The organism is Aurantivibrio infirmus (assembly GCF_054767315.1).
Genome location: NZ_BAAFSK010000002.1, coordinates 1 through 57,671, shown reverse-complemented (window position 1 = coordinate 57,671; position 57,671 = coordinate 1). Strand labels below are relative to the sequence as shown.

Below are 57,671 nucleotides of genomic sequence, written 5' to 3'. Positions count from 1 at the left end.
AAAAACAGCGCCAGAAAATTGTTGGCAAAGATATCTCTATGATTTTCCAAGAACCGATGACGAGTTTAAACCCTTGTTTCAGTGTTGGTTATCAATTAACTGAAGGCATTAAAAAACATTTGGGGTTCAACAAAAAAGAAAGTGAAAAGCGGGCGATTGAATTACTGGGTAAAGTTGGCATCCCGGCGCCAGAAAAACGTTTGAAAGTTTTCCCACATCAAATGTCTGGCGGAATGAACCAACGCGTGATGATTGCAATGATGATTGCTTGCAAACCGAAATTATTAATCGCAGATGAGCCCACTACAGCTTTAGACGTAACGATCCAAGCGCAGATTCTCGACTTGTTAACCAGCTTGCAGACCAGCGAAGAAATGGCATTGGTTTTGATTACTCACGATATGGCCGTGGTCGCAGAAACTGCCGATCGTGTTATTGTCCAATACGCAGGACAACAAGTCGAACAACAAAATGTTATCGACCTTTTTAAATCGCCAAAACATCCTTATACCCAAGCTCTGTTAAATGCATTACCGGAACGCGCCACTAGCAATCATTTGCCTTCTATACCGGGTGTGGTGCCAGGACAAACAGATCGACCCAAAGGTTGTTTGTTTAGCCCTCGTTGCGAATACGTACAAGATAAATGTCGAACAGAACAACCCATTGGTAACGAAGTGCGCTGTCATTTTCCTTTGGTAGGCGACTAGCGATAGCCACACAAACGAGTATCTAAACAACCCTCTAGTAGAGTACTTTATTATTTATTCGAGACAATAAATGTCTACACCAAATAACATAGTGACTGCAGACAAAGCCACAAACGATTCTGCCATGATCGAAGCGAAGGATCTCCACAAAACTTATCAAGTTAGCGGCGATACGATGTTTCAAAAGGCTCAAGTGCGGGCCCTTTCAGGCGCGAGTTTTTCTTTGCAGAAAGGCAAGACTTTAGCAGTCGTGGGAGAATCCGGGTGCGGGAAATCAACCTTGGCTCGGCTACTAACATCTATTGAAAAACCAACATCCGGATCGCTAACGATTAACGGTTTAGATATTGCCGGCGTCAAAACCAAAGAAGAAAAAATCGCTCTCAGGCAAATGGTGCAAATTGTTTTTCAAGATCCCTACGGCTCGCTAAATCCCCGACAAAAAATCGGTTCCATACTTGCCGAACCACTGATCATCAATACCAATATGGACAATCAACAACGACGCAAAGCGGTGAATGAAATGCTCGAGCGTGTGGGATTACGTCCAGAACATTACGATCGCTACCCACACATGTTTAGCGGCGGGCAACGTCAGCGTATCGCGATTGCACGGGCTTTAATGTTAAAACCAAAAGTGGTCGTGCTTGATGAACCGGTATCGGCTCTCGACGTTTCAATACAAGCGCAAGTGCTGAACTTATTGGCGGATCTACGGGAAGAACTTCAATTAACTTATGTGTTTATTTCTCATGATCTATCCGTGGTCAGATTTATTGCCGATGATTTATTAGTGATGTATTTAGGTCGCCCAGTGGAGTATGGTAATTGCCAAGAAATTTTTGCCAACCCTCAACATCCCTATACGCAAGTATTGCTATCCGCGCGCCCAATTGCCGATCCCGAAAAACGCAGCAGCGACAAAAAACATCTATCAAAGCTAAAAGGCGAACTGCCTTCTCCACTATCGCCACCCACGGGATGTTTGTTTCATCCTCGCTGTCCCCTAGCCAACGATCGCTGCGCAAATGAGACGCCCATTATTCAAGAAATGAAGATTCAAAATTTAAAAAATGAGCCTACGCGAAAAATTGCCTGTCATGCGATAGAGGAAGGTAGGGATAATTTAATTTAAGTTATCTATAGATAATAAGTAGCTTCCATTAATTCATTCATAGCGATCAAATAATGAAATCCAAAAAACTATTTCAATTTTTACAAATCGGAATCTTATCTTTTTTCATTCTCACGGCGTGCAGCAAGAAAGATTCAGATATCGAAACGGCAGAATTGTTACGCGACACCGCCTTACAATCAAATCGCGCGTGGGAAATTGTTGAGTCACTAACCACAGAAATTGGGCCAAGGTTAGCCGGCACCTCTGCGGATGCGAGAGCAGTCGCCTGGGCCAAACAAATGCTTGAAAATTCAGGCTTCGATAAAGTCTGGCTCGAACCAGTGAATTTTCCGATCTGGGAAAGACAAAAAGAAGTCGCGCACGTTCTTACACCTTACCCACAAGAATTAAAAATTACCGCGCTAGGTTACAGCGGCTCAACTGGTGGCGAGCTAATTGCCGATGTTATTGAGTTTGATAATTTGGCCGAACTTAAGGAAGCCAATAACGCCGATATCGAAGGAAAATTCGTTTTTATTAATCAAGCTATGGAGCGTCATAGAGAAGGCCGAGGTTACGGACAAACAGTGGGAATTCGCCGCGACGGGCCAGTGGTCGCAAAAGAAAAAGGTGCAGCTGCGGTATTAATTCGCAGTGTGGGTAGCGATCACAATCGCTTGCCGCATACCGGCTCAACAACGCGGATGGATGATCCACTGCCTGCGGCAGCATTATCCGTTCCAGATGCAGAACAGTTGGCTAGAATTTTGTCACGCCATGGCCAAGTAACCTTGAGTTTAGATATTGGTACGTCTCTGCGACAAAGTGGGCAATCGTTTAATGTGATTGCTGAACTTACTGGCAGTGAAAAACCTGAGGAAATTTTATTGCTTGGTGCGCATTTGGATTCTTGGGACTTGGGTACTGGTGCAATTGACGATGGCGCTGGCGTCGCCATTATCAGCGCGGCGGCGCAATTGATTGCTGAGCTTCCGACACGCCCAAAGCGCAGCCTCCGTGTGGTTTTGTATGCGAATGAAGAAGCAGGCATCTGGGGAGGTAACGCTTATCGCGATGCTCATCAACAGGAATTAAACAAGCATATTCTTGCTTCAGAATCCGACCTAGGAGCTGGTGAAGTTTGGGAATTTAACACCAACAGTTTGAAATTTGCCGAAATCGTTAAACCTGTATTGTCGACAATGGACATTGCTGTGACTGGCGAAGCCACCAGCGGCGGCCCCGATATCGGCCCGCTAATGAATGCCGGTGTTCCAGTGATTCGTTTACGCCAAGATGGCAGTGATTATTTTGATTACCACCATACCGCTAATGACACGCTAGACAAAATAAACCCGGAAGCACTCAAACAAAACGTCGCTGCTTGGGCTGCGGTTTATTTTTTAGCGGCCAATAGCGAGATTGATTTTAGGGAAGTAGGGACCGAGCAGAACGAGTGAAAAATAAGTGCGAATAGGAAGAACCGAAAAAAGCTGGGAGATGATTCCCGGCTTTTTTATTGCTCGGATTTTTTATGAATCGAGTCTACCGCTTTAACCGGAGATAGCCGTAAGGGGTAAGACATTTCCTGTTTGTCGATGTGTTGAGCAAAGTAATCTAAAAAACGCGAAATCTTTGGCGCTAACTGAAAGCGGCTAGCATAGAGCCCGTAAGCCTTAATGGGTTCGATATTCAAATTCGGCAATATACGTATCAGAGCACCACTATCTATTTCCTGCTGGCATTGAGTCTGCGACATCAACGCGATACCCAAACCTTCTTTCGCCATCTGCTTGATGGTTGCCGAACTATTCGCCCAGGCCTTGGGCTTAATCCGCGCGAGACGCTTTTCTTGATGTGTACCCAAGGGCCAAATGGGCGCGGAACGCGAATTGCCGAGCATTAAGCCATGGTGATCAACCAAATCTTCGACGCTATTGGGATGGCCATGCTGCTTAACATAGCTCGGGCTGGCAACCAGCACTCTTTTTCGTTCGAACAACAATCTCGCCACAGAATCAGAATTCGCCAAAGGCCCAAATACCACAGCAATATCATTGTCGCTGCCGATTAAATCCGTCTCACCATCAGAAAACTGAACTTCTAAATCGACTTTTGGATGAAGCTTAAGAAAACCTGCACACAGAGACGCCATGACTTCTTGATTAAAAGAGATCGGGAGTACCACTTTTAAACTCCCAGATACCTCATCACGCGCATTTTCTATCGTTGCATGAACGGCGTGAACTTCCCTTAAGATGTTCACGCAATTATCGTAAACCTCCCGCCCCACCTGGGTTAGACGCAATTGTCGGGTATTCCGCTGCAACAATCTAACGCCCAATTCTTCTTCCATTTGGGAGATTTTGCGGCTGATTGTTGATTTCGGTATTCCTGCATCGCGAGCCGCTTGTGAATAACTTTGAGCATCCACAACTTTGGCAAACAACATCATGGCATTGAGATCAATCACGTCTAATTCCTGGTCTCTACAACTATCAAATTACGGGAATTGGCATTGTCCCATATTTGGAACAATGCGTTCAGCGAACAATAGTACCATAGCACTTAAATATAGGGATAATTGGGAAATCGTGCCTGGAAACCGCTAAAACTGGGGGCTGACCTCCAAGGGTAGACGTCAACGTTCGGCATCGGCACTTGTTAATTGTTTCAGATTTATCGAATCAAATTTGACCGCCGCATCATTTGCATCGACTAACCATAGCTAAATTAGAACTGAAGAGAAGTATATTTATGACCGCAAAAACTTCCATCGATACTGTTAATGTTGATTCCCTATTCATTCAAGCAGAATACCTAGCATCTGATTTCTCTCTTTTTCGCGACAATAGTAATTTGGCGACGGCAAAACATTTGGATGGTTTGGTAGAAGAGCGAAAACTCAAATCCCGATTGCGGCAACTACAGAAGATGGGCGTGGACGAATACATCAATGATGTTGTCTTACCCGCACAACACAGCAAACGTCCTGGCGCAAAAGAAATTATTTCTCGGCTCAACGGCAAAATTATAAGTACTCAAGAAAAGGGTTCTTTTTATAGCGTTGAAATAGAACTCCCTTTCAAAACAGGCAATCGTCGAATCGGCATAATTGCACAAGAACGCTCGTCGGCGAATGGCTCTTGGATGCCAGAACACCATTTACTCGCTAGCGAAACCATTCGGCGCTTTGCCAACTTATCCTTACCCATTGTTTACCTTATCGACACCCCGGGAGCTGATGCCGGCGAACTCGCCAATAGCAACAACCAAGCTCATAGCATCTCTCAAATGATTACTGAAAGTACCGCCGTTGATGTGCCTAGTGTCGGTATTGTTTTGGGTGTCGGTTATTCTGGCGGTGCAATTCCTCTCGCCGCTGCGAACATTTTATTGTCGGTGCGCGACGGTATTTTCAATACTATTCAACCCCAAGGTTTACAAAGTATTTCTCGAAAATTGAATTTGTCTTGGCAAGAATGTGCAAAAAATGTGGGTGTTGCACCGGAAGAGTTGCTTACTAATGGCTGTATCGATGGCGTAATTGATTACTCGCCTGTCGACATCGACGAGCGTCAGCACAATTTACAAAAAGCGATTGTCTCTAGTATCGAGGCTATTGAAACGGCGGCCTTAGAATTCGTTGATAAAACGCCAGATTTAATTCAACACTATCAACGCAATCTCGACCGCTATTTACACCCTACCGAATATAACCAAGCGCTAGAAAAAAATTCCCCTATTACTTTGGTCCGCAGCCCAACTAATCAACCAAGTGTGTTCGGACTTTGTTATCGTTACATGCGCTATTTACGTTTGCGCGGTCGCATTCACTCGATCTCAGCCAATGAATATGGCCGGCTTTCGAAATTAACGCTACCCAAAGGTGACTTACAAGATCGCCTCACGCTCGAACAGGCGAAATTGTTTACCGCGTGGATTGATAACCCAGACAAAATTATCTATGACGATGTGCTGGCAAAAGCATGGAAAAACTTTATCAGTAAACGTGAGGATATTGATGCGGAACGCAATAAAGTCACACGTTTTCTTTTAGGTGAACCGAAAGAAAATTTCGAAAAAGCTAAACAAGCTTTACTGTTTAACTTGAGTTTTTCGCTTTACAACCGTTGGAAAGTGAGTGCGCCTCACAATTTTAATGAGCTTATAAAACTTTTAACCGACAAAGAAAAAACGCCTTCAACTTCCGTTTGGCCAGCTCTCAATGAAATGACCGTTCTCGATACAGTGCTACATAAAGATCTGCGAGAAGATTTTATTTTGCAATGTAAAAACGTACTAATTTTTGATGCGCTTTACAACAATGTAGTTGCCAACTTGCCGTCCATTGCAAAAGAGGCCATGGAAACGAAAGGCTTGTCTAAATCCTCCGTCGGCAAGCTACTCGAAAGCTCCTTAGTCACCGCAATTAAATTCAATGACGCCAGCAAGGCGAACTCAGACGAAGCCGATAAGAGCAAGCAGCAATTTGAAAGCTGGCTACGGTTTCTTGCCTCGCAAAGAAACCGCGGAGAATTACTGATAAAAGTTGAGGAATGGAAAGGTATTGGTTTTCCTCAAATGAACGATAGCTTGTTCGTGATTCTGACTTACTTCTTTGAGAGTTTATTACCAGAATATTATTCGAGTGAAAGTGGCGGCACATTCAAAGGTGCTATCAATCCAGCCCGTATTGGTCGTCGCAAAGATTTCTGGAATCGACTGATCATGGGTTATCGAGATTTATTGATTCAAAGGTTACTCACTGAAGTTAAAAAAGAAGTGAAGATGTCACCGGACGATATTATTAATCACTACTTCTCCAAGTTCGTCGAGCTGGATGCGGATAAAGCAAGTTCAAACCCGGTAAATTTCCCTGGTTTTCGTCAAGCAATAGAAACCGCAATCGAAAAGAAAATGCGGCCCTGTGGGCTTGTTACAGGTTTCGCTGAATACAAAATGGGTGACAGCAAAACCAAAAAACATGTCGGCGTTGCTGTATCTAATGTGGCGTTTCAAGCCGGTGCATTTGACATGGCCAGTGCCGAGAAATTTTGCCACTTATTAGTTGAATGTGCTAAACAGCAATTGCCCATCGTTTGTTTTATTAGTTCCGGCGGAATGCAGACCAAAGAAGGTGCGGCTGCTCTGTTTTCAATGTCAGCGGTCAATGATCGTTTAACGCGCTTTGTTGTTGATAACGACCTACCAGTGGTTATTTTTGGTTATGGCGATTGTACTGGTGGAGCACAAGCAAGCTTTGTTACTCACCCATTGGTTCAAACTTATTATTTTTCCGGCTGTAATATGCCTTTTGCTGGACAAATGATTGTGCCTTCGTACCTACCTTCAACTTCAACTTTATCTAACTATCTTTCGACCAACCCCGATTCAATGGCCGGCTTGGTGAAACACCCCTTCGCTCCAGAGCTAGACGATAAGCTGCGAGAGATTGATCAGAATATTCCACTACCGCAACTCACTGTTGAAGAGATTATCGACAACACTTTCAGTAAAGCCTTACCCGGAGAGCTGGGAGAAGATGTCAGCTTATCTGTTGATCCAAAATCTTTAATGAAGCCTTTGGAAAAAGTATTAGTGCATGCACGGGGTTGTACTGCGGTTAAATTGATTAGAAAAGCTCACGACAACAATTTACAAGTTGTACTCGTTGCCTCTGACCCAGATATGTCTGCAGTACCGGCAAAAATGTTAAAAGAAAATGACCGTTTAGTGTGTCTTGGCGGTAACTCTTCCGATGAAAGTTATTTGAATGCGCATTCAATTTTAAAAGTCGCGGAGTATGAGCAAGTCACGGCCCTACATCCCGGCATTGGGTTTTTATCTGAAAGTCCGCAATTCGCAAACCTTTGCGTAAACCATCACATAAATTTCGTTGGGCCAAGTGCTTACAGCATGATGACGATGGGTAATAAATCAAATGCAATTCAAACCGTACAGGAATGTGGTGTTCCCGTCGTTCCTGGTAGTCATGGCATTCTAATTAGCGCTGAACAAGCATCAAATATCGCTGCAGAAATTGGTTACCCAGTATTATTAAAAGCTGTACACGGTGGTGGCGGTAAAGGAATTCAAGTTGTACAAACCCCAGAGGATATGTACAAGTACTACACGATGATCAGTACCGAAGCGCGATCCGCATTCGGCAATGGTGATTTGTATTTAGAAAAATTTGTAACCTCGATGCGTCACATTGAAGTACAGCTATTGCGCGACAAATTTGGTAATGCTCGCGTCTTAGGTTTACGTGATTGCTCGGTACAACGAAATAACCAAAAGGTCGTCGAAGAATCCGGCTCCACAATGTTGCCAGAAGAACTCAAGCAAAAAGTTTTAAAGGATACCTTGGCGATCGCCGACAAAGTCGACTACACGGGTGCAGGTACGGTTGAATTTATTTACAACCTTGACGCTAACGAGGTGTATTTCATGGAAATGAATACACGCTTACAAGTAGAGCATCCAGTAACTGAAGCGACATCTGGCATCGACATTGTTAGTGCACAATATAATATTGCTTCCGGCGCCAGCATCGAAGACATGGAACCTGCAGACAATGGCTACGCTATTGAAGTACGTGTTACCGCAGAGAAAGTCGTCGTCGATAGCGACGGGATAATGCAGTTAGCGCCAAATCCAGGAAAAATTTCAAACTGCATAATGCCCGAACGAGACGATGTGGAAATTATTTCTATCGCGGCGACGGACATAGAGATTTCACCCTTTTACGATAGCTTAATCGCCCAAATCATATGTCGCGGCTCATCCAGAGACGATGTTATTCATAAGCTCTACGATTATTTGGATAGCGTTGTGATCGAAGGTATTCCCACAAATATTGCTTTATTAAAACGAATCCTGAAAGACGAAACTTTTAGAGGCGGTGTATACGATACGGGATATCTACCAAAATTCATGGCGACTTTAGATGCGGATGAATTGATTGTAGAAATCGAAGAAGCTGCGAGTAGTGATGGCGCAAATGCCATCGACACTGATGCGATACGCGTCGATGATAGTCAAGAGCTAAAAGTGTTCGCGCAATCTTCAGGAATTTTTTATACCTCGTCTTCGCCCTCAGATCCTGAGTTCGTCAAACAAGGCGATATCGTTAATATCGATCAGACGTTGGCGTTAATGGAAGCGATGAAAATGTTCAGTCAAATTTCATTGAGCCAATATAATCGCTCAGACGCTGAACTCTATCCTTCAGACAAACGCTATCGCATTGAACATTTAAACGCGACCAATGGCCAACAAGTATCCTCTGGTGATCTGTTGTTTATTGTTAGTATTGTAGAGTAGCAGCGCTGCCATCAAAAAAACCACGCTAATTATTCAGCGTGGTTTTTTCGCCATCTTATTAATAATTTTCCAGTGAGCGGCACTTACCGGCATCACCGATAAACGCCCTTGTTTGATCAGCAGCATCCCTTCCAATTTATTTTCTTTCTTGATTTCTGCCAAAGTAACTGGGTTGTTCAGGCTATCAAGGGCTTTAACCGTAACTGCGACAAATCTATTTTTTTCATCTGTAGGATCGGGATAATTTTCTTTAATTACTTCGACAATCCCTACAATCGCTTTTTCCTTTCCGGAATGATAGAAAAAACCAAGGTCGCCTTTTTTCATTTCTCGCAAAAATTTAGCCGCTTGGTAATTTCGAACGCCATCCCACATTTCGCCCTTAGCACCACGAGCGAGCTGCTGTTGCCAAGACCAAGTATCCGGTTCAGATTTAAGGAGCCAATATTTCACTGTTAGAACCCTCTACAAAATTGGAGAGGGCATTGTAATGTTATCGGTGTTATTCCACCAGACAGAGATATTTCTATTGCTTATTGCACTTGTTCCGCGTCTCGCTGGTCTATTCGATCTTGCCGCTTCTGTTCTTGAAATTCTAAAAACTCTTGCCTATCTTCGCGGCGTACTTTGCGTCTCTCTTGCCGTGCAAGGTGATAATCTTTAATACGCTGTTGAAGTTCTGGATTGTTTGTAACGAGCTCTCGAGTTGCATTCCGCTCCTCCGCTCGTAAGGTTCGTAAAGCTTCTCGTTTTGCTTGTATAGTAAGGCGATCGTTAATTTCTCGAGCGGCTTTCATTTCTTCTCTTATTAACGCTAGCTGTTCTTCACGAACGTCAAATTCATAACTATCGATTTCACCACTGATCTTTTTTTCTGCTATGTAGTCTTTAACAATCTTTCTAAGCCCATGATTCACTCTGCCACCCTGTCGATGCGCGCGCGGACCTCCATTATTCGCGCGAGGAGAGTCATGGTAAGACGAACCGTGACTATCATGTCCGTCATCGTCGGCAAAAGCGGAAGCCGTAAAAGTTGCCAGTGCTATGGCGATTATCGTTGTCGTTTTTGGGAATAGTTTTCTGGTCATTATCTTTACCTTAATTATGCGAAGTGGACGAACACTCAAATATCGAAAAGAGAATTCGGAAATTGGCATTGCTAAGGCTAATAACGAGTCATTAATATTTTGGTTGACTACGCCTTGGAGGTGGCACAAATGGATAGCAAAGAAATCTCTGTAAGCTGTTAATTTATCTATCAATTTTCCAAATAAAAACGCCCCTTAAAATAGGGGCGCTAGATAAGAGATCAATACGGTACATATCCATGTACGGGCTGCAGCACTCACGGCTTATCGCCACTGACTGCATTTCCTATGATGCTGATTGTCGTATCTATATAAGAAACTAAAGAATGAAGTAGACGTTTTGCTTTTAGGTATTTATTGTCTTCGCGTCCTAACATTCCCTCCCTGATCCTTCGCTAGTTTTGCTCCGTGCAACTTTAATCGCATCTGGAACGCTAAGCATCCTGATACGCCATTTATTCTCTTACTAGAATTCCGATTTCTAGAATCCACTCCACATCATTACCTTAGGCAAGATATATGACAGTTTTATTAAAAAATACTCATTTTGTGTCGCGATTTCTTGCAACAAAAAGTTGACATATTCACACAACAAATCTGCAACACGATTGAAATATTTGTGCCGTAAATTGCCGCCTGTAACAACCTACTTCACGAAATCTTTTGACTTTTTCGTCTCGAACAGAGCGATTAAAAATCCTACGAAGAACAAAACTCGGTTTTAGCTTGAGTCTCAAAGATAGAGACTCTTTGTAACAAATAAATTACGCGTGATGTTTTTGTCTAACTTACGCAGATCAAGGAGAAAATTTACCGCTCCTTGATAAGTAGAGATTTCAATAAAACTATCTAAATATTTACGACTTATAGGAGTGAGACCTAACAATGAACATTAAATTATTGGCGAGTGTTGGTACGATCGCGACGTTATTACTAACGGGTTGCGGAGACGATAGCGGTATTACATTAGCGCCAACGACTAACACATCGAATTCAAACAACACTACGGGTACGGGTACTCCAGCCGTCAATCCTTGTGCGAGCTACCAAGTGTCCGGTCAAACTAAGCAAGGCACTTTCGATGGCACCAACTGTACTTACGACGTCACTTTCGTTAGTGACACAAACCCACTAACTGCCGACTTAACCATTCCCGCGCTGGCTAGCAACGGTGTGCATATTTTTGAAGACAGCTTGTTCGTCGGTGAAGATGTTACGTCAAACGCAGCGTCCGCAGGCGTACGCATTCCTCAAGATGGAGAAGGTCCACGCTTAACCGTCGCACCAGGCTCGCTTATTGCGTTTTCTTCTTCACAAGACTACGTACGCATTGCTCGTGGCTCGCGAATTATTGCGGAAGGAACTGAATCAAACCCCATTATCTTCAGTGCAGTGGATGACTTAATTAATAACGTCGCAACTGAATCTGATCGCGGACTTTGGGGCGGAGTGCAATTAAACGGCAACGGTATTACCAACAAGTGTGACGATGCTTCGCGCATGGCGACCGCATCTAATCCACACAATTGTCACGTAACAGCAGAAGGTCGCCCCTCTACTTACGGTGGCAACAACAATGCAGAAAACTCAGGCTCTCTTCGTTACGTACAAATTCGCTACGCAGGCTTTGAGGTTGTCGATGGCGACGAGTTAAATGGTTTAACGTTGAATGCAATAGGTTCCGGAACCAATATCGAGTATGTACAAACCTACACGACGCAAGATGATGGATTTGAATTATTTGGCGGTGCAGTTAATTTAAAACACATTGTTGCAATTAACGCCGGTGACGATTCTATCGACTTCTCTGAAGGCTACGTTGGCAACATTCAGTTCGCCTTAGTTATTCACACCTCCGGTGCTAACCAATGTATCGAGGGCGATAACAACGGTAGCAACAACTCACAAGCGCCGTTTACAAAACTGCGTATCTCAAACATGACCTGTTTAACGTCTAACGTCGCGCAGAACATGGGCACAGAGCCTTCTTCGAAAGGCAGTTCTGAAGGTCCGCGTTACCGCGAGGGCGCATACTTCGAACAGTACAACTCAATCATCACGTCGAGTGATGCTGCAATGGCCAGCCAAAACTACTGCTTAGAAATTAAAGACACCGTCACTACTGACGGCGCGAACTCTGGAATTTCTGCAGCGGCCGGTAATTTGATTGCTTGTTCAGCGCCAACTTCTGATAACAACAGCGCTACTTTTGATATCGATGCCTTCTTAGCCGCAACACCTGGCGACAACGTAGTCATCGACACCAACTTGCCTGCGACTGTTCTTGAAGGCTTGGATACCAATCCTCGTGCTTACATCACTGCCGCTGCCTTCGCTGATAGCACCACGGCAGCAGTCAATGTGAACGTATTTGATGTAACAACCTTGAACGATACTTTCGCCGCCGATGCTGCTCCAGCAGTAGGTTCTTCAGGTGATAGTAGTTTCTTCGAAGCGGTTAACTACATCGGTGCGGTCGACGCAAGTGATGACTGGGTCAGCGCCTGGGTAATTGGTTTGTAAAGTAAGAATCTTTATCGAAAAACTTATACGAAACAAAACGTGGAAAGATTTTCTACGCACACGAAGGCGCCAATATTCATTGGCGCCTTAGTCTAATTAAATATCCGAGGACGTTCCTGAAACATGTAGACGGGCAATTAGTACCAAAAAATTAGCGGGAAAAAACGTTTATTCACTACAACTGATTAATTTGAGCTGATTTTTAACACCGTACTAGCAGCGCAGGTGATTTTCTAGACGTGCCCTTGGTTTTTGCGGTACACATACAACAGGTTAAATCTCATGAAAACAGTAATTACTAAGCGGCATATATCCAAGCTAGCTGATGCAATCCTCGCGGCCACCTTCGCTGCCAGCCTGGGCGGCGCGGCAAATGCTCAAGAAATTATCGCGCCACCAAAACCAAAAATTAGTGTTGAACCCACTATCGAAGAGATCGTTGTTACAACGAGACTAAAAGACAGTGCGACATCCATCGCTATCGAACGAATCGAACAGCCCTTCGCCGCCGATGTATTAAGCGTCGAACAAATTACTCGCGTTGGCGATTCGAACATTGCTTCCGCTCTACGTCGCGTTACTGGATTGAGTCTTGTTGATGGAAAATATATTTATGTTCGCGGTCTTGGTGAGCGCTATTCGAGTACTACTTTAAATGGTGCTGCAGTTCCTTCGCCAGAATTAACGCGAAATGTTATTCCCCTCGATCTTTTTCCAACCTCGATTTTACAATCGGTGAAAGTACAAAAAGCTTATTCTCCCGATCAACCTGCCGCATTTGGGGGCGGTAACATTGATATACGTACGCGCGGTGTTCCTGATTCGCCGGTATTTGGTATATCACTCGCAACAGGTTACGGATCAGAAAGTTCAAACAAAGGTTTGTCCCTTGCTGGCGATGGCGGCGACCTCCCAGACCAAATCGCAACTGCCATTAATACGTATCAAGGTGATATTGGAATCAATAGCATCCTACGCACAATAGATACAAATGGTGGTGCTGCTAGCGCAGCCGAAATTGCACAAGCGCAAGATATTAACCGCGAATTATTATTATCACTTAACCGAAATGTCGAGATTAAAGAGGAGTCACTTGATCCTGATTTCGGCGGTTCATTGGCATTAGGCAATTCTTGGTTTATTAATGATGATTGGACTTTCGGTACATTGGCTAATTTAGAGAGAACAACAAAAACGCGAAACGAAAATTTGATTGAAAGAAACTTAGTTGACCCGAGCAATCGCTATAACAATATTTCCAAAACCGTTGAAGAAGAAAATACGGTAGGCGCACTCAATTTTGGTTTGGAATATATTGGCAAACATAAAATCAGCACTAACAGCTACCTCATTCAGAATGACGAAGACCAATCTAGAATTGCAAATGGATTTGATTTAAATTTTTTAGCGGCTGACAACCAACAAAAACTCGGTTACAGCACGCAACTAGAAAAACGTGAATTGGTGATCAACCAAATTATCGGTGAACACAATATTGAAGATGAAGAATTCGGTTTTATCCCAATTCCAGATCCTTTTACTAGCCTCGATATCAATTGGTTTTATTCGGACTCCAAAGCCTCAACTGATATTCCTAACGCTTCCACTATTCAAGCTTCGAATCAGTTAGATCCAATCACTGGCGCTGTAGCAAGCACCGGATTATCGGCTTCAACTTCCGTCGCACAGTTTAATTTTCTAGAACTAGAAGATAAGGTTGAAAGCTATGGCGCTAATTTTGATGCGCCGTTTGTAACAGATAATTTCTATGGCTCGTTGACCCTGGGCTATAGCGAAAGCCAAAAGTCACGGGAATATTACGGGTATACAGCAAATATTAATGCCGTAGGTGTACTTTCCGCTGCATTAAACGGAACACCCGGACAAGTGCTGGCAAGCGCTAACCTAGCAGATCCCAACAACCCTTTTACAGTCTCATTAGGATCTGGGTTTGGAACAGAAAGCTATGTTGCTGCGCAGATCGTCGATGCAGTTTACGGTAGCTTCGACTTAACGTGGCGAGACACTTGGCGTTTGAGCGCAGGATTGCGCTGGGAAGATTTTCAACAAGCGGTTTTACCGGTCGATTTACTGGATTTTTCTGGTGTTACTACCACGCAGCTCATTAACGACTTACAAGAGCCTGGGCAAAGACTAGCGATTCAAGATGATGCTGTTTATCCAGCTGTTGCGCTAACATACATTAACGGCACTGAATTTTTAGGTACGCAAAATTTTCAAGTGCGGCTGGGCTTTGGCCAAACAGTCGTTCGACCTGATCTAAGAGAAATCGCAGATGTTCAGTATATTGATCCCGAACTAAATGTCCGCGTATCGGGAAACCCTTTACTGAATTTTTCTGAAATCGATCATGTTGACTTGCGTGCGGAATTATTCTTTCCAGAAGGTAGTAACTTCACCGCCGCTTTATTTTACAAGGACATTACTAACCCAATCGAACGAATCGAAGGTTTGGCTAGCGACACGAACAAAAAGCTTGAATACATTAATGGTGAATCTGGCGAAGTTTATGGTATCGAGTTTGAGGGCTTAAAAGAATTAGCCGGTGGATTTTTCCTCAGTGGCAACCTTGTATTCAGCGACTCTGAAATTGATTTGGGCGCTAACTCTAGTCAGACCAACCGGACCCGACGTTTAACTGGTCATTCCAAGTACGTTGTTAATACACAACTCGGTTTCGATTCGGAAAACGGTTTTCATTCTTTATCTGCGGTCTACAACGTCTTTGGCGAACGGGTTTTCTTTGGCGGACGCGACGGCAACGGCGATGCATTCGAACAACCCTTCCATTCAGTAGATTTAGTTTATTCTTACTATCCAACAAATAACATCACGGTCAAGTTGAAGTTGCAAAATCTTCTAAATCAAAAAGCTGAATTCGAGCAAGAAAGTATCAGCGATGGCAACATCACTATTATCGAGAAAGATGTAGGCTTGAATGCAAGTTTAGACTTTAGTTGGAAATTTTAAACCGTTCGCGGCTTTAAAATTAACAGAGTTGTATTAGTCCCCAAGCTCTAGGCCATCGCATGATGGCCTTTTTTTATCGCGCTCGACTATGGCCGATCTATTACCGCCATCGTTAAGCGTGAAATACAACTTAAACGATCCCTGTCATCATGAATACGAATATCCCACACTTGAGAAGTTCTACCAATATAGGCGGGCCTAGCAACGCAATGGACGACGCCTTTATTAATCCCGCGAACATGGTTGGCGTTAATTTCCTGACCCACTGCAACTTTTTTAGAGCGATCCAAGATTAAATTCGCCCCAATACTCCCCACCGTTTCAGCGAGAGCTACATTGGCTCCGCCGTGAACCAGACCCATTGGCTGCACAACTTTTTGACTTACCGGCATTGATCCAACAATAAAATCGTCGCCTACTTCTGTTATTTCAATCCCCATAAAACCTGCCATCGTATTTGGAATCATCCGTGACGCAAATTCAATTGAACTATCTTGAAACCAAATATGTTTACTCATAAAAATTTCCTAACATGTTTTTTTAAATGTAGAAATAAACGACTTATTCAACAATATCTGCAGAGCGCTTATCTGCCAAGCGCTGAACAGCAACTCTAAAAATAACGACTAAAACGGTAACCATAAACACAGGTAACCATACCCACAACATTTCATTCAATAATATTTTTTTAGCTGGGCCATTAAAAAACGCGCTAATACTTACCGGTGATGTCTCCAAGGGCCGCCACGGGAAAAAATATCGATCATTGTCCATGGGAATCAAGAAACCCACTCCCAAGCCGGCATCGGTGAATGCGTCGAGAATTCCGTGAGATATTCCCGCCACCGAAAGCAGAAAAACGATATACCACCAGTTTTTTGTACCAACTCCCATCGACCTAAATATAATTAGTCCGAAGCAAAATGCCGTAACAACAGAAAACAAAAGAGAGTGTGTAAAACCTCGGTGACCGAAGACATCGCTATAAGGAATGCCATAGCGAAAGCCAATACTATCCAGATCAGGTATCACCGCCAGCAAGATTAAACAAAAAATTAGACGCAAACGAGGAACTTTGATGAAGGTGGAACCATGAGAAGTAAATTTTTGCGGTGAGAAAACTGAGATGGCACCAGCAACTAAGGCATGAGTGATGACGGTTGCCATAATATCGAATCCCTAACAGTTGCTTTGTTTAATTCGTTTCATTCTATATCAGCATGGGATCATTGAGAATAGGACTATGAGACTGGAGAGTAACGATAACAAAGTAACTTCAGGTAATTATCCCCGGATACATCAGGAAAATCTTCGCTGTTCTCTAGGCGCACTAAGAATTCACACTCGGGGACGTTATTACAAAACAGTTCTTTTAAAGACTTCTCAGCTAATTCAGGAGAATTTAAGCAGGCCAAAATCTGTGTACCCTGACGAGCTAATTGCGGAATTTTTTTAATCAACTTCACGTAATCTTTTTCGGCAACAAAACTACCCTTCTGATAACTCGGCGGGTCGATAACAATAATGTCGTAAGGCGAATGCTTTCGAATTCGGCTCCAAGACTTCAAAATATCGAGGGCTAAAAATTTTATGTTGCCGGTATCTTGCTGATTGGAACGATGGTTATCTCTCCCCGTCGATAAAGCTGAACTGCTCATATCTACATTCACCACAGATAGCGCATCAACGCTTTTTGCTACCACCGAAAATGCACAGGTGTAAGAAAACAAATTTAATACAGTTTTCCCACGAGCGTTCTCTTCAAGCCACCGCCTACCAGGCTCCATATCGAGAAAAAAACCGACATTTTGCCGATTGAAGTTCAAGCAAAAACGTAAACCTTTTCGCAAAGCAAAGACTTGCTCGGGACATTCTCCTACGACAAATTCAATGGGTGATTTAGACAGATATCTTCTCTGCAGCGCAATGCTCGTTAATTTCGCAGTGGGCAACCCTTGTACTATTTTCGTTAGTACGTCTTCCAAAAAATCGTCTGGCGGTGCTTTGAATAGGGTTATTAATAAAACGGGTGCGAACACATCGACACAACACCACTCGAGACCTTGAAAGCACCCACCACGGCCATGAAAAATACGTCGACTATCATAAGCAGCGGAAAAGTCAGTTTCCTTTAAAAAACCATCCCATTTTTGAAGCACAGGATTCGCATCAACAGTTTTCATACAATTCTGACTCAGATCTTCATCGGTACTCATTCTCTAAAACAATCCTGCTTGTTTCGCTTCGTGGTTCAATAGCCATTGCTTTTTAGTGATGCCGCCACCGTAACCGGTTAATTTCCCTGTACTACCGATAACCCGGTGGCAGGGGATAATAATACCAATGGGATTTTTGCCATTGGCTAAGCCAACAGCGCGCATCGCTTGCGGTGAACTAATTTGTTCAGCAATCGCTTTATAAGATGTCGTTTCGCCATACGCAATCGTCAATAAAGCTTGCCAAACTGTACTTTGAAAATTTGTTCCTCGTGGTTTCAAAGGCAAATCAAAGATTACTAATTCACTTGCAAAATACGCGTCGACTTGTTTTTTTGCTTCGATAAATAATGCGTCTTGTCGTTTCCAATTATCTTGCTCTAACGGCCGATATCGCTGCGAATTCATATATAGGCCAGTAATATTTTCACCATCACCTAATAACAGTAAGTCACCCAAAGGGCTTTTTATATTGGAGTAATATCGAATCGAGTTTCGTTTCATCATCCACCCGAGTTTAGGCTAGACCAAAGATAGAGTGCGCCATAGGCTCGCCAAGGGCGCCATTTTTCCGTAGCCGCAATAACTTCTTTTGACGAACTAACATTGAGTGCTTTAAATAAACCTAAATCTGAATCCGGGAGTGCATCAGCATCTGCAAAAGCGCGAATCGCAATATATTGCGCTGTCCAGGGACCAATCCCTCGGATAGCCAACAGCGCTTGTTCCGCCGCTACTGCATCTGCACCCATCGTTAAATTAACTTCTTTTTTAAACACAGCGCGTGCTAACAATAAAACCGTTTCCGCACGTTTCCGGGTTAACCCTAAGCCAATAATCGTTTCGAGCGATTGATTGGCGATAATGTCGGCACGGGGTGCCAGCCGGCAAACTTTTTCGAAGGGTGTTTTGATTTCTTCACCAAAAGCAGTAACGAAACGCCCAAAAATAGTCGTGGCGGCTTTTACGCTAATTTGTTGACCGAGCACTGCTCTTAATGCAAGCTCAAAACCATCGACAGCACCAGGTACTCGCAGGCCTGGCAGTTTTTTAATGATGGGCTTGAGAACTTTTTGTTTTAACAAATGAGATTCGACTACAACGGGATTCGCATCGAGATCAAAAAGAAAACGCAGCTTTGCTTTTAACAAGGTTAAACACGGCAGCAAGGTATCAGAAACTTCAACAATAATTTGATTTTTTTCTGGTAGAGCCCATGCGGTAAACCAGCCACGGTGATCACCCAAACAAATGCTGCGACTATACCGAGAGCCATCGACTTGATCCAAATAACCAGCACTACGACTAGCCAAAAATTCAATCAACTGCTGCCAGGCAAGTGGAGGCCGATAAGCTAGTCGTAAAATTATTCCCGCTGACTCTTCTGTTAATTTATTTTTCTTCCGTAAAGTCGAAGGGTTTAGGCCGTAGTGTTTTTTAAATGCATAATTAAATTGACGAACACTTGAAAAACCACTGGCAAAAGCAAGATCAGTAATTTTTAACTTCGTATCAGTTAATAGTTGCTTTGCCATCAATAGACGATAGGTTTGGGCTAAGGCAATTGGACTAACGCCAAATTCACTTTGAATTGCACGGCGAACTTGCCGGGAACTTATCGAAAATTCTTGCGCAAGTGTTTCGATACTCTCATCAATAAGCGCACCCGATTGAATTTTTGCAGCGACTTTTTGTGCGAGGGTTTTAAGCGCATCGTTTCGAGAGTTGCCCGGCGCAAGCTCTGGCCGGCACCGTAAACAAGGTCGGTATCCGGCTTGTTCTGCGCTTGCCGCATGACGAAAATAATTACAACGATCGGCTCTAGGCAAACGAACTCGACAGACGGGACGACAATAAATCCCAGTCGTAGATACACCAACGAAAAACATGCCATCAAATCGCGGATCGCGAGATTTTAAAATTTCGTGATATTGATCCGAGGTTAAGACTTCAGTTTTGGTTTTGGTTTCGGCTAAGGAAAGTGAACTGGCTGTCGTCATAATGGCTAGCATTCTAACGCGAGCCCGCTAGAAACCTAGCCATTTTCGGACATCATCCCAAAATTTATTTGTCCACTTAAACTAAAGTAAATAATCGTTTCGCTGGGTGGGCTGATCTGACAAATATTGAATGAACTCCCATTCGATACCATTGCCGTCCAGGTAATACACTCGACGGCGAAATGGATGCGTATCAAGATCACCGGTGTCAGCAGGGGAGAAACCTTTAGCCTCTAATCGCGCCATTAATCGCTCGACGTCATCGACAACAAATCCCACATGCATGAGACGATAGTCCTCCTCATATTTGTAGGGCTCGACTAATACCGCCTGCTCCTGTCCCAGCGCTCGGGTTTGCAGCAGAGCAATGTACGTGTCGTCATTTCCAAAGTGCAGCCAGTGCCCAAATGACTCGCTGTAACCACGGCCTCGCTCAACATAATCACTGAATGCTGCCGCTAAAAAAGCCTGGGTTTTGGCGATGGAAGGTACTTTGATATTGATATGCTCTAGCTTGAAACTCATCTTGGCCTCCTAATTTCAAAATTCTCAATCTTATATAGCAAAGCAATTACTTTACTATATAGAAGAGCATAATTAAGTAAAGTGAAAACTTTACTTAATTGCTCGCTATGGCACACTATCGAGCAACTCACCCAACGACTCAGAAAACGCGAAATAGAATTCGATGACCGAACTAGCCGATAGCCAAGAAGCATTGCTCCTCAAGCTCAAACAGAAGGGGCCGCAAACAGCCAAAGCCCTTGCCGAGTTGTTAAATATCACCACCATGGGGGTTCGGCAGCACCTCAAATCCTTGAGCGAAAAAGCTTATGTAGAACAAATAGAAGAAACTAAGCAACTGCGTGGACGCCCCGTAAAGCCCTGGAAGCTCAGCAAAAAAGGCCATCAGTTTTTCCCTGATTCTCATTCACAGGCAACACTTGAGTTAATTGCCTCAGTGCGGGAAGTTTTCGGCGAACCTGGTTTAGATCAACTTATTAACCAACGAACAGCAACGACACTTGAGCAGTATCGTCAGGAATTGGCTTCGAGCATTGGCTTACCCGAACGAATTAACTCTCTCAGTCAAATTCGCGAACGAGAAGGCTACATGTCTGAAGTAAAGAAAAATGGCAAAGGAGAATGGCTGTTAATTGAGAATCACTGCCCTATTTGCGCCGCTGCGGAATCTTGTCAGGGCTTTTGTCGTTCGGAGCTGGAAGTATTCCAAGCCCTATTTGAAAATATAGCGCTTGTGGAACGGATAGAACATATCCTTCTTGGCGCGCGACGATGCGCCTATAAGATTACTTCAATCGAGAAATAGCTTACGGGAAGCTTCGACTATACTCTCCCCATATCGATACTTTATTACGTTTATTAAACTGTAGTATTTAAACAGCAGCGCTTCGGTGGCAGATTTTATGCTTAGCATTAAAAATTTAATTCTTATTTTAATACTTTCTTCGCTGGCCTTATCTTCACATTCGCAGGTATATAAATGGATAGATGATGACGGAAAGGTTCACTATTCCGATAAAAAACCAGCTGAAGATGCTATCGATATGAATATCACGCAAGACGTGATGCCAGCGCCGAAGGAAATTACTAAAGCGTCACCGATTTATTATTCCGGCGACAACTCAGCGCGCTGGGTATTAATTGACACCCTCGATTATGCTCCAATTGAGCAAAACGGAAAACCCAAAATAGCGTTATTTTATTTTGGTGGCGACTGTGCACTACCCACATCAATTTACTGGGAAGAGCTGGAGCGATATTATCCCGAAGTAATCCCAAAAGGAACGCGCTATTTTAATCGTATTTCTAGCGCCTTTTATGGCAATGGCTATCAAATTGCAGCAACCGAAACCGAAAAAATGAATCGACAACTAATAGCGTCTCAAGCGCATCGTTTGGAAGCACAGATTGTCGATATGAAGCTAGAAGCTTGCGCGATAAAATTACGATACAATCAGCACGCGCAAAATTTAAATGAATTTACCAGTAGAGATTTTAAAATTGCACAAAATTGGATGAAAATAAACTGGAGACTTTACGACAACGCATCGGACAAATTGATTTACGAGAATACCAGCGAAGGAGCGGCAAAGAGTAACGAAAAAAATCGCGGCGCCATACCCTATGCAATTCGCGATAGTCTTCATGAAGCAACATTGCAATTATTAAGTGACCCAAATTTTGTCGCGCTGTTGAAGTCTCCGGTTTCAAACCGGGTAACTACGCCACCCCCACCACAACCAAAAAGTACTCTTGAAAAAATACGAGACACCTTTACCGGTAAATATAAAGACCGAACTCGGTTTGTAAACATACTAACGGGCACAAGCTACCTAAAAGCCGCCGCTACAGAACATTATGCGAATGATGGGCAATGGGCAACCAGCCTTACTGATTTAAAATTGGAAGTATCGGATTTATTTTCTGCGGATCAAGTACGCAGCATTACTTTACGATTTGACGGCACCATTGATTTAGACGTATCACCTGCTTTCGGATCTAACACTGCAATTTGGCTTATCCCTGATGAAAAAAATAATGGCGCGTTAATATCCTGGCGCTGCCAAACAAATGTTGGCGCCGGTGATGACGTCGGCGGTTGCACTTCGTTTTAATAGGTATCCGCTAAAAATTATTTAAGATATTCTATTTTTCCAATCAGCTATATCGGCTTCTACTGCTTTTTTCATTCGCGTTATATTTTCTTCACGGATCCGCATCTTAGTAGCGAGATGAGCGTCCAGGTCTAATTGGACAAAGGCTTCAGCTTTTTTGGTGGCCGCAGATCTCAGGTTTTCAGAATCTTCAAGGGAATCTATAAATCCACCTGTTAATGCGTCTTCTAAAGAAAAATACTCTGCCGTTGTCATCGCGCGATTGAAAATGGCAGGGCTCAATTTAAAACGACATATCTCGCTGGCGAAATGTGGAACGGTCATTCCTATTGCAACTTCGTTTGCACTTATTTTTATATTGTCTCTAATAGCGACTCGATAATCAGCGGCAAGTAACAGAAACACTCCCATTGCCAAAGCGTGACCCGTGCAAGCAGCGACTATTGGGGTAGGAAACGACATCATCCTCTCAATTGTTCTAGCGCCGAGTGTTAGCATTTCAATAAGCTCCCCATCGTTTTTTGCAAAAACAGAAAGATCGAAACCCGCAGAAAATATTCCCGCCCTACCAATCAACAGAACAACACCGTTATCTTTTTCCGCATCATCGAAAGCACTATTTAGCGCGGTTAACATTTCTACGGACATCACGTTCGCTTTCCCGTCGTCAATATTGATGGTGCTGACGCCATTACTATATTTATAGGTCACTGATTTTTTCATCCTTACTCCCGCTTACTCTATTTAAATTTCTTAATTACAAACCAGGAATTCTCACACACTACCAAGACTGCTCATTCAAGTTTTTTAATTGTTTAAAGGTCCAACAAAGGCTTATTATGATCTCGGTTTAAAAATCAGTTTAATCTGCAACTTTATATGATCAAGATAATATGAAAACACTAAAGTGTGCTAGGGAGGAAGTGTATGCCTTACAGTAAATCCCATAAAAACCAAACACGTCGACGCATAATGGAAAATGCCTATCGTTTATTTATTGAAAATGGTTATGAGGCAATAACAATTAAACAAATTATGGAGGCCAGTGAACTTACTCACGGGGCTTTTTACGCGCATTTTTCTAGCAAGAAAGAACTGTTCACCTTAGCGATTTTAAAAAATGATGCTGCGACCGAAACCACGGATGATCGATGCGATGCAAACCTGTTAGCAGATAGCAGTACGGGTGATTTACAAATTAGTGCGCAACGACTTCAAAGCCTCTCTTTTGCAAGTAAGATTTTTCGTGATGACTCAATGAAAAATGATCCGACGCTAAGATCCGCCTACACCCAAGCATTTAAATCGCTGTGTAAAAAAATGCTAGATGACCACGGATCAAAGGAAACCGAAACAGTCTTGCCAATGGCTGCGATGCTAATTGGTGCGGAAACGCTAGCGCAAACTGTTGACGATCTTGAGATTCGCGATAAATTAATTGAGTCTTGTAAACGACAAGCGGAGTTGCTTGTACAAGGCGGGCAAAAAAACCAGCTAAACAACTATTTTTGGGAGCTGGCAGAACCAAGCGCTTAAATTACAGGGCGCGTTTCACTATTTTAAATACGCGCCATCTAAGTATTTTTTCTTATTTTTCTCCCATAAAAAAAACACTAACACGGTCTGTTTTGGCGTAAATCCTGCTGAGTTTACGGCTTTATTACAGAGTATTTACCCGTGATCAACAAATTTTTGATTTTCTATTGACTTTTAGAAAATACCCGCTTTACTTTGAAAAAAATTCAGTTACACTCGGATCGCTGGTAAAGGTTACAGCGGTTAATTCTGCCTATGCAATCTCGATGACACTTCTGATAAAACCTCTAGTTTATTCGCTCGTCATGGCCTGTATCTTTCACCACTATACCGATTTGGCTTATGCCGCCAATGACAATTCAACTAATAATTTTGGAGGTTAGCTATGGCTACCACAACTGGCCGCGTTAAGTGGTTTAACGAGAAAAAAGGTTTCGGTTTTATCGAAAGAGAAGGTGGAGATGACGTTTTTGTTCATTTTCGCGCTATTCAGAGCCCAGGTTTCAAAACCTTGGCAGAAGGACAAGAAGTAGAATTTGAAGTAGAAGACGGACAAAAAGGCCCTCAGGCCGTTAACGTTAACATTCGTTGATCCGTCACGATAGCGGCGTCATTCGCCGCTATCGCTTATTCGATTTATTTTTATTACGTCTTTATGACAATAAAGACAAAGACACTGCTTTTCCTTTCGTAACACAAACTCCATAGCGCTTTAGATCAATTCAAATACTCATCTATTTGTATCTGCCTGGTAGAGATAAATTGCCTTATCTCAGCAAATCCAATGGCGCCATAACTGTCCGCTTCTCTATTTCAAAAATGCATTTGAATTGACACGTAGTTGGATAATTTTCGGAGCCTCTCCCTCTAGCACAAGACCCATTCTTACCTGCGCGTCTCCCTCTTCGTATTTAGCTAATATTAAATAATCACAACGATTGACAGAACCCACACCAGCGTATGCAAATGCAGAGCATCCTTCCCAACTTAGCTCACCAATCGATGTCAGAGAGCCTAAGTTATTAAAATATTCAAACAGCTGAATTGATTCATCTTCCGCAACCGACTCAAGCCATAGCTGACTTAAATGGGGTTTCGCTTGCGTGTAACTCCAGGGGTTTTGCGTCGTTAAAAACTGATTGGCGAAGGGCTCCGCTTTGCCATCAAACTCGCTATACAGTGTGCCGGTTTTGACTCCAGCCCAGATTAACAAAGCGATGATCAACAACATTAGCGAACCAAATACGATGAGAATAATTTTGAGCGCTTTCATAAAACCAGACTTTTTATTATGTGCGCCCGCAACTGTTGTTGTTTCGCTTGGCCGATAAGGATCTTGCTCCATAACTTCCTCGTTTATTTTTTATGATTTCCCAAAGCTTGAATATGCTTTAGTCGATTTTAAGGGTTTCGTTGTTAAATCGAGTCTTAGAAAAAATTTGCAATGCACGACGCAAGTTATGGCGCCATACTTGATCGAAGCTTTATTCCCCAGCGACCATCTTCTTTCGTCAAAATATACAATGAATCAAAACGCGAGATAACAGTCCCGTCTTCTCGATAACGTACAAATTCAGTATCGACATGTACTTTTGTATCTGACATATGAATGATATTACGACGCAACCAGGCACTGTGATGCCACTCTGCCCCAATAGCTTTCTTTAACGACTCTCCAGAACGTCCACTGGGGGCCTCGAGTATATTCATTTTGCCGCTGGCATACCGATAATGCGGAAATTGATAGGTGCTCTCCATGGCCGCAACATCCATCCGGTTGAAAGTCTCCATAAAAACATCAAGAACCTCCATCACCGCGACTTTAATGTCTTCTTGTTGATGTTTTGGCGACTCGTCTTGTGCTTGTGCGCCGACACAAAACAACGACATCATGCCGATTAACACTGTCGCTTTAATGATTTTTTTAGCCGCTAAGAAGACATACATAAGATCACTACCTTTTTACATTTTTATTCCGAGAACTGCCGGACTGAGCGTTTCCGACGAAAGCATCCCATAATGCCAAGTTCCCCACTTCAATCAACTCTAATTCGATCAACTCTAATTCAATTCACTTCATTAATTTTTAACTCATAAATATCAGCCATACAAATAGTCATATGAATATTTGATTGATCCTGCAAAATTTGGCGCCGTGGGATACACATGTCCATACGCTTCTATACGCTCATTCGATTGAGTTTTCGCGCTTAGTTGATATTCTTAGCGGCCGGAATTTAATAATAAATACGGGAGCTTGTTATGAATAAATCCTGCACACGCCAATCCCAACATTCACTAGGCACTAAAACTATGAACATTTCGATACGAATCATCGCGATCACCAGCTGTCTTTCATTACTGTCGCTATCAAGCGCTAGCAATGCAGCGGAAAAAGACAAGGCATATGTCGCCCCTAAAACGGAATACGGTCACCCTGATTTACGGGGTGTATGGAACTTTAGTTCAAATACGCCGCTCGAACGGCCCAGCCAATATGCGGATAAGGAATTTTTAACAAAAGAAGAAGTCGCAAAAATTGAAGCGCAAATTATTGCGCGTTCCGAAGCATCCGACGGTGCAGATACCGGTCGTGGTGTCGGCGGCTACAATCAAGTTTGGGTTGAAAGTCTCGCTCAAGGCGAAAACTTACGGACATCACTGATTGTCGATCCGCCGAATGGTCGCATGCCAAAAATGGTTCCTGGCGCCGTTGTTCAACGCGGTGGGCTTGGACCCGACACTCCCGGAGAAAGACCAGTACGTTTTCGTGTTGGCGGAATCGCAAAGAACGGCCCGGAAGATAGAGGTTTATCAGAGCGCTGTTTGATGGGTTTTAATTCTGGCCCCCCGTTTATGCCCAGCATGTACAACAATAATCTGCAGATTTTTCAAAATGGCGATCATGTTGTCTTGATGACAGAAATGATTCACGACGCACGTATCGTTCCCATTGATGATCGCCCACACCTTGGTGATGAATTGACGCAGTGGAGTGGTGATTCACGTGGCCGTTGGGATGGAGATACCCTCGTCGTCGAAACCAGAAACTTTACGGATAAAACACAAACATTTCGCAGCGCTGGCGTGGCATCAAACATGAAACTCACCGAGCGTTTTACTCGCGTCGCAGACGATCGAGTGGAATACAGCTTCACGATCGATGATCCCACGACCTTTACCGCACCATTTACAGTTTTGGTGCCGATGGTGCCAGCGGATGGAATTTTCGAATATGCCTGCCACGAAGGAAACTACGGAATGCACAACATCCTCGCTGGTGAAAGAAAAGCTGAGCAAGACGCACAGTAATTTAATTATTCTGAACGGTTTTATGTTTTATAAAACCGTTCAGATTGCACATTTCGGATACAAAAATAAATCGAAAATAAAATGTATTAAAACGTAATTAAAAAAAGGTATCGTGAATGAAGATTCAATTTTTACAAGCTTGCCGGACACAATTTAAAGCAGTCTGCGTAAGCACTACTTTCATTTTTGTCGCATTAGCAACGTTTAACGTTAATGCACAAGTCGCCCGCACACCGGACGGCAAACCTGATATCAATGGCATCTGGCAAGCTATGGGGTCAGCGCACTGGAACTTAGAAGCTCACAATGCTTCCGCAGGCCCAGTCCCCTCTCTTGGTGCCATTGGCGCAATACCTGGCGGTCTCGGTGTTGTAGAAGGTGGGAAAATCCCTTACAAGCCTGAAGCACTAAAACGCAAACAAGAAAACCAAGCGAATTGGTTAGAGTTAGATCCGGTCGCAAAATGTTTTTTACCTGGCGTTCCTCGCGCGACATATTTACCCCACCCATTTCAAATTATTCAATCTCCCGGCACGATGTTAATCACCTATGAATTTGCGGGTGCCGATCGCATCGTCCATATGGATAAAGCTGATTTCGCAGCCCCTGTTGAAAGCTGGATGGGACACAATCTCGGTCACTGGGAAGGCGATACTCTCGTCATTAAGGTAACCGATCAACGCGAAGAGACTTGGTTTGACAGTGCCGGTAATTACCATGGCTACGAATTGGTCGTCGAAGAACGTTACACTCCAGCAGGCCCAAATGTGTTGATGTATGAAGCGACTATTACCGACCCAGAGTTCTACACCAAGCCATGGAAGATCAGCATGCCGCTCTATCGTCGTCTAGACCAAAACATGCAACTGCTCGATTTTAAATGTGTTGAATTTGTCGAAGAAAAACTTTACGGCCATCTACGCAAGAAAAAAGCCGAGTAATTTGTCCGAGGCCGGTACCAACCGGCCTCTTCTCTCCCATACAGCATCAACTAGCACCTTCCTTATTGACGCCATCTTTTATTCACCCAATTAGACTGGCATCGAAAATCTCAAAACGAGATTAAACGCCGCTATAAAGTTCTAGTTCCCGCCCCGATCTTCCAAAATGTGAATTCACATAAGAACTAACATCAGAAATTGAAAGCTACTTCTAGTCATCAACGTAAAGAATTGATAGAGTTAGCACCGCCTATTTAATGGACTGGATTCGCGAATCTCAATTTTGTGAAATTCATCACGAATGAAGATAGCTCAGGTGAGCGAATCAAAATAAGCAATAATAAAATAAATCGAAAAATAAAAAGATGCGCCTATTAATTAAGCGCTTTGAATTAAGCCAGCAGTGTACTGGTGATTTTTCTCATCGATATTGGTCCCATCAATATTATTAACAGTGTGTACCGAACAGCTTTATTTAAAACCTGAACATTAAGCGGGATGCTTTATGCACATTAGTTATCAAATTTAATTCCTAGCAAATTATAGATTTAAAGAATAGAAAATATTTTTGCTTATCTATTCGCAAAATTTTTCGTCAATGCGGACGTTAAAAGCGGCTCATATCGCTTTACCGTTAATTTTTTGTAATCACATTGACCAGCAAAACTAAAAAATATTCGGCTTTGCTATTTTCGGCAATTAAGTGCGCCAATAACGGTTATTTTTATCCAGGGGACTGTCTAATGAATCAGACTAAAATTTTTCGTTTAATCTCGCTTTTGCTCACGGCATGGATACTAAATGCTTGCGGCGGCTCTTCTTCGGAAGACGTTCAAGCGTGCATCGATATGGCTAAAGATGGCTTACGACCTATTGCAGAAGATCGTTCCGATCGCTTTCTTGGCAAAGTTGCCGAGGAAACCGCTCGATGCCGAGGTGGAGAAAAAGCAGTAGCGCAACGAGACACGCCCTGGGTGGATTGGTCAAACAACTGGGCCGCAGGCGATGCGAGCACAAAAAAAGAAGGCGCTGAAGCGATCACCAAAATTGGCGAGCACTTGAAACCCAACGGCCGTGGTATTGATGGTTCGCTCATGGATCTTGAGTACCAACGGATTGAACTCATCAAATTTAATTTATTTGATAACTACACTTACGAGACTTATATCAAGGGTATTGGCGGCACTCCAGGGTCCAGCGTAAAAGTGTGGGATGAAATGCGCCTCGATAGTGATCACCCCAACTATGTTGAGGTAGGCGGCGCAGCGCCCCAACTCTGCGAAGATGAACTGATTCGCTATCGAACCTTAACCGGAATTTGTAATGATATTTACAATCCCAAAATGGGCTCAACCGGAACTGATTTTGCGCGCAATGCGCAATTCGAATCCACATTTCCGAGACTCGCTAGAACTGAACTGACTGCTGCTCGACACAGTGATGCCGACAACGGCAAACGCATCGATTTACTTACGCCAGACCCGCAATTAATTAGTCGTAAACTTTTTACCCGAAACCAAGACGCAGACAACGGCTGCAATCAAGGTTTAGGTGCTGAAAATTATTCAGCCGATGCAAATTGTGATTATCAAAAAGCGCCATTTTTTAACGTATTGGCTGCATTTTGGATTCAGTTTATGACCCATGACTGGTTTTCACATTTGGAAGAAGGCCGGAATAAACCAGGTTTAATGAATCTCGGCTGTGATTCTCAAGAAGCCAAAGATCTTGGCTGCCGACCCGGCGACAAAATGGAATCAGCCTTGTTTTCACAGGACAGTGAACCAGAAACCTTTGAACACGATGGCAAAAAATACGAAAAACGCTCACTAAAAACTGCCAGCAATACCGTTACGGCGTGGTGGGATGCATCACAAATTTACGGTTACGATTCAACATCAGTACAACGGGTTATTCGTGACGAAAACGATAACGCAAAATTAAAACAACCCGAGGGCTATCTACCACTGTTCGATAGTTGCGACCCAAACTGCCCCATCCAGCCCCAGTGGCAAGGGCAAGAAGCCACAGCATTCCCAGACAATTGGAACATTGGTTTAAGCTTCTATCACAATATTTTTGTTCGCGAACATAATAGTTTTGTTGATCGGTTTAGAAAATTACAAGAACAAACACCGGATAGAGATTCAGGTTTACGTGATCCATCACAACCCGAAAATATCATTACTTACAGCCAAGTCAGCGACGAGCAAATTTATCAAGCGGGCCGATTAGTGGTTAGTGCGATGATTGCAAAAATTCATACCATTGAATGGACTACCCAATTACTCTACGACGAACCCATGTATCGGGCAATGAACTCAAATTGGTTCGGTTTATTTAATCAAGATGAAGATGATGTATCGAAAGTATTGCGTCGGATTTTTGGCGAAGATAAAAATGTCTTTAGTCGCTACTCGAGCAAGATAGCTCGCTGGTTAGGCCGATCCGATCCCGCCGATCGAAATAGCGGCGACACCAACAATGCCATCTATTCCGTACTCGCTTCGGGTGCCGGCATTTTCGGATTAAACAATACTCACCCTGATGGCCATCTCTGGTGGAAATATGACGGTTGGGATATTACCAACCCGGCGGATGTGAACGGCGGTATTAATCATTTCGGTTCGCCCTTTAATTTTCCTGAAGAATTTACCACGGTATATCGATTACATCCTTTATTGCCGGATCTCATTGAGTTTCGAGATTATCAAGATCCCAATAACATCGAACTGAAAATTCCGGTCATCGACACCGTACGTGGCGCAGCAAGTGCGCAAATGCAAGACCGTGGAATTGAAAATTGGGCCTTAAGTATGGGGCGGCAACGTTTGGGCTTATTGCATTTGCAAAATCATCCTCAATTTTTGCAAAACTTACCGATGCCCCATATCGATTCTGAAACCAAACAAATCGACGTTATTGCATTAGATATCATTCGCGATCGTGAACACGGCGTGCCGCGCTTCAATGAATTCCGTCGCCAGATAGGGCTTAAATCGTTGCGGCGCTTTGACGACTTTGTTGATCAACGTCTACCCGTCGATTCCGCCACACGTAAACAACAACAAGAAACCATCGTTAAACTCCGCGAAGTCTATGGGACTCATACCTGCGATATTAATAAAATCATTACTGAAACTCAGCGCGATGAGAACGGTGAATTACTAAATGACTGCTTAGGCTTCCCAGATAAAACCGTCGTCGACAATATTGAAGATGTTGATACGATTGTCGGTTGGTTAGCGGAATACACCCGGCCTCACGGTTTCGCGATATCTGAAACGCAATTTCATATATTTATTATCAATGCTTCACGACGTTTATTTAGCGATCGATTTTTCACCTCCAGTTTTCGTCCAGAGTTTTATTCTCATCTCGGCTACGATTGGGTATTAAACAACGGTCCTCTGGACGATTGTCCCTATGCCTTAACTGAATCCAAAGATGGCTCGATGCAATGCAACGAACCCGAAGAATCCAACGAGCATCTAATTCCCGTTTCTCCCATGAAGCGTGTAATGATGCGCAACATTCCCGAACTGCGTGAAGAGCTAATGCATGTCGTCAATGTGTTTGACCCATGGGCGAGAGATCGCGGGGAATATTATTCTTTAGATTGGAAACCACGAGAAGGTGCGGAAAACGATCCTGCATTTAAATAGTGTCGAACTTAGCTAGCTATTAAACCTTATAAAGGCTACAAGGAATTTAATTATGGAGTCGGTGACAACGGAAAATCAACATATAGTAATGTCTGCGCGAAGGCATGCTAGGCAATTTAATAAAATGAAACGCCGCCTAGGAACCTTGCCATTTTTAATAACGAGTCTATTGTTCGTGGCCTGTAGTAATGATCCTAAGTTAGCGCTAGGAGAAGAAAAATCTACCAGTGACGAACCAGAAATTACCGACAAAATGATTGAAGCGATTAAAACCATTAGCCTTAACGATGCAGAAGACGGCTTGGTAAAACGCGTCAACCAAGGCAAGAGCCTCGCTTGTTTAAAGGGGGATTTTACCGTTTCCGAAGGATTACCTGAAAAATTAAAGCAGGGGATTTTCGCTACAACGACTACTTATCCCGCGATGGTTCGTTTTGCCAACGCGAGCAGCGATGATGATAGCAAAAAAGATTTTCGTGGTATGTCGATTAAATTAAATGGCGTAGAGGGTTCTAGTCTTTGGGGTAAGGATGGCGAACTCGATTTTACACTCAACAGTTATCCCGCTTTATTTGCCGCAAACCCTGATGAATTTCTATCTTTCCTCGAAGCCAATGCCTCGGGAGGGATTTGGAAATTTTTCATCAACCCGCTTAATTGGGATTCCGCTGCATTGCTAATCACCGGCCGTGCAGAAATTAGCAGCCCTTTTGATATCCGCTATTGGAGCACAACACCTTACCGATTCGGCCCAGACCAATCAGTTGCGGTTAAGTACTCTGTTAAACCCTGCTCGACCGCTAAGAGCGACACGCCAGATAATGATCATGAAGATTTCTTCCAAGATACAATGGCGGCACATTTAGATAGCGCTAATGTTTGTTTTGATTTCATGGTTCAATTTCAAATTGACCCAATCACAATGCCGATTGAAAACGCCTCTGTCGAATGGGATGAAGAAGAATCGCCTTTCTTAACAGTCGCAACACTGGTTATTTCAAACCAAGATTTTCAAGAAAAAGAAACAATGCTCGCTTGTGAAAAAGCCACGTTTAATCCTTGGCAAACCCTCGCTGAGCATAAGCCTATTGGAGGAATTAACAGAGTACGCCGAGCGGTTTACTCTGAATCCGGCGAATTTCGTAACCAACAGAATCAAGAAAAATAGGTTTTATTAATTATCGTTGATAAAAATTAATTCAAGGGGCAAGACAGTATGATTATTAACAGTACGGTTAAGGGTTGGCTCGATTTATCACGAGAGGAATTGGACGAAATTTATAAAAATGCACAGCCCGGCGACATACCCAGTGGCGATACACGCGGCACCGCAATCGTCACTGGCTCGTTATTCTCTAAATCTTTAGCAGGCTTTGCGCGCTTATTTGCTTGGCAAGGCAAAGTCTTTGATTTGTTTCCGCCCGATTATAAACAGGGCATTCTTATTAACAAGATTTCCGCGTTTAGCTTAACGTTTATCGTCGCCAAGGTTTATAAAGACAAAAGCTGGATGGACGGCAAAGAAACCATCGTCATCGATTATTCAAAAACGTCATTCTTCGCTAAGAAAATTCGTGATGAAATTCGTGAGGTCGAGCCTGGCGTCTATCTTGGTAAAGTGTGGTTTGGTAAAACTCGTATTCTCGATTTTGCGCTGACTTATCACCAAGCGAGATAATTTTCCTGGCGACTTAATTTTTCCTAGTGACTTAACTTTTCCTAGCGACAAGCAATTTGATCCACTTATAGTTGGTCCATTTATAAGAGAAGTATCATGATTCCACAGTCAACATTTATGGTCTGCGCAGAAATTCTTGAAGACAAGATAGAACCACTGCGCGCGCTGTTGGCAACCATGAATACAGCTCCCGGACTTGTCGACACGAAGAATCCCCTTATCCCGTTTGCCCAATTTAATAAACTACATGTCGCGCGCTTGGTTATTGTTGAACATAACACCATGGATGAAATAGGGCCTTATGAACTACCTAAGCGACCTTGGCCAGTAAGCCTATTTCTTCTCGGCGATTGCGATGGCCCTTACCAAGCTTTTCTCGCTGAGCTGGCAGTGAGAGCCGCGCCGGGTTTACGAAAAATTTTCGCCCACTGCAAAAACTTTAATGCAGACAAAGATATTTTGCTCGCTTGGATGCTGGAACGAAATGTAAAACCTGCGGCGAATTACATAAATTGGCTCGGGCGAACAGTTACTCAAATTCATGAAGAAGCCGAACTCCATCTAGCACTGAAACATCAATTACAAATTCAACTAGAAAAAGACGGGGAGTTAACGTCGCCTGACTTACCCTTGCGAGAGCTACATCAGTCACTACGTAACCACGTCTTAACTGAAATCGAAGCGGGACGTTTAAGTCTAAAGCCCACCCCAAAAACGCCCTGGTGTTGGCGCATTAAAAACACGCTGCATTTACTGGCAGTACCCATAGTTTTATTACTGCTCGCTCCAATCGTTCTTATTCTTTCCCCATTTTATTTGATCGAATTACGTCGACTCGAACGTAGTGATCCTGAAAGTACTGTTATGCCAAACAGAAAGGATCTCGACAAACTAGCGGAAGCAGAAGATCAGTTGGTCACCAATCAATTCAGTGCCTTTGGTGATGTTAAGCCCGGCCGGTTTCGTCGTTACACCATCGTGGTACTTTTGTTTTTATTAAACTATGCCGCTCGACACATCTATCGCCGCGGTTATTTAACTCGCGTACGCTCAATTCATTTTGCCCGCTGGGTGTTGCTCGATGATAAAACCCGGGTGTTTTTTGCCAGCAATTACGACAGCAGTCTCGAAAGTTACATGGATGACTTTATTAATAAAGTCGCCTGGGGTTTAAATTTAGTTTTCAGCAATGGAGTGGGTTATCCCTCGACACGCTGGCTCTTAAAAGATGGCGCAGAGCAAGAGCAAAAATTCAAACGCTATCTAGGCCGGCGACGGCTACATTCTGATGTCTGGTATAAGGCTTATCCTGATCTTACTAATATCGACCTGGCAAGAAATACCCGCATTCGTCGCGGATTAGACGGCGGTGATTTTAAAAATGAAGATGAACTTCGACAATGGTTTTCTTTAATTTAGTCACAGTGCAATTTTGGATGAAATTTCAATTTAACCGCAAGGTTCATTTGATAACGTAAAAATATCTGAGCGAGAACAGTAATGCCTTTAAAGCCTGATTTAGACCTAAAAGATCTACAAGGAATTATCCGTTTCGCTCACGGAAAAATGACGGCAGCGCGATTTTTGTTACTGAATATTAAAGATCGATCGTTAGCAAAACAGTGGCTAGAAACCGCGCCGATCACCACGGCAGAAACTGTTTCGCCGATACCTGAATCCGCACTTCATATTGCGTTTACTGCCAGTGGTTTAACAACTTTAGGCTTGAATCCCGAGATTATAGAAAATTTTTCTGAGGAATTTGTTTCCGGAATGACAGCGAAAAACCGCGCACGGCGTTTAGGCGACACTGGTGCGAACGATCCAGCACATTGGCAATGGGGTAGCTCGGAACACAACACTCCCCATATTTTGCTTTTGCTGTATACCACGCCTGAACACCTTGAATCTTGGCACAGCGAAATTACCGGCGATAACTTTAATCAGGCTTTTAATCTTCTCAATAGTTTAGACAGTAACAATATTGTCGACGCCGAACCTTTTGGCTTTGCCGACGGCATCAGTCAGCCCGCAATCGATTGGCAACAGGAACAAAGCACCGACAGCCATAACCGTGATGCCTATTCAAACTTATTGGCACTTGGCGAAGTAGTGCTGGGTTATCCAAATGAGTACGGTGAGTTTACCGCCCGCCCACTAATACCGGCAGATGCGCGTCACGCTAACTTGTTGCCCGATGCAGCAGATCAAATTGGTCTTAAAGATTTAGGGCGCAATGGTAGTTACTTAGTGTTTCGACAGCTCGAACAAGATGTCCACGGCTTTTGGCAATTTATCGAAAAAAGCGCCGAGGGTGATTTATTTGAGGCGGACCAACTCGCCGCGGCAATGGTGGGCCGCAATCGTGATGGCTCACCTTTAGTCGACTTATCTCCTCAACACATTCCTGGCACCCACGAAAACACACGAGAGAAAAATAACTTTAACTATGATGAGGATCCAAAAGGCATCGCGTGCCCAATTGCCTCACACGTTCGTCGATCAAATCCTCGCACCGGCGATTTCCCTCCCGACACCTCGACTTTCCTACAGCGCATATTGCGCATTCTAGGGTTTCGTGGAAAACATAATCACGATGATCTCGTTGCCTCTACTCGCTTTCATCGCATACTTCGTCGCGGCCGCCAATACGGCTCCACTATTTCTCTTGAGGAAGCTAGACAAATACCGACTGATTCAAACCAAGGTGAACGAGGCCTACATTTTATTTGTTTATCTGGGAGCATCGCTAGGCAATTTGAATTTGTGCAAAATGCCTGGATCGCCAATAGCACGTTTAACGCACTACAAAATGAAGGCGATCCCTTGTTAGGAAACCGCGAAGCCTTAGCCGGAGGAACACCAACAGATAATTTTTCCCGCCAACAGGCTAGTGGGCCACGACAATGCATAAAAGGAATGCCGCAGTTTGTTACCGTGCGCGGTGGAGCTTACTTCTTCTTACCGGGACTAAGCGCCTTAAAATTTATTATTGCAAACTCAAACGATAACAATTCTATTTAGACACAGAATAATTTTGAACATATTTAATCCCGACACTAAAAGGAACTAAGCGATGCTGCTGCGTAAAATCCATCAAGGCATGGAAGCACTCCTCCATTTGGAAAGACGCTTAGAACCCTTCTTTCGCCCTACTTTGAATAACTTGACCCGCGAACCCGCCGCGCGCTTGCTGCAATTTTTAATCAATGTGCGCAGAAAAAATGAAGGCCTAGGGCTTGCGGAAGAAAAACTTTTTGAATACGAAGAAGAAAGCCTCAACGATATTATTAGTTTAATGGCCGATCAGATGCGTGGGCATTTTAAACCCGGTCAGTATGAACGAGGTGGCAATACCAAAACTCACGGTATTGTGAGAGCGACTATTACCGTTCGCGATGACCTACCCGAACATATGCAGAAAGGAATTTTTTCGAGCGTGCGATCTTACCCTGCTTACATTCGATTTTCAGGGCCGGGGCCAGATGTACCTGCAGACATGCGTGACGTGGGTTTCACCAGCATGGCGTTAAAAATTATGGACGTGCCTGGAGAAAAAATATTTGACGATGAAAAGTTTACTCAAGACTTCCCCGCTATTTGCACACCGACTTTCGTAACACCGGATACCCGTTCAAACGCCAGGCTCCAGTACTGGAGCTTGATCGACATGCCCATCTATTATTTTCTTGATCCTAGAGATTCTCATATCCTTGATTTCCTGATGCAGGCACTATGGAACGAAACGCAGTACAACCCTTTGGGGCATCGCTTTTGGAGTTGCGTTCCATATCTACTCGGTGAAGGGCAAGCGATGCAATACTCCTTCTACCCCAAAACTGAGGTCATAAAAACAATTCCTGGCGTCCCCTTCGGTCAAGTCCCTTTCAATTACCTGCGAGAAAATATGGTAAAGACTTTAGCCGAGAAAGATGTTGAATTCGATTTTTTAGTTCAAGTGCAAACCGACCCTCACCGCATGCCAATTGAAAATGCCGCAGTCCGCTGGCCAGAAAAACTTTCGCCCTTCATACCGGCGGCAACTATTCATATTCCAAAACAAAAATTTGATTCGCCGGCTCAATTTGAATTCGGAAAACGTTTGTCAATTAATCCCTGGCATGGACTCCCTGATCATCGCCCACTCGGCAACCAAAACCGAGCGCGCAAACGGATGTACCATGAATTATCTAAGTTTCGACAGGAAGTAAACCAGACGCCTCATATGGAACCTGATGGCAGTGAGGTGTTTGAATGATTTTTTTTAGATGGTTCGATGTTAGTAGCTAAGGTTATCGAAAAACAATTAGAACCAAAGTGTAAGTCCCGTATCTACTCGCGCATGAGATCCTCGATAAACAGAATCCTCAGTTAGAGGTTTTCCCAACTCGCAATAAAAAGACATCTTCTCGTTAAACCAGCGAGCGCCCAAACCTACTGACCCGACACTGGTAGATTCCTTTCGATAATTATCTCGAACTTTACCAGCGCCGTAATATAAATAAGGTACCCAACGAGATGACAGCAGAGATAGATTAACTCCTCGCGCCAACTCCACTTTAAAACCTGCACCGGAGTCCCCGCTCCATTCACCAAACTCATAAGCCGGAGCAACTGAATTACTGGCAGCAACAAATCGCTGGGAGTAGGGTAAATAATCATTAGAATACTGCGCAGAAAAATCAATTGTTAACGAGGTATTTTCCGTAATATCAAGGTTATGTATAAGCTCCATGGTATACCTCGAAAAATCGAGTTCGATATCTGAGTTAGCGACAACTCCAACGAGTTCAGAACCCATAGTATCCAGCCCTTTGCCGAAACCTAACTTCCAATAATTTGAACTTTTATTCGATAAATTCCGCTGCCAATACGCAAGCTCGACGATATTCAACGTTTCTTCTAAATCTGTCGTTGTATTTCGCCGCTCTAATTGTTGATTGATATAGTTCGCATAAAAATACTTGGCAGTATTCGCAGCCTCCGCTACATTTACTTGCCACTTTAATGAAATAAATGTTTGATCATAAATCGTATCTTTAATACCCGAGTCATATTTATAACGAACACGAGATCTATTGGTGTTTAGGTTAACTTCGTTGTTTGAATTTAACTCATAGTTAAACCCAGCTCCCAAGCTGCGGTAACCATTACCGTCAAGCGAATCGAAAGTATTTAGATAGATTGAATTAAAACCCGGTAATTGCTCGACAAATTGAATCTCTGCAAATACTGTTTCGCGCCCTAAGCTATTATTTCCACTATTCGACAAGGTGAGCGACGAACTAATGTCACCGGTCAACTGAACAGCTATATCAAATCCACGCGCTGGCTGAGTCAACTCAGTGTACGAAAGCTCTACTCCTACACCCAATCGGTTTTCGAGACTTGAAACCAAATAGTTTATTGCACTACTACTCACCAAGTTGCTGCCAATCAAAGTATTTAAATAGCTATTCGCTTTCGTTCGAGTATCGCTTCTACCTCCGTTTACTCTAAAAGATAGAAGAATAGGCTCAGATATCTTTACCGAAAATATATTGTCGAATTGAGGGTGGGACTCGACAAATACTTGCGGTGAAAAATAACCATTTTTAAGATAATGGTTCACAATCCCTTCTTCTAATAGAGCTAGATTTTTTTCAGTCGCGCTAGAACCAATTAAGTCAAAGTAACTCATCATCAGATTCTGGGCGGGAAAAGCAGTCGCGTTTTCCGTAACCACACCAGAAATCATTGAATAGCCTCTCGAATTATTTATTTCTGACATAGAAAACTGACTGATCATTACCATGATCAGAAATAACAAATAAGAGTTTTTGTTTTTTTTCATATATAACTTAACAAACTACTTTAACTTTTTTTGTAGGCCATTGATCCATAAGCTTATGGAAATTAATTAGCGATATGGTGTTTTATAGAATAAAAATATTGATTAAAAAAATATTTTTAATTTCAGATTAAAAAACAATGGTAACCGTTTTTGTAACGACTTTCGCTGTCATTGGGCTTGTAAAATGTGCACTTGATCACAGTAAAATTTACAATCGTCTAAATGTAAGCAACAATGGCAAGCTACTTAAAAACTGTGATATTCCCAAAGTTCAATTTTGTTAACTTACTTATATCTATTTCATTAATTTCTAAATTGGGTCGATGTACATGCTTACTGGAATAAAAACAAACTACTTTTCTTGGGTCTCTAATTATTGTAGATACCTTTCTATTTTTTTGCTTATTCTTGCAAGCTGTTTTTCTATCCAAATATCAGCTGATACAGATACGAAATTTAATATCGATTTTTTACATGGCAAAGTTGAGTTTCGATTTAGCGCCAATGAAGAATGGCGATTACTTTCTAATGAAATTGATTTAAAACTGCCAGTTGAGATCAGAACAGCACAAGAAAGTGACTTAAGTTTGACGCAAGGTGAATCAAATTTTCAGATACGGGAAAATACACATATAGAATTATCGACGAGCGGCGTTCGCACAATTGGCTTAGTCGACAAAGTTAAGCATTGGATTGGCACTGTTATATATAAAATAGAACGTGATCCAAACGAGTTCGTTGTTGAGACTCCTTACTTGGCGGCCACAGTTAAAGGCACCCGCTTTGTCATCGTAGGCGATGACAATACCTCTATCGTTACCTTGCAAGAAGGTTCACTTGAAATCAAAGAACTAAGATCCGGTCAAATTCAAATGATGTTACCCGGCGATGTTATCCGAGCGAAATCGGCGGAAGCGACTCCTGATTCCTTTGCGGGACCAGACAACGACCAGCAGGCGGAATCCAACTCAAGCAGTGATTCCAGTTCATTAGAAAACTTAAGTAGGATTCAGACTAAGCCAACAGACTCAAACCCTAATCAATCCTCTGCGCCATCACTCGACACACTCGCATCAGAAAATATTGGCCGCGGCAAAAACAACCTTCCAAATCGGTCAACGTCAAATATTGGCTCAAATAACTCGGCCGATAATCTTCGCGGCATTTCCTCCGCTGTAAGAGCACAACAAGCACAAAACTCCAGATCTTCGTTGACCAATGGAAATAATGGCAACAACGGCAACAACGGCAACAACGGGAACAACGGCAACAACGGGAACAACGGCAACAACGGGAACAACGGCAACAACGGCAACAACGGCAACAACGGCAACAACGGCAACAACGGCAACAACGGGAACAACGGGAACAACGGGAACAACGGGAACAACGGGAACAACGGGAACACTAATTAGGCTAATATTACTGTCAATACCACTTACTAACGTTTCGAGGTTTTTAGTTGAGCCAAGTAGATTTAGGGAAGAATAAGAAAAGCAGGAAAAAATTCTTGCTGAATGCGCTGGCGATTTTTTTAGTCCTTATTAGCTATTCTAGCGGACTTCTAGATCGATTCGATTTCACCTTATGGGACAACTTCCTAAAATTGCAGCAACGGACAATCGCGTCCGACATCGTGATCGTCGAAGTCGACGCCAAAAGTATCGAAGCGATTAATACCTGGCCTTGGTCTCGGAACATTTACGCTGCCGTCGCCGATAAATTTAGCAAAGCTAAGGTTAATTCTGTTTTTATTGATATTGATTTTAGTTCATATTCGAATGATAGCGATTCGGATGCAAACCTAGCTCGGGCATTTTCTGATCTGTCTGAGACGACTACTCTGCGCTTACCCACTTTTCTTCAATCAGAATCTAGCCGCACTAACAACCTCGTTCTTCGTAGACCTATATCCGAATTCGTTGCCGATGAATTAGTGTCAGTTAATATTAAACCGAGCAGTGATGGCCTAGTTCGCTTCGTTAATCATTCGATTACTTGGAACGGAGAATCGTATAACAGTTCCTGGAATGCAATATCCGGAAAAAACATTCAGTCAACTTGGATAGATTATTCAATTGGTATTGAATCATTCGAATTTATTTCTGTTGCAGATTTGTTATCAGAGAATTTTGAGCTGGCGCGGCTTAGTGGTAAAGATGTCTTACTTGGAGCAACCGCCATTGAGTTGGGAGATATTATCGCGGTGCCGGTCTATCAAAACGTTCCAGGGATAGTACTCCATGGGCTGGCTATCGAGACGCTACAACAAGGCGGACTTTACAAATTATCAATGCCGATATCGATTCTCTTGTTACTTCTTATCGGAATTTTTGCACGCATAATTTTCGAAAAAAATAACTGGTTAGGCGGATTGATACTGGGGTCAGTGGGTTTGCTCATACTCTTGCCGGTTGCATATTTTTTCTATCACCAATTTAACTTAATACTCCCGCTTTTTCCGGTTGTTCTCATCCTTAGTACGGTATATATCACAAGCACGATTATTAAGCTGGATTCGACATTGATTCAGAAAGTTTGGCTGCAAGTCGCCTTTTCTAATCAGAAAAAGTTTATTGACAGCATCTTTTCGATTTCTAACGAGTGTATTTTAACAATAAATGCTAAGGGTTTAGTTTTATCCGCAAATCAGAAAAGCCAAGATATCTTCGGTTTTTCGATGGAGGAATTAGTCGGACATAGTATGTCTGAATTTATCCCAATGGCTGATCAAGAGTTATGGCTACGTAGTAGCGAGCCCTTCGATACGAATATACTCACAAAAAGTCACGATACTTTGCCCGTAGAAATCTGCATAAGTCCTATTGAATCTAGCGCGGATACAATTTATACCGTCGCTATCCGAGACATGAGCGAGCGATATGAACGAGAAGCGAAACTCGCCTTTGCTCTCGATTATGATGAGTTAACCCAAGTTTTCAATCGAGATAAATTTTTTAATTTATCCGATAGGGTTTTGGCATCCAGTAGCATTTGCTTCCTGATTAAAATAGATGTCGATTATTTTAATGAAATCAATTCGATCTATGGCCACGAAATCGGCGACGAAATATTACGGGTCATCTCGGGAAGACTCATCGAGCCATTAAACGGCGAAAGCAATATCGGACGCGTGGGTAAAAATGAATTTGCAATTCTCCTCTCCAACTTACACAAAGAAGAGGTGTCAGATCTGGTCAGTCGCTTGATCACAATCGTAAATCGCCCCCTCCTTATCCAAGATCAATCTATAGAGGTGTTCTGCCATATCGGGGTTGCTTCTAACAAAAACGATAAAATTAATATTGAGCAATTGCTAGGTCAAGCGAACAAAGCGCTAATACTTGCACGAACACGAGGGCTAGAATCAGAATGGATTGAGCAAGACGACGATACGACTTATCCACATAGATTAGTTGTCCTTGGAAAAATTCGTCAATCTCTTCGAAAGTCTGATTTTTCTATCGCATTTCAGCCAAAAATAAATCTCGAAAGTTCAGCATTTGTTGGTTGTGAAGTACTGCTTCGAACACCAGACTACTGGGATAATTCAATTACGATATCGTCTTTAATAGAAAATGCAGAGAAAACTAATCTTATTTCACCATTAACACTGTTTACCATTGATAGAACCTTGGAGATTGAAAAAGAATGGCAAACTGAAAAGCTTCCCCGTAATATTTCCATAAATATTTCAATCGGGCTTTTATCGAACAACAAATTTTTCTCTGAACTACTAAAACGTATTGATAACTCGCTTGGCTATTTCCGTTTCATATTTGAGATTACCGAAACCTCCCTAAATACTAACTGGAATAATTCCTTAAGTAACATCAAAAGACTTAGACAGAGGAATATTGAAATATCCATTGACGATTTTGGAACAGGATATTCATCCTTAAGCTATCTGAAAAATTTAGAGGCCTCGGAACTTAAAATTGATATGAGTTTCATTACCGGAATACATGACGATAAAAACAATCAAGCAATCATACGCTCAACCATCAAGATGGCACATGAACTAGGCCTTAGAGTCGTCGCTGAAGGGGTTGAATCATCACTCGAACGGGAGTTCTTATCGGCGTGTAATTGTGATTTAGGCCAAGGCTATCATTTTGCAAAGCCCATGTCCTTTGAGAAACTGCGTGCCTGGGTACGAGCGGAAACTGCATCAAACATAGTGCAGTGGCCATTTGATAAAAATAGATAATCATTAACAAGCGCTATATCAATGAGTTGACTTCGCGCCAACTAAACTGGCGGATCTACTCGTTCAGTACTCGAAGTATTTAGCCGAAACCAGCCTGCGATAGAATAGCGGTCATTTTTAGAAACCAACACTTCATGAGGAAAGTCCTCGCTCAAAAATAATACCAGAGTACCAAAGATCGGATTAACGCGAACGGAGCTCGCGCCATTATCATCTGTGTATATCACCAACTCCCCGCCATCGCCGAATTGCCAATTCGGATTTAAATAAGTTACCAGAGACAATACTCGGTTCGATTCACCTTTAAATGCATCGCGATGAGTTTTATAAAAGTCGCCCTCGCCGTAATGAGAAAAATGACTTTCAAAGGAAAACAAACCCAATAATAAACGGCGGTTAAGGTGTTGCTGCAATGAAGCGCTCCAGTCAATCCATGTGCTCCCCGCGACCGAATTCCCCGTAATCCAACAAATCTCGTCGGTCCGGACAAATTTATTAACGGCTTGATCACGTTCACGCCCGATACCCGCGTCTCGGAATTTATAGGTCGGCATAGCTTGCAAATGCTCCCAAAGCAAACTCGCCAAGGCTGGGGGCAAAGCGTTGTGTTGCACGCTGTAGCCTTTCTCAAGAATATCGTCGGAAATATTATCGAATAGAGATGACTCGTCACCAGAGCCAGTACCTGAACCAAAAGATTGCAACGCTAGTTTATGCATCGGATAGATATCTCAAAAATTTCGGAAATTAAGTTCAGAGAGGCAAACAGGATTAAGCGGCAAAGCTACCGAGAAAGCAAACAATTTTAGCGGAGTGTACTAACCTCACAAATACCTAAATGTTGCTTAAGCCTGAGATTGACTGCGGAACTGTCAAACCACTTGGCCCAATTCAAAAATAGGCGAGTATGCCGCCCATAAAAAAATAGTAAATATTATCGAAGAAAGGACTGTATTTACTCGCGAAAATATATTTAAAAAACACAATATTCTGTACTGGAACACTGCGCCTAACCAAACCAAAAGCGGTAGCAAGCTTAACAGTCCTAACCAGTAGAAAATTGGATGAATATTGATTACGAAAACAGTTAAGCCAGATAATGGCGTATTAAAAGAAGCAAATGTCTCCACGAATTCAGGCAGTGCCTTATGTGGAATTCCGTATAAAAACGCCGGGAAAAACGACATCAGAGTACACAATATTTTTTGCGATCTTCGCAGGTCGGTAGGTTCAAATTGATTTACTTCCGAGCCAGGTGAATTATAAATATCCGTCATAGTTTGATCTTCTCGGTTTCAAGAAATGTAGATTATTTATTTTATTCGCATATACATACCCGACGAACCAGGCATCTGCGACAATGTAAATCCAAATTTCTCATAAAAGTGTGGCGTACCATGGTCAGCCATCAAGCTAACATAAGCGGTACTCGGCGCATAGGTATTAAGATATCCAACCAGAGCTTCCATAATCATTGCACCAATCCCTTTCTTTTGATGTTCTGGTATTACAGCGATATCCGTAATCTCATAGAAGCAACCACCATCACCAATAATCCGACCAATACCTATCGCCTGCTCTTCAGCATATACAACAACAGCATAAATGCTATTGGGTAAACCTCGCTCCGCAGCTTCAATAGACTTTCTTGATAGACCAGCTTTTACGCGAATATCAATATAGTTTTCAACGCTGGGGATTTCTGCTTTTAACGTATACGGCATAAATACAATTCCATCTTTATTCTATATCGCAGTTTTAGTGAACTGTCCGGATGTTATCTCTAGAATTTATTACTAATATTTTCTTTCAAAACCCGCACCACTTCAGGAATAACAGAATCTTTTCGCTGTTCCGGATGATACAACAACCAGAAATCACTCATCGTATGTTCAGGCAAGGTCGCTAACTTTACCAAGCCATCGGTTCTGATTCCATCACACAATAGCGCAACGCCCAAACCTGTTTTACACATTGCAGCGATTGTCTCTAACTTATCGGCACCTGCGCGCCAATACTCTTCCGGTACATGCTGAGAATGATATTGGTACGAAATTAATTGCTGTAGGTTCGGGTAGCGAAAAAAACGATATACGCTACACCAATCTGTCGCACTGATGTCTATTTTCTTCGGTTTGTCTTCGAGATAATTCGCGTTCGCGTAATAGCTCCAAGCTCGCCTGGTTACATGTTTACCAACAAGATGATTCGGCGGTTCTTTACAACTACGAAACGCTATATCGATGTGCCGTTCGACTAAATCCCTAGGATCCTGATCAACGATCAATTCAAATTCTAGTTGGGGAAACTGTCTTTCAAGCCCCAATAACAACTCTGGAAAATGATCGTCCGCAAACGCAGCAAAGGTCGCAATTCGTACTGTTCGCGCTTTGCTATTTGAAAGTTTGAATTCTTGCTCAACTGACATCATCACCGGGCCGATCGTTTCAACCCGTGAATAGAGAGACTCTCCTGCTGGCGTTAAGGTATAACCCTGCCGCTTGCGAATAAACAAACGGTAGCCCGAGCAACGTTCCAATTGTTGAAGCCGCCTAAATACCGTGGACTGATTAACACCCAATTGTCTCGCAGCCGCAGCCACGCTCGCCGTCGAAGCCAGCGCAACGAAAAAGCGTATATCCTCCCAGTTAAAGCTATCTTCTCCCATTGCACATCACGTTATCGAACCCGAGTTAGATTGTTATAATTTTGCATTATTGCAAAATTACTATGCATTAATATCTATTTCTATCACTAATGCAATTAATTATAGTGCCAAGCTTCTTTCTTCAGGTATCTCGCTGTATGACTTACTCACAATTTTTAAATCTGTTGTCGGCTTTCGTTGTTGCCCTTATTAGCACGGCGGTGACGGCTAATAGCGACCCGCATAACTCATCAAATACTCGACCTCACTCTATGCAAAATAATCAAACACCAAGATCTGACAATATTTCATCCTTTCGCCGCGTCGCAGTGCGGTTCCAATGTGAAGACAGCGAGTGTGCGGCATGGTTGTATTTACCAATGCAGGCATCCGTGCAAAATCCGGTATCAGCCGTAGCTATGGCACCCGGAATAGGTTCGCTAAAAGAAATGGGCTTGATGCCATTCGCCGAAAAATTTGCCGAGGCGGGCATTGCCACTCTACTCTTTGATTACAGGCATTGGGGAGAAAGTGGTGGCGAACCAAGGGAACAAGCAATACCACAAAAACAAATTGACGATTACCGACACGCGCTGACTTATTTGGCAATGCGAAGCGAGGTCGATGACAAGCGCTTAGGAATTTGGGGCAGCAGCTTTTCTGGAGGTCATGTATTGCAAGTGGCAGCTCTGGACGAAAGAGTAAAAGCCTTAGTCAGTCAAACACCGCCGACCGATTTACACAGCATCGTTCGATCCCGCGGCACTATAGATAGCCAACGAGAATTATTTTCAAATTTCGCCAAGGAAAGAAAACGTTTTTCAGAAAGTAAAGAATTCCAATACATACCAATCGCCGCAATCGATAGAGCTAACAATGCGTTAATGGACTCCGAAACATTTCATTGGCAAGAAGAAATGAAGCAACGATACGCACCACACTTCATCAACCGAATCAGCGTTGACTCTCTCGAAGCAATCTATGAGTTCGCGCCGATACTATGGGTAAATCGCATTTCTCCGAAACCGTTGTTAATGATAGTAGCGAGCGAGGATAAAATTGTTTCTCCGAATTCAGTTCGGATTGCTTTTGAACAAGCCAGAGAACCAAAAAGATTAGTCGAAGTAAACACAGGGCACTATGGAATTTATTCAGGTGAGCATCTAGAAAAAGCGGCAAGCGCTGCAACACAATGGTTTTTGGAGCACTTGTAAACTAAGTTTACTGGGATTTTTAAAATATCCCATTACACATATACAATAACCAAACCGGCAATAAGAATCACGAGGGAGACTCCACTCATTAAATACTGACTGTCGCTAAACTGCTCGAAGGATTTCCAACGTTTGCCATCGCCCCAAGACCAGCGATTCCCCATAATAAAAAATACTAGGCTAACAGCAACTCCAAGAGGCCAATAGCTCGCGTATCCAATGATGGCTATCGCTGCAGAAATCCAAAAACCATTTCGAATACACCAGATGGGTGTTAAAAGAAATGCGCCGAGATTGGGGTATAACAAATAACGTTTTAATTTTTCATCATTAGTCTCTTCACTGCTTACTTCATCGCTCACAGTATTATTTTCTTCTACTTCCGTCATCTAATAATCCACACTTAGGTTTTCTATCAATACTTAAAATTTATCGGGATAGTCTGAAAACTCGACTGTATCGGGGATCGCTTCTATCCAACTCGCCTTTGAGGCACAAAAAATTCTATCATCGGGAATAACATTCAACCCATCAACGACCGTACCCGCCGGTATAACGAGAAACGTTTTCGATCGGTTAATATAGGGGACAGCTGAACCACATGTTCTACAAAATTGTTTCGCAAAGCTTTTCGCCGATTCCAGTTCATACCGTTGGATATTATTTTCTCCGCTAATCCACGTAAGATAGTGCGGTTGAGAAAACATATTGGAAGCGTGAGCAGAACCTGTTGCCAATCGGCATCGAGAGCAATAGCAAAGGTGAAAAGAAGAAATTTCGCCCTTTACAGAATACTTTACCGTACCACACAAACACTGGCCCTTTATATCAACGGACTTTTGCATAACAACCCCGCGGAAACCCTAGTCGCCCTAACATCAATTATTTTTATTGGTCATTTTATTTACGAATAAAAGCCACGACTTCGACTTCCAGTAAATGCTGTTTTTCATAGAGTCGTTCGATCTCAACAATAGTTGAACTAGGGTATCGATTACCTTTAAAGAACTTTTTTCTGCGCTCTGTTTCGGCCTTTACCGCCTCTATGTCAACCGCATAAATAACTTGCTTAACGATGGCATCGCTGTCGAGTCCATAGTCCTTAAGGATACTGAGAATTACTGTATAAATTTCCTCAATCTGCGCCGCCAAACTCTCTTTGTTACTTGCCAGGCCAGAAAGATACAAAGTGTTTCCCGCTTTCACGACCTGAGAATACCCATACTCCTTTTCCCAAGTACCATAGTTTTTACGTGTGATCCCCGTGTTGTGAGAACAACCCGACAAAATCAAAGCCGCCATCAGCAAAGTAATTACTTTGGTTTTATTCTTCATAAGACTTACTCAGATTTCCTTGTTGTAAAGGTTACGATTTTGCATCTGAAAAACGCGGTAACTTATCTACAATCTCATACCAAGGCGCCTTGGAGTCTGCATAGGCGTGGTATCTATTTTCACACTGAAAAGCCGTTTCAATAGTTCCGATTCGCAAGCGCATTATTTCTGGCAGATCATCTCTTGCACTATAAATGGGGCTACCGCAATTCGAGCAAAACACTCTTGCTTTGTTTTCTACAGCACGAAATTCTTTCAGTAAATCAGTGCCTTTTATAAATTTGAACTTATCTGCATCAACTGGACAAACCGCTACAAATGCGGAACCTTGCGCTTTCCGGCATTGTGAACAATGGCACATCGATATTTCATCAATTGCTCCATCATATTCATAACGAATACCACCACAAAGACATGCGCCTTTAATCATAATGTTTCCAGTCGCTAGTATTAGCCATGGGGAATAGAGACAACAGTTATTAAAGGTTTGTTTTCTATATAAAAACTTGGATAACAATCAATACATGAAAACGCAGTAGGCGTTATCTCTATATGCCACTGCGCCTTGATATAATCATATTCAAAGATTATCACTTTCGCGTCTTCTCTTTTTAACTCAGCGGCCTCGTATACCGCTGCAATTAATTCATTGGGTTCATGCAGGATTGGCAGAAACGAATCTGCCATCAAATGGCTCGAGGGAAACACAGATACAATAATAAACGGTATGATCGAGAGAAAGTTTTTCGAAGTTTTATTCACTACGTATTCCCCTAGCAAGCAACATTACAGACGCAATAGATTCAAGAAAAAATATAACATAAAGCGAAAAAGTATAATGTGAGTCTTGGTAAACTCTATGTAAAAAATAACGATGGTCGACTATCGCGCCTAGTAAGTTGAATTTGGAGTGATGTCTGGATTAACTTCTCCGTGGACTTCATCGGGATCAATTCCTGCGATTAACAATGCCTCTCTAACTGTCTCAATATGCTCAAGTATGACTTTGTAACGGTCTCCGTACTCATATTTGTTAACTTCGATTGATCTTGGCATATAAGTAAAGGCGATTTTAAGGGCATCTAAAATTTCTTGATTAGATTGTTCGCTCATTTTTAGTATCCTATTTTAAATGCTCACAATTGATTGCTACAGAGATATAACCGAGTTGGTCATTACTGGCTGATTGTATGATGATTATTCTGTTTCTATTAATTTTTCAGCTAAAACATCAAAACCTTTTAATATCGCTGCGCTAAAACCAGGACTCGACCAAAAATCGCCATCGCGAACGTCCTCGTCATACGCCACGAATATCTCTAAAGTTTTCTTCCTGCTATTTACTCGGCCCTCAAATTCTATAACTACGTAATTTGAATGTTCGTTTACATTGTCAGTCACCACCACTGAGTCTCCGACAGTAAAAAGAGTGTTGGCGGGTTTTGAGGCGCTACTATTGTAGTCATGATAAACCTTAATGGTATCGACCCGTATGGATAGTAGAGACGTATTTTTATATGCAGTCGATACCGAGGCGTCAAGTAAATCAATCGCAGGCGGATTAATCATTGCTTCACCAAGCAAATGCCGACGTCGAGATACTTTTTCATATTCAGACACCTGGGTTCGAAAATCAATAATCTGAACATTTCTATTTGCCGAAGAGATGACCTCCTCTCTAAGGTCAACCACCGGTTTAGAGCTATTCCCACTTACGCATCCAACCGATAAAACTGCTACTAAAATAGGAACGATAGGGAAACGCATTACGTTTACTCCAACAATTTATTATGATTAAAATTCTAATAGCAACTTGCCCAGCCCGACCTGCTAGCATACCGCCGAGCCAATTCGTGGCGTCACTAAAATGGGTAATACGATGAGCAAGATCTTTATCCTTGCCAATAGACAGATAATCAATATAGGATTTACAAGCATGCTGATCAAGCTGAAAGGCTTTAATTTTACCGTAACTAATACAGAAATCAGCAATCAAACCCAGCTTTTTTTAACCTTTTCGTTCCCCACAAAATGTACATCTTCCCTCCTTTGTACTTCCCTATTATAAGAATCGCCTTAGAGCACGTGCATACACCCCGATTTAGATTTTCGTCGAAATTCTTTTTTCAGTTCCTTATTGCTACCGAAGGCTATTTAGAAAAAAGATTCGCGTCTCAGAAACAAACATTTTTTATGGATAATTTTTTGCGGCATTAAAACGAAGTGGTATTAAAATGAAATTTGTAGAATTATTTTTATTATCGAACTGGTATTAAGCCAAATCTGCCAGGGGATTCAGCCATATTGTTTTCAATAGAAACTACAATGAGACAGGCACACATTGTTGCCTGCCTCAGCACTACCTAAAAACTTATTCGCAATGATAAAGATAAGGTATCGACATCAAGCTCTTCCGCTCCGACATCTATGTCGGCGTAGCGTACCATTTCACCAATCAACTCCCAGCCTTCAACAAATTCAACGGCAAAGCCAGCCCCGGCCAATAGGCTTGTCCCATCTTCGCTCTCCGAAGAGCTGGCGGAGCCCGTTCCCGGTATACCTCCAATAGTCCCCTGGACTAAGCTACTGATCTCTATATCCGTTCTAAATTGCTGAAGCCCCAGTTTTCCGAACAATCTAAATCGATTGCCCAGCGGTGCTGATACAGTAGTAGCCACACTTAAAGTCTGTACCTCGTAACTCACTTCACCAGTAACATCACCAACGAAAAAACCAGAAATCGTATTAGCGACGCCCGAAACGGCGCCTGTCGCACGCGATTCCCCTAGATCAGCGTAAGCAACCTCAAATCCAATAATACTATTGAGCTGAAACCCTCCTGTGATCGCCCAGCCATTCGCATCTTCGTCTTCACTGCTACTACTAGTAAAGCTTGAAGAAAACACCCCCAAATTGTTAATACTATTTTCAGCAATTATAGCTAGTTGTTCGCCGCTTATAGGAGCCGGCAAGTCCGACTGATTAATTCCAACCTGCATATAAAAACCCCGATCATCCGCTAAAGCCAATTGACTCATTGCGCATAACACCATCCCAACCAACAAAATAAATTTTTTCATTATTCACTCCAATGTGATTATTAGACTCCAAACAAAACACCCTATATAACATCAAAAAATTGATTTAATGCTGTATTAACGCGGAAAATTTGCTGAAGGATTATTATTGTTATTAGCCTACTATTACTGAAATTCATTATTCGAACAACAATTCAGTTTCTGCAATATAACACCAACAACTGACCGAATTTAATCATTCTTAAAAAAGAAGTCAAAGGAAGTTTCAACACTTATGGCTACAGACAAAACCGGATATCGGTTTCAAATAAAAATCAATAGGAAATAAGGCTTGTTTAGACTAATAGCCAACGACTATCGAAGTATTCGCCGCAAAAAAAACATATGATTTAATTGCCTTTTTATTAAGACTCATATGCTTTGATGAGTTCTAAAACGCTCTGAGGACAATTCGCAATCTTATCAAGATCAATAAAATGTAGATCTAAGAATATTAAGACTAAATTATTTTTCGAGTGAGCGAAATAAATTAGCGCTTTATCGTTTATCCACTTAGGATTTCTATCTGCGATCGTCAGCCAAAACAAAGTCCATAACTCGCAATGCTCATCAAATAAAATTCTCCACCATTTTCTAAACAAACTGATGAAATTCTGAATCTAATATTTTGCGTAATGTACCAATCAGAGAAGATATGTTTAAACCATTTCTAAAAATGTGGGCAGGTAGTGGGTGCGGCAAGCTCACTAAAAATGAAACATTGCATTTCTGCTTTCGAAAGGCCATCTATTTTTAACAAAGGCCTTGGCGCCGATTGGCTATCAATAGATAGCAAAAAGAATTAAATGAGCACTGAAAAGACTAGTCAAACTTGTCACAACAACCAATCTTAGGAGAAAATGTTCAAGCTTTTTGTAGGTAATTACGACCTTGAGTATCATACTAAAATCAAGGAAAAAATTTACCACAATCTGCTAACGATATTTTTTATATACGTTTCTACGTATTAAAAAACATCGCCGGCTTCTCGCCATACTCATTTACACCATTAGTTCCGGGAATCAGCATCAATACCACAACTAGAACCACATTGACTAAGGGTATAAAAATCAAGACACTAAGCCAGCCACTAATATTTGCATCTCTACAGCGATATGAAGTTCCCCACGCTATCGCCCCAAAATAAATCGATATAAAAATCCATGTGCTATCAGATATTGGTTTATCCGATACCCCTCTATAATAAAAATTTATCAAACTCGTCGCGAACGAAGAGTAAAGAATGTAGGTAAACGGCATGCTGAGTAAAATAAAACATAAATATTTAACTCTTCCCCACCTTCGAACTTTATACTCATGCCTTGCAAACGCATCTCTTTCGTCTTCAACCGTTTCATTAGGTGTCTTATATGGGTTATTCATCATTGCTCCTTAAAAAGCTTAAAGCAGCCGGAAGACAATCATCCAGATATAGAACTATATAAATTAACGATTTAATCTATTTATTTTTTTAGGTTTTATTTTTGAGCAACAACCCAAAATAGAATAAAAAATCGGATGTCCTTATTTTGAACTTGCAAGCAAAGAACCCGCAGCGCAATAAGCAAAACCACTGAAGCCATTCTCATACCTAATTAGGCTTTTTGAATCAACTAATCCCGCCAATTTACTAGACAAAATAGCAAACATAGAGTCAAGCAGGATCGCGACAATCCAAAATATCGAAGATAGCAGCGCTATTTGCGGCAAATATGGCAGTGACTGAACAGTGAATTGGGGCAGAAACGCACTGAAAAATAAAATTGTTTTTGGGTTCGTTAATGATACCCAGAAGCCCCGCTGAAAAGATCCTATTGCCGAAACTTGTGATGGCCGTTTGCCCCCTCTAAATGCCGCTAAAAGATGACTAATCCCAAGATACAGTAAATATAAAACACCGACCCACTTGAGCCAGAAAAACCCTTTGGTGAGTATTGTAAGTAAATATGATGTTCCTAGTGCTGCAATAAATAGCTGGACCCCCATAGCCGCGCTTGTACCTGCTACAGTTTGCAGTCCCCGAACCTTACCATGCGTGATACTTGTAGATATTATTACCAGTACATTGGGTCCTGGTATTACGATAATACCGATTGAAACAAGAACAAAAATTAATATATCCACTGTAGCCTCGTACGGTTTTGATGCTTAACGCCGTGCTATACGGCGAACGGAGCAACGCGTCGTGAGTCCGATGCGAAGTGCGCACATGAACACTCTGTTAAGCTTTTTGTTTGTAAATAATTTTATTGTCTTCATAGTCTTTAATAATAAATTGCTTGCCGCCAAAAAACCCTTCTTCGATAGGCTGCTTAATGATGCAGCCTTTAACTTGAACATACTCATAGGCTTTGTTGATGTTACTTACCTCTATCAGAAATAGATTTGATGCGTAGGATTTTTTCTCAGGGTCTTGAGCTAGCAACAATTCACCATGTTCATTTTCCAAAACTACGTAATCCGGATCTTTGATTGAGCTTTTATAAATACATTTGAAGTCAAGAAAATCTTCATACCAAGATATCGATGTTTCTATATCACATACTTTAACAATTGGTTTCATTTAGATTCCTGGTGAAGCTTAACGCCTCGGGTTGGAGCTGACATGGAGCGCCAGCGGGAAATGGTAGTCCCAGCCGAAGGCGACAACACTGCCTTGTTAGGCGCTTTCTGTTTTAACATTTTTGTATGATTTTTTTACTATGCTTTCTAAAACATTTGTATTGATATTTTCAAGCTTAGAAATATGTAGACAACCGCCAGAAAACTTATGGTTACCTAATCTTTGATAAAGTTGCTCGCTATCTGGAAAACCAGCTAAATAGCAAGAGAATGTTTTAGATCTAGGCGCAAAACCGACTTTACAGAGTTCAGCAGGTTTTCCATTCGCATATTTATAGAACCTTTTCCCAAACCCAATTATTTTGGCACCCCACATTTTGGGTTCCTGACCAGTTGCAGCTGAAAAGACTTCTACTAGCTGCTTGCAATCTCGACGCTTAATTTCATCTGAGATCGATTCTATAAATTCGTCAACGCTCGCTTCAGTTTCTTGCGTCTTTCTTTCAGCCACCACTGTTCCCTCCAGTACGCTTAACACCCACGCAACCGGCGAGCGGAACATCGTGGAGTGAGTCCAGGTCAAATTGCGTTTTTTGCAAATTGGGCGCGGTAGGTGTGTTTGTTAGGCATTTTTTAAAAACTTATTCTCCAACCGGTGGTTCCCATAGTTCGATTTTGTTCCCTTCTGGGTCCATAACCCAGCCAAATTTCCCAAACTCCGATTCATCAGTTTTTTCAAGAACGTTACACCCTTCATTTCGAAGAGCGATTAAGAGCGCATTAAGATCAGCCACTCGATAATTCACCATAAAAGATGATTTACTCGGCGAAAAATTCTCACCGTCTCCAATCATCCAAGCCGTAGTTCCGGAATAAGGATTGCCCGATTGGTCTACCCATCGAAATGATGTTCCACCCCAAACTTGAACATCTATTCCGAGGTGTTTTTTGTACCAGGATTGAAGCATTACTGGATCTTTCGCCTTTATAAATACACCACCTATTCCTGTTACTCTCGTCATATGATCGCTCCCCGTGTCGCTACTATGAACTCCACTACCTATTTCAGATGTATTCTGCCCCTAAGACATTACCGAAATAAAACATAAGAACCATACATAAAAATTTTTTTGGCCACTCATTGAATCTTCCGAATGATGAATAGGTTTACTTACGGAATGCCTAACGCCCCAATAACCGGGCGCGCGCTTTTCGCGCGTCCGGTTATTGGGGCGTTAGGCATTTACTTTACCGCTATATAGATGGAAACACTATTCACGCCTTCATAAACTTCGAAATCGCTAGTATAGGCCCGCTCATACTCGTTATTTTTATTTGAAAAATATTCCCATACTTTTTGCCAAGCGAGTACTACTGCTTTAGACGGATCGCCTTCGCTTCTAAAAACGAGATACTTTCCACCTTTAACTTTTGCTACCTTGTAGCTCGAATTGGCTTCCTGGGCCTTAATACCCGCTAGTACGGAATATTGTCCATTAACATCAGATTCATAATTGCTGTACACCCCATAGATTGGATTGCCATTCAGAGACTTTCCGTAATGCTTTGTATAAAAACTTTCCCAAAGACCGGGAATCTTCGGATCACTCGAATTCATTTCAAGTTCATTGGTGGTCGAAATTTCAATTCCAATAACATTGAAGGGCTCTACATCTATGAGCTCCATATCAGCGTCTCCATATACATAGTTCACAAAAAACATAAGCGGCATGATTAGTAAATAATGTTTCATAACGCTCCAACCAGCGGCGAGCGAAACGAAGTGTAGCGAGTCCACCGCAAACCGCGCTTTTTGCGGTTTGTGGGCGCTGGGTTGGTTTGTTATATTTATAGCTCACAGTTCTCATAATACTTTTCAAATAGCTCTATTGCTTTAGACTTCGGTAGATTAAGCTCTTCTAGATTGCTAATCGCTCGATTAATCATGTGCTCCGCACTTTCTTTTGGGTCAAGTGAGATTTCTTGCTCACCAAGACCACTAAAATGCTTAATATTATTTCTCACATCATTCATAGCTTTACGAAGTTCATTTTCATCTACTTCTTCGCCATGCAATGCTTGAACGATCATTCTTTCCGTTCTGGCAAATGAGTAAAGTGCGGGTTCTTTACCCAACAACTTTAAAATTGAACCAAATACATTTTCAGCTGCACCAGCAAGAGTAATAGATGAAAAATATTCGTCGCCGATAAAGTAGAGTTTAATTGCAGCGTCCAGTTGAGCTTTCGCAATATCTACCTTCTTATAATGCTCAATCATCTCGATGACTCTAAGTAAATATAACGCCTTTAGCATGCGAAAACAGTTGTGTAGCGAAGCGAAACGACTGGTTTTCGCAGTGCCTAAACTTGTTATATTTTTTTGTTTTTCTTGGTTCCTGGTAATATCCCTTTAACGCTAAACCTTGCAACTAGAATAGCAATTACGATAAACCCGATTACGCCAGCCGTACCACCCGCCTTTCTACCTAAAGCTTTATCTAACTCTATAGCTTCCGCGCCTGAGGCGACACTATGTGCGTATAGTGATATTGCCTCTGTCATAGCAAAAACATAAATGACGCAAAACAATACGAACCAAAAAAACCCACATATACACCGGATTGATACCGACCTTTTTACCGTCTGAAGATTTTTATCTGAAGCTGTACTTTCCAATGTCATTGTCTCCCTCGATTGAAATATAACGCCCGTAGCACGGGAAAATTTGGAGCGCAGCGGAAAACTTTTCCCGTGCCTGCGCTTGTTATAGCCGCGACAGTTTGCAGCTAATTTAAAACACGTACCGGAGCCACTGTGAAGGCAATTTTGCTAGTGGCACCCCTCGGAACGCGAACGAAAAATTCATGTTGGAACTTACCACAATTTTAAATACGAGCGAACGAACAATAAGATGTTTAATGTGCCACGCTGCTAATTATTGATTACCTAAAAGAACACCGTACTTATTTTTATACTACGTACTCAATCGATTGCTGTTTAAAACACTTACCGCGAAGAAAATTAATTCTTTAACTCTAGAGCGCAA

Annotated in this window: 53 protein-coding genes (1 of these 53 running past the window's edge); 21 read left to right on the top strand and 32 right to left on the bottom strand. The window is 42.4% G+C overall.

The window, feature by feature from the left end; translation table 11 throughout:
• From ACYUCY_RS03945 to ACYUCY_RS03935, 3 genes are all read left to right on the top strand, one after another.
• A protein-coding gene (locus ACYUCY_RS03945; RefSeq protein WP_460225163.1) for an ABC transporter ATP-binding protein crosses the window boundary here: on the top strand, positions 1-710 show its 3' portion. The gene continues 238 nt to the left of window position 1, outside the view; the window shows 710 of its 948 coding nt (coding positions 239-948); the start codon falls outside the window, past its left edge; its stop codon occupies positions 708-710.
• A gap of 70 nt (positions 711-780) precedes the next feature.
• Positions 781-1,845 carry a dipeptide ABC transporter ATP-binding protein gene (locus ACYUCY_RS03940; protein WP_460225162.1) on the top strand — a complete coding sequence of 355 codons (1,065 nt, stop codon included), beginning with the start codon at positions 781-783 and terminating at the stop codon, positions 1,843-1,845.
• A gap of 53 nt (positions 1,846-1,898) precedes the next feature.
• Positions 1,899-3,287: a M28 family peptidase gene (locus tag ACYUCY_RS03935; protein ID WP_460225161.1), complete on the top strand. Its 1,389-nt coding sequence runs from the start codon at positions 1,899-1,901 to the stop codon at positions 3,285-3,287.
• A 56-nt stretch (positions 3,288-3,343) separates the two neighbouring features.
• On the opposite strand, the gene ACYUCY_RS03930 is transcribed toward ACYUCY_RS03935, so the two are convergent.
• Positions 3,344-4,300 (bottom strand): LysR family transcriptional regulator, encoded by a 957-nt coding sequence (locus ACYUCY_RS03930; RefSeq protein ID WP_460225160.1) that lies wholly within the window; start codon positions 4,298-4,300, stop codon positions 3,344-3,346.
• A 284-nt stretch (positions 4,301-4,584) separates the two neighbouring features.
• Between ACYUCY_RS03930 and ACYUCY_RS03925 the strand changes: the two genes are divergently transcribed.
• A complete protein-coding gene (locus ACYUCY_RS03925; protein WP_460225159.1) occupies positions 4,585-9,156 on the top strand; it encodes an ATP-binding protein in 4,572 nt (1,523 codons plus the stop codon).
• 33 nt (positions 9,157-9,189) lie between these two features.
• Here ACYUCY_RS03925 and ACYUCY_RS03920 read toward each other — a convergent pair whose 3' ends face one another.
• Positions 9,190-9,609 carry an EVE domain-containing protein gene (locus ACYUCY_RS03920; RefSeq protein WP_460225158.1) on the bottom strand — a complete coding sequence of 140 codons (420 nt, stop codon included), beginning with the start codon at positions 9,607-9,609 and terminating at the stop codon, positions 9,190-9,192.
• A gap of 80 nt (positions 9,610-9,689) precedes the next feature.
• Complete coding sequence (locus ACYUCY_RS03915; protein ID WP_460225157.1) at positions 9,690-10,244, bottom strand: hypothetical protein; 555 nt, start codon at positions 10,242-10,244, stop codon at positions 9,690-9,692.
• Between the two features lie 885 nt (positions 10,245-11,129).
• On the opposite strand from ACYUCY_RS03915, the gene ACYUCY_RS03910 reads away from it, so the two are divergent.
• Together ACYUCY_RS03910 and ACYUCY_RS03905 are read left to right on the top strand one after the other, a co-directional pair.
• Positions 11,130-12,767 carry a hypothetical protein gene (locus tag ACYUCY_RS03910; RefSeq protein ID WP_460225156.1) on the top strand — a complete coding sequence of 546 codons (1,638 nt, stop codon included), beginning with the start codon at positions 11,130-11,132 and terminating at the stop codon, positions 12,765-12,767.
• A gap of 282 nt (positions 12,768-13,049) precedes the next feature.
• Positions 13,050-15,758, top strand: a complete 2,709-nt coding sequence (locus ACYUCY_RS03905; protein ID WP_460225155.1) for a TonB-dependent receptor domain-containing protein — start codon at positions 13,050-13,052, stop codon at positions 15,756-15,758.
• 86 nt (positions 15,759-15,844) lie between these two features.
• Here ACYUCY_RS03905 and ACYUCY_RS03900 read toward each other — a convergent pair whose 3' ends face one another.
• The 6 genes from ACYUCY_RS03900 to ACYUCY_RS03875 form a co-directional block, all read right to left on the bottom strand.
• On the bottom strand, positions 15,845-16,276 hold the full coding sequence (locus tag ACYUCY_RS03900) for a hotdog fold thioesterase (protein ID WP_460225154.1): 432 nt from the start codon (positions 16,274-16,276) through the stop codon (positions 15,845-15,847).
• A 43-nt stretch (positions 16,277-16,319) separates the two neighbouring features.
• The gene (locus ACYUCY_RS03895; RefSeq protein ID WP_460225153.1) at positions 16,320-16,925 is read right to left on the bottom strand and encodes a metal-dependent hydrolase; all 606 of its coding nucleotides are present in this window, start codon (positions 16,923-16,925) and stop codon (positions 16,320-16,322) included.
• A gap of 74 nt (positions 16,926-16,999) precedes the next feature.
• Positions 17,000-17,974, bottom strand: a complete 975-nt coding sequence (locus ACYUCY_RS03890; RefSeq protein ID WP_460225152.1) for a class I SAM-dependent methyltransferase — start codon at positions 17,972-17,974, stop codon at positions 17,000-17,002.
• A 3-nt stretch (positions 17,975-17,977) separates the two neighbouring features.
• Positions 17,978-18,478, bottom strand: a complete 501-nt coding sequence (locus ACYUCY_RS03885) for a methylated-DNA--[protein]-cysteine S-methyltransferase (protein ID WP_460225151.1) — start codon at positions 18,476-18,478, stop codon at positions 17,978-17,980.
• Positions 18,478-19,974 carry a DNA-3-methyladenine glycosylase 2 family protein gene (locus ACYUCY_RS03880; protein WP_460225150.1) on the bottom strand — a complete coding sequence of 499 codons (1,497 nt, stop codon included), beginning with the start codon at positions 19,972-19,974 and terminating at the stop codon, positions 18,478-18,480. The genes ACYUCY_RS03885 and ACYUCY_RS03880 overlap by 1 nt, the downstream gene beginning before the upstream one ends.
• An 81-nt stretch (positions 19,975-20,055) precedes the next feature.
• Positions 20,056-20,499, bottom strand: a complete 444-nt coding sequence (locus ACYUCY_RS03875; RefSeq protein ID WP_460225149.1) for a VOC family protein — start codon at positions 20,497-20,499, stop codon at positions 20,056-20,058.
• A gap of 163 nt (positions 20,500-20,662) precedes the next feature.
• Here ACYUCY_RS03875 and ACYUCY_RS03870 point away from each other — a divergent pair, with 163 nt between their 5' ends.
• Both ACYUCY_RS03870 and ACYUCY_RS03865 read left to right on the top strand, forming a co-directional pair.
• Entirely contained in the window at positions 20,663-21,304 is a 642-nt protein-coding gene (locus tag ACYUCY_RS03870) for a helix-turn-helix transcriptional regulator (RefSeq protein ID WP_460225148.1), read from the top strand.
• Between the two features lie 97 nt (positions 21,305-21,401).
• Entirely contained in the window at positions 21,402-22,613 is a 1,212-nt protein-coding gene (locus ACYUCY_RS03865) for a DUF4124 domain-containing protein (protein WP_460225147.1), read from the top strand.
• 21 nt (positions 22,614-22,634) lie between these two features.
• Here ACYUCY_RS03865 and ACYUCY_RS03860 read toward each other — a convergent pair whose 3' ends face one another.
• Complete coding sequence (locus tag ACYUCY_RS03860) at positions 22,635-23,336, bottom strand: crotonase/enoyl-CoA hydratase family protein (RefSeq protein ID WP_460225146.1); 702 nt, start codon at positions 23,334-23,336, stop codon at positions 22,635-22,637.
• Positions 23,337-23,540: 204 nt separating this feature from the next.
• Here ACYUCY_RS03860 and ACYUCY_RS03855 point away from each other — a divergent pair, with 204 nt between their 5' ends.
• Both ACYUCY_RS03855 and ACYUCY_RS03850 read left to right on the top strand, forming a co-directional pair.
• On the top strand, positions 23,541-24,149 hold the full coding sequence (locus ACYUCY_RS03855) for a TetR/AcrR family transcriptional regulator (protein WP_460225145.1): 609 nt from the start codon (positions 23,541-23,543) through the stop codon (positions 24,147-24,149).
• Positions 24,150-24,534: 385 nt separating this feature from the next.
• Complete coding sequence (locus ACYUCY_RS03850; protein ID WP_460225144.1) at positions 24,535-24,741, top strand: cold-shock protein; 207 nt, start codon at positions 24,535-24,537, stop codon at positions 24,739-24,741.
• 216 nt (positions 24,742-24,957) lie between these two features.
• Here ACYUCY_RS03850 and ACYUCY_RS03845 read toward each other — a convergent pair whose 3' ends face one another.
• Both ACYUCY_RS03845 and ACYUCY_RS03840 read right to left on the bottom strand, forming a co-directional pair.
• Positions 24,958-25,494 (bottom strand): hypothetical protein, encoded by a 537-nt coding sequence (locus ACYUCY_RS03845; protein ID WP_460225143.1) that lies wholly within the window; start codon positions 25,492-25,494, stop codon positions 24,958-24,960.
• 113 nt (positions 25,495-25,607) lie between these two features.
• Positions 25,608-26,096, bottom strand: a complete 489-nt coding sequence (locus tag ACYUCY_RS03840) for a hypothetical protein (protein ID WP_460225142.1) — start codon at positions 26,094-26,096, stop codon at positions 25,608-25,610.
• Between the two features lie 366 nt (positions 26,097-26,462).
• On the opposite strand from ACYUCY_RS03840, the gene ACYUCY_RS03835 reads away from it, so the two are divergent.
• The 8 genes from ACYUCY_RS03835 to ACYUCY_RS03800 all read left to right on the top strand — a co-directional run bounded on the left by ACYUCY_RS03835 (position 26,463) and on the right by ACYUCY_RS03800 (position 38,003).
• Positions 26,463-27,461, top strand: coding sequence for a hypothetical protein (locus ACYUCY_RS03835; RefSeq protein WP_460225141.1), 999 nt, complete (start codon positions 26,463-26,465; stop codon positions 27,459-27,461).
• A 116-nt stretch (positions 27,462-27,577) separates the two neighbouring features.
• The gene (locus ACYUCY_RS03830) at positions 27,578-28,402 is read left to right on the top strand and encodes a hypothetical protein (RefSeq protein ID WP_460225140.1); all 825 of its coding nucleotides are present in this window, start codon (positions 27,578-27,580) and stop codon (positions 28,400-28,402) included.
• Between the two features lie 743 nt (positions 28,403-29,145).
• Positions 29,146-32,067 (top strand): peroxidase family protein, encoded by a 2,922-nt coding sequence (locus ACYUCY_RS03825; protein ID WP_460225139.1) that lies wholly within the window; start codon positions 29,146-29,148, stop codon positions 32,065-32,067.
• Between the two features lie 124 nt (positions 32,068-32,191).
• Positions 32,192-33,235 (top strand): catalase family protein, encoded by a 1,044-nt coding sequence (locus ACYUCY_RS03820; protein ID WP_460225138.1) that lies wholly within the window; start codon positions 32,192-32,194, stop codon positions 33,233-33,235.
• 48 nt (positions 33,236-33,283) lie between these two features.
• Entirely contained in the window at positions 33,284-33,745 is a 462-nt protein-coding gene (locus ACYUCY_RS03815) for a hypothetical protein (protein WP_460225137.1), read from the top strand.
• A gap of 96 nt (positions 33,746-33,841) precedes the next feature.
• On the top strand, positions 33,842-35,164 hold the full coding sequence (locus tag ACYUCY_RS03810; RefSeq protein WP_460225136.1) for a hypothetical protein: 1,323 nt from the start codon (positions 33,842-33,844) through the stop codon (positions 35,162-35,164).
• Positions 35,165-35,245: 81 nt separating this feature from the next.
• Positions 35,246-36,769: a Dyp-type peroxidase gene (locus tag ACYUCY_RS03805; RefSeq protein WP_460225135.1), complete on the top strand. Its 1,524-nt coding sequence runs from the start codon at positions 35,246-35,248 to the stop codon at positions 36,767-36,769.
• Between the two features lie 52 nt (positions 36,770-36,821).
• The gene (locus ACYUCY_RS03800) at positions 36,822-38,003 is read left to right on the top strand and encodes a catalase family protein (protein WP_460225134.1); all 1,182 of its coding nucleotides are present in this window, start codon (positions 36,822-36,824) and stop codon (positions 38,001-38,003) included.
• 48 nt (positions 38,004-38,051) lie between these two features.
• Here ACYUCY_RS03800 and ACYUCY_RS03795 read toward each other — a convergent pair whose 3' ends face one another.
• A complete protein-coding gene (locus ACYUCY_RS03795; protein ID WP_460225133.1) occupies positions 38,052-39,578 on the bottom strand; it encodes a ShlB/FhaC/HecB family protein in 1,527 nt (508 codons plus the stop codon).
• Positions 39,579-39,907: 329 nt separating this feature from the next.
• On the opposite strand from ACYUCY_RS03795, the gene ACYUCY_RS03790 reads away from it, so the two are divergent.
• Together ACYUCY_RS03790 and ACYUCY_RS03785 are read left to right on the top strand one after the other, a co-directional pair.
• The gene (locus ACYUCY_RS03790; protein WP_460225132.1) at positions 39,908-40,993 is read left to right on the top strand and encodes a FecR domain-containing protein; all 1,086 of its coding nucleotides are present in this window, start codon (positions 39,908-39,910) and stop codon (positions 40,991-40,993) included.
• A gap of 47 nt (positions 40,994-41,040) precedes the next feature.
• Positions 41,041-43,788, top strand: coding sequence for an EAL domain-containing protein (locus ACYUCY_RS03785; protein WP_460225131.1), 2,748 nt, complete (start codon positions 41,041-41,043; stop codon positions 43,786-43,788).
• A gap of 41 nt (positions 43,789-43,829) precedes the next feature.
• Here ACYUCY_RS03785 and ACYUCY_RS03780 read toward each other — a convergent pair whose 3' ends face one another.
• The 3 genes from ACYUCY_RS03780 to ACYUCY_RS03770 all read right to left on the bottom strand — a co-directional run bounded on the left by ACYUCY_RS03780 (position 43,830) and on the right by ACYUCY_RS03770 (position 46,456).
• A complete protein-coding gene (locus tag ACYUCY_RS03780) occupies positions 43,830-44,507 on the bottom strand; it encodes a 2OG-Fe(II) oxygenase (protein WP_460225130.1) in 678 nt (225 codons plus the stop codon).
• 594 nt (positions 44,508-45,101) lie between these two features.
• Positions 45,102-45,512 (bottom strand): GNAT family N-acetyltransferase, encoded by a 411-nt coding sequence (locus ACYUCY_RS03775; protein ID WP_460225129.1) that lies wholly within the window; start codon positions 45,510-45,512, stop codon positions 45,102-45,104.
• Positions 45,513-45,571: 59 nt separating this feature from the next.
• A complete protein-coding gene (locus ACYUCY_RS03770; protein WP_460225128.1) occupies positions 45,572-46,456 on the bottom strand; it encodes a LysR family transcriptional regulator in 885 nt (294 codons plus the stop codon).
• A 137-nt stretch (positions 46,457-46,593) separates the two neighbouring features.
• On the opposite strand from ACYUCY_RS03770, the gene ACYUCY_RS03765 reads away from it, so the two are divergent.
• Positions 46,594-47,649 carry an alpha/beta hydrolase gene (locus tag ACYUCY_RS03765; protein WP_460225127.1) on the top strand — a complete coding sequence of 352 codons (1,056 nt, stop codon included), beginning with the start codon at positions 46,594-46,596 and terminating at the stop codon, positions 47,647-47,649.
• Positions 47,650-47,681: 32 nt separating this feature from the next.
• Here the strand turns inward: ACYUCY_RS03765 and ACYUCY_RS03760 are convergent, their stop codons facing one another.
• The 16 genes from ACYUCY_RS03760 to ACYUCY_RS03685 all read right to left on the bottom strand — a co-directional run bounded on the left by ACYUCY_RS03760 (position 47,682) and on the right by ACYUCY_RS03685 (position 57,307).
• Entirely contained in the window at positions 47,682-48,038 is a 357-nt protein-coding gene (locus ACYUCY_RS03760; RefSeq protein ID WP_460225126.1) for a hypothetical protein, read from the bottom strand.
• Positions 48,039-48,071: 33 nt separating this feature from the next.
• Positions 48,072-48,494: a GFA family protein gene (locus tag ACYUCY_RS03755; protein WP_460225125.1), complete on the bottom strand. Its 423-nt coding sequence runs from the start codon at positions 48,492-48,494 to the stop codon at positions 48,072-48,074.
• A gap of 55 nt (positions 48,495-48,549) precedes the next feature.
• On the bottom strand, positions 48,550-48,984 hold the full coding sequence (locus tag ACYUCY_RS03750; protein WP_460225124.1) for a RidA family protein: 435 nt from the start codon (positions 48,982-48,984) through the stop codon (positions 48,550-48,552).
• A gap of 31 nt (positions 48,985-49,015) precedes the next feature.
• On the bottom strand, positions 49,016-49,414 hold the full coding sequence (locus ACYUCY_RS03745) for a GFA family protein (RefSeq protein ID WP_460225123.1): 399 nt from the start codon (positions 49,412-49,414) through the stop codon (positions 49,016-49,018).
• Between the two features lie 20 nt (positions 49,415-49,434).
• Positions 49,435-49,671, bottom strand: a complete 237-nt coding sequence (locus tag ACYUCY_RS03740; RefSeq protein WP_460225122.1) for a hypothetical protein — start codon at positions 49,669-49,671, stop codon at positions 49,435-49,437.
• A 204-nt stretch (positions 49,672-49,875) separates the two neighbouring features.
• Positions 49,876-50,097: a penicillin-binding protein gene (locus ACYUCY_RS03735; RefSeq protein WP_460225121.1), complete on the bottom strand. Its 222-nt coding sequence runs from the start codon at positions 50,095-50,097 to the stop codon at positions 49,876-49,878.
• Positions 50,098-50,181: 84 nt separating this feature from the next.
• Entirely contained in the window at positions 50,182-50,751 is a 570-nt protein-coding gene (locus ACYUCY_RS03730; protein ID WP_460225120.1) for a hypothetical protein, read from the bottom strand.
• Between the two features lie 596 nt (positions 50,752-51,347).
• On the bottom strand, positions 51,348-52,064 hold the full coding sequence (locus ACYUCY_RS03725; RefSeq protein WP_460225119.1) for an outer membrane beta-barrel protein: 717 nt from the start codon (positions 52,062-52,064) through the stop codon (positions 51,348-51,350).
• A gap of 957 nt (positions 52,065-53,021) precedes the next feature.
• A complete protein-coding gene (locus tag ACYUCY_RS03720; protein ID WP_460225118.1) occupies positions 53,022-53,444 on the bottom strand; it encodes a DUF805 domain-containing protein in 423 nt (140 codons plus the stop codon).
• A gap of 141 nt (positions 53,445-53,585) precedes the next feature.
• Positions 53,586-54,185: a LysE family translocator gene (locus ACYUCY_RS03715; RefSeq protein WP_460225117.1), complete on the bottom strand. Its 600-nt coding sequence runs from the start codon at positions 54,183-54,185 to the stop codon at positions 53,586-53,588.
• Positions 54,186-54,282: 97 nt separating this feature from the next.
• A complete protein-coding gene (locus ACYUCY_RS03710) occupies positions 54,283-54,624 on the bottom strand; it encodes a VOC family protein (RefSeq protein ID WP_460225116.1) in 342 nt (113 codons plus the stop codon).
• 96 nt (positions 54,625-54,720) lie between these two features.
• Positions 54,721-55,134: a DUF1801 domain-containing protein gene (locus ACYUCY_RS03705; RefSeq protein ID WP_460225115.1), complete on the bottom strand. Its 414-nt coding sequence runs from the start codon at positions 55,132-55,134 to the stop codon at positions 54,721-54,723.
• Between the two features lie 130 nt (positions 55,135-55,264).
• Positions 55,265-55,645 (bottom strand): VOC family protein, encoded by a 381-nt coding sequence (locus ACYUCY_RS03700; RefSeq protein ID WP_460225114.1) that lies wholly within the window; start codon positions 55,643-55,645, stop codon positions 55,265-55,267.
• Positions 55,646-55,866: 221 nt separating this feature from the next.
• The gene (locus ACYUCY_RS03695) at positions 55,867-56,376 is read right to left on the bottom strand and encodes a GyrI-like domain-containing protein (protein ID WP_460225113.1); all 510 of its coding nucleotides are present in this window, start codon (positions 56,374-56,376) and stop codon (positions 55,867-55,869) included.
• A 95-nt stretch (positions 56,377-56,471) separates the two neighbouring features.
• Positions 56,472-56,903 carry a hypothetical protein gene (locus ACYUCY_RS03690; RefSeq protein ID WP_460225112.1) on the bottom strand — a complete coding sequence of 144 codons (432 nt, stop codon included), beginning with the start codon at positions 56,901-56,903 and terminating at the stop codon, positions 56,472-56,474.
• A gap of 92 nt (positions 56,904-56,995) precedes the next feature.
• Entirely contained in the window at positions 56,996-57,307 is a 312-nt protein-coding gene (locus ACYUCY_RS03685) for a hypothetical protein (RefSeq protein WP_460225111.1), read from the bottom strand.
• Between the last annotated feature and the right edge of the window lie 364 nt (positions 57,308-57,671).

Bases quoted from the DNA above. Each gene is read 5' to 3' on its own strand.
- ACYUCY_RS03940 (WP_460225162.1), top strand. From the start codon at position 781: ATGTCTACACCAAATAACATAGTGACTGCAGACAAAGCCACAAACGAT.
- ACYUCY_RS03935 (WP_460225161.1), top strand. From the start codon at position 1,899: ATGAAATCCAAAAAACTATTTCAATTTTTACAAATCGGAATCTTATCT.
- ACYUCY_RS03925 (WP_460225159.1), top strand. From the start codon at position 4,585: ATGACCGCAAAAACTTCCATCGATACTGTTAATGTTGATTCCCTATTC.
- ACYUCY_RS03915 (WP_460225157.1), bottom strand. From the start codon at position 10,244: ATGACCAGAAAACTATTCCCAAAAACGACAACGATAATCGCCATAGCA.
- ACYUCY_RS03910 (WP_460225156.1), top strand. From the start codon at position 11,130: ATGAACATTAAATTATTGGCGAGTGTTGGTACGATCGCGACGTTATTA.
- ACYUCY_RS03905 (WP_460225155.1), top strand. From the start codon at position 13,050: ATGAAAACAGTAATTACTAAGCGGCATATATCCAAGCTAGCTGATGCA.
- ACYUCY_RS03900 (WP_460225154.1), bottom strand. From the start codon at position 16,276: ATGAGTAAACATATTTGGTTTCAAGATAGTTCAATTGAATTTGCGTCA.
- ACYUCY_RS03895 (WP_460225153.1), bottom strand. From the start codon at position 16,925: ATGGCAACCGTCATCACTCATGCCTTAGTTGCTGGTGCCATCTCAGTT.
- ACYUCY_RS03890 (WP_460225152.1), bottom strand. From the start codon at position 17,974: ATGAGTACCGATGAAGATCTGAGTCAGAATTGTATGAAAACTGTTGAT.
- ACYUCY_RS03885 (WP_460225151.1), bottom strand. From the start codon at position 18,478: ATGAAACGAAACTCGATTCGATATTACTCCAATATAAAAAGCCCTTTG.
- ACYUCY_RS03880 (WP_460225150.1), bottom strand. From the start codon at position 19,974: ATGACGACAGCCAGTTCACTTTCCTTAGCCGAAACCAAAACCAAAACT.
- ACYUCY_RS03875 (WP_460225149.1), bottom strand. From the start codon at position 20,499: ATGAGTTTCAAGCTAGAGCATATCAATATCAAAGTACCTTCCATCGCC.
- ACYUCY_RS03870 (WP_460225148.1), top strand. From the start codon at position 20,663: ATGACCGAACTAGCCGATAGCCAAGAAGCATTGCTCCTCAAGCTCAAA.
- ACYUCY_RS03865 (WP_460225147.1), top strand. From the start codon at position 21,402: ATGCTTAGCATTAAAAATTTAATTCTTATTTTAATACTTTCTTCGCTG.
- ACYUCY_RS03860 (WP_460225146.1), bottom strand. From the start codon at position 23,336: ATGAAAAAATCAGTGACCTATAAATATAGTAATGGCGTCAGCACCATC.
- ACYUCY_RS03855 (WP_460225145.1), top strand. From the start codon at position 23,541: ATGCCTTACAGTAAATCCCATAAAAACCAAACACGTCGACGCATAATG.
- ACYUCY_RS03850 (WP_460225144.1), top strand. From the start codon at position 24,535: ATGGCTACCACAACTGGCCGCGTTAAGTGGTTTAACGAGAAAAAAGGT.
- ACYUCY_RS03845 (WP_460225143.1), bottom strand. From the start codon at position 25,494: ATGGAGCAAGATCCTTATCGGCCAAGCGAAACAACAACAGTTGCGGGC.
- ACYUCY_RS03840 (WP_460225142.1), bottom strand. From the start codon at position 26,096: ATGTATGTCTTCTTAGCGGCTAAAAAAATCATTAAAGCGACAGTGTTA.
- ACYUCY_RS03835 (WP_460225141.1), top strand. From the start codon at position 26,463: ATGAACATTTCGATACGAATCATCGCGATCACCAGCTGTCTTTCATTA.
- ACYUCY_RS03830 (WP_460225140.1), top strand. From the start codon at position 27,578: ATGAAGATTCAATTTTTACAAGCTTGCCGGACACAATTTAAAGCAGTC.
- ACYUCY_RS03825 (WP_460225139.1), top strand. From the start codon at position 29,146: ATGAATCAGACTAAAATTTTTCGTTTAATCTCGCTTTTGCTCACGGCA.
- ACYUCY_RS03820 (WP_460225138.1), top strand. From the start codon at position 32,192: ATGAAACGCCGCCTAGGAACCTTGCCATTTTTAATAACGAGTCTATTG.
- ACYUCY_RS03815 (WP_460225137.1), top strand. From the start codon at position 33,284: ATGATTATTAACAGTACGGTTAAGGGTTGGCTCGATTTATCACGAGAG.
- ACYUCY_RS03810 (WP_460225136.1), top strand. From the start codon at position 33,842: ATGATTCCACAGTCAACATTTATGGTCTGCGCAGAAATTCTTGAAGAC.
- ACYUCY_RS03805 (WP_460225135.1), top strand. From the start codon at position 35,246: ATGCCTTTAAAGCCTGATTTAGACCTAAAAGATCTACAAGGAATTATC.
- ACYUCY_RS03800 (WP_460225134.1), top strand. From the start codon at position 36,822: ATGCTGCTGCGTAAAATCCATCAAGGCATGGAAGCACTCCTCCATTTG.
- ACYUCY_RS03795 (WP_460225133.1), bottom strand. From the start codon at position 39,578: ATGAAAAAAAACAAAAACTCTTATTTGTTATTTCTGATCATGGTAATG.
- ACYUCY_RS03790 (WP_460225132.1), top strand. From the start codon at position 39,908: ATGCTTACTGGAATAAAAACAAACTACTTTTCTTGGGTCTCTAATTAT.
- ACYUCY_RS03780 (WP_460225130.1), bottom strand. From the start codon at position 44,507: ATGCATAAACTAGCGTTGCAATCTTTTGGTTCAGGTACTGGCTCTGGT.
- ACYUCY_RS03775 (WP_460225129.1), bottom strand. From the start codon at position 45,512: ATGCCGTATACGTTAAAAGCAGAAATCCCCAGCGTTGAAAACTATATT.
- ACYUCY_RS03770 (WP_460225128.1), bottom strand. From the start codon at position 46,456: ATGGGAGAAGATAGCTTTAACTGGGAGGATATACGCTTTTTCGTTGCG.
- ACYUCY_RS03765 (WP_460225127.1), top strand. From the start codon at position 46,594: ATGACTTACTCACAATTTTTAAATCTGTTGTCGGCTTTCGTTGTTGCC.
- ACYUCY_RS03760 (WP_460225126.1), bottom strand. From the start codon at position 48,038: ATGACGGAAGTAGAAGAAAATAATACTGTGAGCGATGAAGTAAGCAGT.
- ACYUCY_RS03755 (WP_460225125.1), bottom strand. From the start codon at position 48,494: ATGCAAAAGTCCGTTGATATAAAGGGCCAGTGTTTGTGTGGTACGGTA.
- ACYUCY_RS03750 (WP_460225124.1), bottom strand. From the start codon at position 48,984: ATGAAGAATAAAACCAAAGTAATTACTTTGCTGATGGCGGCTTTGATT.
- ACYUCY_RS03745 (WP_460225123.1), bottom strand. From the start codon at position 49,414: ATGATTAAAGGCGCATGTCTTTGTGGTGGTATTCGTTATGAATATGAT.
- ACYUCY_RS03740 (WP_460225122.1), bottom strand. From the start codon at position 49,671: ATGGCAGATTCGTTTCTGCCAATCCTGCATGAACCCAATGAATTAATT.
- ACYUCY_RS03735 (WP_460225121.1), bottom strand. From the start codon at position 50,097: ATGAGCGAACAATCTAATCAAGAAATTTTAGATGCCCTTAAAATCGCC.
- ACYUCY_RS03730 (WP_460225120.1), bottom strand. From the start codon at position 50,751: ATGCGTTTCCCTATCGTTCCTATTTTAGTAGCAGTTTTATCGGTTGGA.
- ACYUCY_RS03725 (WP_460225119.1), bottom strand. From the start codon at position 52,064: ATGAAAAAATTTATTTTGTTGGTTGGGATGGTGTTATGCGCAATGAGT.
- ACYUCY_RS03720 (WP_460225118.1), bottom strand. From the start codon at position 53,444: ATGAATAACCCATATAAGACACCTAATGAAACGGTTGAAGACGAAAGA.
- ACYUCY_RS03710 (WP_460225116.1), bottom strand. From the start codon at position 54,624: ATGAAACCAATTGTTAAAGTATGTGATATAGAAACATCGATATCTTGG.
- ACYUCY_RS03700 (WP_460225114.1), bottom strand. From the start codon at position 55,645: ATGACGAGAGTAACAGGAATAGGTGGTGTATTTATAAAGGCGAAAGAT.
- ACYUCY_RS03695 (WP_460225113.1), bottom strand. From the start codon at position 56,376: ATGAAACATTATTTACTAATCATGCCGCTTATGTTTTTTGTGAACTAT.
- ACYUCY_RS03690 (WP_460225112.1), bottom strand. From the start codon at position 56,903: ATGATTGAGCATTATAAGAAGGTAGATATTGCGAAAGCTCAACTGGAC.
- ACYUCY_RS03685 (WP_460225111.1), bottom strand. From the start codon at position 57,307: ATGACATTGGAAAGTACAGCTTCAGATAAAAATCTTCAGACGGTAAAA.